Genomic DNA, 57,671 nt, shown 5'->3' on the forward strand with positions numbered 1-57,671 from the left:
ACGGCTTGGGAAAAACCGAGCGGACTGCCCCACCGCGTGCAGACTTTCGGCGGGAAAAACCTCTTCGACGTATCGGCAGTCTATGCCTTTAGCAAGCTGCTCTCGCTGACTATCGGTGGCAACAACATCACTAACGTATATCCCGACCGTGTCTTTAGCAACTATGCTTCTTATAGCAACGGTCAGGTGCCCTACACCCGAAACGCCAACCAGTTCGGGTTCAATGGAACGTATTATTACGCCAACCTGATGGTTAATTTTTAGAAAGCTGAACCGATTATGGTAAACATCGCGCTGTTACTGATTTGTCTGCTGGCGGGGGGACTTCTGCGAACGAGTCGGTTGCTGCCGGCCGATGCTCACCTGACACTAAATCAGTTGCTGGTAACGGTGTTCATCCCGGCTCTGACGCTACGTCACATTCCCGACATGCACCTCACCCGGCAGTTCTGGTTAACGGTGCTGGTACCCTGGTTCGTTTTCCTGATGGGCCTGCTGTTTTTCGGATTGGTGGGACGGTCGCTACGGGGCACTAAACAGGCGCTTGACCGGCCGACACTCGGTTCACTTCAACTAACCGGCGGCATCAGTAGCGTATCGTTCGTGGGTTTCCCACTGTTTGAACTACTCTACGGCGAACGGGGGCTGGCGGTCGGAATCGTAATGAGTCAGGCCGGAACATTCGGGGTGGCGATGACGCTGGGTGTAGCACTAGCAAGCTGGCATACGGCAAAGCACCATCCGGTGGGCCAACCTTCCGTGCGGCAAGTGTTGGGCAATATGCTACGGTTTCCGCCTTTTCCGGTGTTTCTGCTGGCGCTGGCGGCTAATGTGGCTGGCTATCAGCATCCGGCGCTGGTCCGCGATCTACTCGACAAAATCAGTGCCCCGTTTACGGTGCTGGCGTTGGTATCGGTGGGTATGCAGTTACAGTGGCGGGTGCGCCCCGAAGAGCGTTCTCATTTGCTGTTAGGGCTGACCTACAAACTGTTGCTGGCTCCGCTGCTGGTTTTTGCGCTGTGCCGGTTCTGGCTGGGTCGTCAGGACTACGTAGCGGATTTGTGCGTGCTGGGTTCGGCGATTGGTCCGATGAATACAGCGGCCATTCTGGCGAATCGGTATGGGCTCAATGCCCCGTTGGCGTCGCAAATGGTAGGCATCGGTATTCCGCTTTCGTTTCCTGTTCTGTTTCTGATTCATTACCTGATGGAACGTGGATTTTTATGATCGGATACGTTGAATGAAAATCTTAAAAATCATACAAATCTGCGTTCGATTTCACTTGTAACAACCTGCTGATTTCTATGAAAAAGTTATTGACTAACCTAACTTTTTGGGTGCTTACGGCTATCATTTCGGGCGCCCTGCTGGGCCATTTTGTTCCGGCTACCGCCGTCCAGATGGAGTTTCTGGGGAAGTGGTTCATCAGCGTCGTCAAGCTGTTTATCAACCCGATTATCTTCCTGACCATTACGCTGGGTATCAGCAGTATGGGCGATCTGAAGAAAGTGGGGCGTGTGGGGGGGAAAGCCCTGCTTTATTTTGAAATCGTCACGACGCTGGCCCTGCTCATCGGCATCGGCGTAGCGAACCTGATCCGACCGGGAGACGGAGTTGCCACGGGCAATCTGAATGGCGCGGCTGTCAGCCAGTATTCCGAGCGGGCCGAGTCGTTTTCGTGGCTTAAATTTCTGGCCGATAACCTCACACTCCAGGTGCTGCTGGTATCGATTGTCATCGGCATCGGGCTGAGTCGCTACTCGGGCCGCGAGCGAGTGCTGAACGGGCTGTCTGTGGCGTCGAAATGGGTATTTAAAGGCTTGCATCTGGTGATGCGGTTTGCCCCGATCGGCGCCTTCGGAGGAATGGCCTACACCATCGGCAAGTACGGTATTGGTACGTTGCTGCCGCTCGCCAAACTGATGACAACCGTTTACGCAACCATGTTTCTGTTCGTGTTCGTCGTGCTCAACGCCATTCTGCGCTACTACCAGATCAGTCTGTGGTCGTTTCTCAAATACATCCGGCAGGAGCTGTTAATTGTGCTGGGTACCTCGTCGTCGGAAGCCGCGCTACCGGCACTGATGGAAAAGCTTGAGCGCATGGGCTGTGCCAAACCGGTAGTGGGGCTGGTAGTTCCGGCGGGTTACTCGTTTAACCTAGACGGCACAACGATTTACCTGTCGCTGGCGACGCTCTTTTTGGCGCAGGTGTTCGGAGTCGAACTGACCAGCTCACAGATTCTGACTATCATCGGGATTCTGATGGTCACTTCGAAGGGTGCTGCGGGCGTCACCGGCAGCGGGTTTGTGGTGCTGGCCAGTACACTGACCGCCATTCGGGTGATTCCGGTAGAAGGACTGGCGCTCCTGCTGGGGGTTGACCGATTTATGTCCGAAGCGCGGAGCATTACCAACTTTATCGGCAATGCCGTCGCCACGATTTTCCTGGCCAACAATGAGAAAGCCTTTGACCGAGCCATGATGCGGCAGGCTTTCGACGAACGTACTCCTCCGCCCGCCGTACCGGAACTGCCTATCCCAGAGCCTGCACTCAACCGATAATTTATTGCTTTTTCCGGTCATTAAATCGCGAATTAACATCCTGCTTGCTGTATGAATACGAACTTATTTTCAACACCTTCTTACGTAGCTACTAACGTCCTTGAATCGCTGGGCTTACCCGAAACAACAACCGTGTCGCTCAACCTGACGGTGCCCCAATTAACCGAATTGGCCCTGTTGCGTGATGAAGGGGTGCTCACCGAAACGGGGATACTAATGTGCGATACGGGCACCTTCACGGGTCGTTCGCCTAAAGACAAGTTTATCGTTCGCGATGCGCTCACCGATAAAACAGTTTGGTGGGGAGCCATTAACCAACCTATCGAGGCCGACCAGTTCGACCGACTTCATCAGCGCATGCTGGCTTCGCTGGCCGACAAATCGGTGTTTGTGCGCTACGTAAAAGCCGGGGCCGATCCGCGCTACGCCATCAACATTACCGTAGTAAACGAACTGGCCTGGCATAATCTCTTCTGTCACAACCTGTTCATCGAAACGTCAGCCGAAGAGCGCGCGGCCTTTACCCCGAACTGGACGATCCTGAATCTACCCAGCTTTCTGGCTAACCCCGCCACCGACGGCACCCGCCAGAGCAATTTTACCATCATCAATTTCAGCGAGCGGGTTATCCTGATTGGTGGCACGGGCTACGCGGGCGAGATGAAGAAAGGCATCTTCTCGGTACTCAATTTTACACTGCCCCGGCAGGGCGTACTATCGATGCACTGTTCGGCCAACGTCGGTAAAGCAGGCGACACGGCCTTATTTTTTGGGTTGTCAGGTACCGGCAAAACCACCTTATCGACCGATCCGGACCGGCAACTTATCGGCGACGACGAACACGGCTGGAGCGATCAGGTTTTCAATTTTGAAGGGGGCTGTTACGCTAAAGTAATCAACCTGAGTGCCGAACACGAACCGGAAATTTACGGTGCGATACGACCGGGGGCGGTGCTGGAAAATACGCGATTTTTGCCTGATACTCAAATTGTAGACTTCACTGATCAGTCCGTCACCGAAAATACCCGGACTGCCTACCCGCTCGACTACATTGCCAACCGGGCTAATCCATCCGTGGGTCCCGTCCCTCGCAATCTGTTTTTTCTGACAGCCGATGCGTTTGGCGTGCTACCTCCTATCGCCCGGCTGACGGTCAAGCAAGCGATGTATTACTTCCTGTCGGGTTATACGGCAAAGTTAGCGGGAACCGAAGTCGGTATTAAAGAGCCTGTGCCGACGTTTTCAGCCTGTTTCGGGGCGGCCTTTCTGCCTCTACATCCGTTCGAATATGCCGATCTTTTGGGACAGCATTTAGAAACTGCGGAGGTTCCGGTTTGGCTGGTCAATACGGGCTGGACGGGTGGTTCGTTCGGTACGGGGCAACGGATCAAATTAGCCTACACCCGCGCCGTCATCCGGGCGGCTCTAACGGGTATTCTGGATAAAGTAGAATACCAAACCTTACAACCCTTTGGGCTACAAATTCCGCTGACCTGTTCCGGCATACCCGCTGAATTGCTCAACCCCCGCAAGGCTTGGGAACGCCCAATTGATTACGATGCAACTGCCGGTCGACTGGCGCGGGCGTTCCGAGAAAACTACCAGACGTACCAAAAAGCGGCCGGAGATAGTCCATCGGAGTTGTTATTTACGTAGAAACTGTTTGAACTTTAATAACGTGTCTGTCATTCCTCCTGCCGCATTGGCGGACTAGTCGAGATGATAGACACTCACCCTGTATTGACCCATGAAGGCTTACTCGGAAGATATTGTCGCCGTGCCGGTCGGTACGACGCTAGATCGGTTTATCAAACGGCAGCAGCAGGCATCTCTAGCGGCCACGGGTGAGCTTTCGCAACTATTGCGGGACATCGCCTTAGCCGCCAAGATCGTTCAGCGCGAAATTAGCCGGGCTGCCCTTCTATCCGTAACGGGAGGTTTTGGCACCGAGAATCAACATGGTGAAGCACAGCAGAAACTGGATGTTATTGCGCACATCCGGTTTCTGCGGGCCCTCCGAAACGGCAGAGAAGTAGCCGCTGTGGTATCGGAAGAAGAGGATCAGGTAATTCACACAGGAAATGCTGACGGTAAATACGTGGTGGCCATTGACCCACTCGATGGCTCCTCCAACATCGATGTAAACGTATCCATTGGCACTATCTTCTCCATATACAGACGCCAGTCGCTACCCGGCACACCCGCCGTTGAAGCCGACTTTTTACAGGGGGGGCTCCGGCAGGTGGCAGCGGGTTATGTGCTGTACGGTACGTCGACCTTATTCGTTTATACCACGGGGCAGGGAGTCAATGGCTTCACGTATGACAATTCGCTGGGCGAGTTTTTTCTATCACATCCAACCCTGACAACGCCGGTCGATGGGCGGATCTATTCATGTAATGAAGGAAACGTAGCGGATTTTCCTGTAAACATTCAGCAGTTCATTGCCAACTGTCAGCATGCTCGGCTCACCGCTCGTTACATTGGGGCACTCATTGCCGATGTTCACCGTAACTTACTCAAAGGCGGTATTTACCTGTATCCGGAAACCCAGGCAGCCCCTACCGGTAAACTTCGGTTGCTCTATGAAGGCTTTCCCATGGCGTTTCTGGTCGAACAGGCCGGGGGAAGGGCTACCGACGGGCATCAGCGACTATTGGCAAAATCGATCCAGACTTTACACCAACGTACGCCACTAATCATCGGCTCGACTAACTTAGTTGACCTCGTAACAGGGCTACTGAACGCTTAACTGGTTCCGACGGCGATCGCAGCGGCCGAAAACAGCATAGGCATACTTAACTGAAACGCTGATGAAGTTGATTTAGATTACGGTTTACCCTGTGTTAGTTAGAAGATAAAGCGGGCCAACCGGCGGTGATGAATGTGGGGTCATCAGCAATCAGCCTTATCAGCACAAAAAGCTACAGATTACACCCGTTATCCGTGGCGTTTTAATCTTAAGACATTAGCATTCAACTGACAAACAAAACGGATAAGAAACTCTGTTCTGGTGACATGGTTTTATAATCAGTGAGCTTTCATTTCTAATTCCCATAAATCGCTCCCAACTGAGACGAGGGTGTCTCACTATCTATTAATAGGGGCGTTTAAAGAAACAGTATTATTGGGGTTTGGAAAGGTTTGCCACCATTGGTAATTGAATGACAAATGCTGTCCCTTTGCCTTCAGCACTCTCGACAGCTAATAAACCCCCGTGTCCTTTGGCAATGATGTCATAACTTAAGGATAACCCCAAACCTGTTCCTTCCCCAGTCGGTTTGGTGGTAAAAAAGGGCTGGAAAATTTTAGTCTTGACTGATTTAGGAATGCCTGTACCATTGTCCTGTACCCGGATCACTACGTGACCAAGTTCATACTTTGTACTAACCTCAATTAAGGGCCTGTAATCAGTATTGTCACTTTGCTTAGCCCGTTCCCTGACAGCATAAAAGGCATTGTTATATAGGTTCAAGAGTACTCGCCCGATCTCCTGGGGAGCTACGTCGACTGGTTTCAAATCGGGATCAAAGTGGGTGACTAACTCACAGGTAAATTCATTGCCTTTTGCTCTTAAGCCATGATAGGCAATCTTGAGATATTCATCGGCTAAGGACGCTAGATCGGTTGGCCGTTTCTCGCCCGATTCGGTGCGGGAATGTTCGAGCATGCCCTTCACAATGCTACTTGCTCGGCCGCCATGATGGTTGATCTTTTGTAGATTGCGGCTCACATCATCAGCAAGGGCTAGTACGTTGTTGAGATGGCCGGCCTGAACTTCGTCTTTCAACTCGTCGATCAATTCAGCACTCACTTCCGAGAAGTTGTTAACGAAGTTTAGAGGATTCTGAATTTCGTGGGCAATGCCCGCTGTCAGTTCGCCCAGACTGGCCAGCTTTTCTTTATGAACTAACTGGTCCTGAGTGGATTTGAGTACAGTCAGGGAGCGAGTGAGTTCTTCCGTGCGAGCTTCTACCTGATGTTCCAATCGCTCGTTTTGGGTCGCTAGCAGGTGTTGTTTTTCCTTCTCCTGAGCAATCGTTTTTTGCGAAAGGCTCTCTAATTTAACTAATTGGTTTCGTAGCAGGGTATTCGTAGTGGCCCGCTCATGCGATACTAAAAGAGATACCGTCAGGGCCAGTCCCAAAAAACTGATCATAAATAAATTATCACTAAAGCTCCCCAGCACATGGCTAAATGAAGGAACAAAAACGGATACTGTATATACTAGAAACACTGCTACCAGCGTACCATGCGCCATCGTAAATAGCTTTGCGCCGTTTTTTTCTTGTTGTTGGGCTAGAATTCCGATTCGTAATATTTCAGACCAGGGCAGTAGTATGGCCAGAATGAACCAAGCTAAGCCTTTATAAACTGGTAGCCATATCCCAATTGGTATAGTAACTAATGTGAGCAGAGCTACGACAAAAAATGGCTTCCTTTTGGGTTGTTTGAAATAGTGGTAGGTACCCAATAGGTAGTAGAAACCAGAAAAGGCGAGGGCAACTGTAAATAAGAAATCGAGAAGATCTGAAGTCCAAGCTACCTGAGTGACATCTAATACGTCGATCAATAAATCCGCTGCCAGCAGATGAGTAATACCTTGCGTTACTAAAAACAGACCTAAATACAGAGCCGCACGCTGTTCGATGGAAGCCAGAAAAAGCAAGAGTTGCAAAAGGCCTAACGCCAGAAAAATACTAAACAGAAGTGTTTCCAGGAGCGACCTTGATAATTGATTTTGACTAACGTCCTGGGCCAGTTTGAATGGGCCAACACTGACCTGAAGAAACGAAAAATGACGGCTAAGAACAGGCAGTCGTTGGGTAGAAAAAGCATATCGCACGGCCAGGAGTTGCACCGAGTCCGCGTTTAGGGATACAAAGGGAATATTTTCGTGGTAAGCGCTGGCTACTAGCTGCTTCTGTAGACTTATCAGCCCGTTTCGAGCCACGAGCTTTCCATTTAAAAACAGTTCTGTAGCCCCACTTTGCTCTAAAATGATGCTAATTGGTTTTCCCCGTAGCTGGGGCGCAACGTGGAATCGGATTCGTAGCCAACCTATGCCTTGCTGAGGAAGTTGGTGTATGGACCCAATAGTCCGAGTCGGAGTAAGTGTATCCCAACGGGCATCATTAAACTGTGGCTTAGCCCAATCTGAGTTATCTCCCATGTGCCATTTCCAAGCCATATTCAGAAGTAGGCCCTTGCTGGGCAGACTATCAACATAAACAGTGGCTTGCCCTCTGGTCGTTAATGTAATCAAATAGAGCAACCCGGTTAGAAAAAGAGATTTCATACTGCTTAGAAATTAGAAGGCCATACAAAACTTAGCAAGCTATTCCCCGCAGACTATCTCATTTTAGCCATAAACTATAACGTTTGGGACAGTACTTTAACCTTGCTTTACCTACAGCTTCTGCTTCAACAGATAGATCATTTTCTGTAATAGTGAACCATCCCACTCAATCATTAGCACCGACGAGTGGCCATACCAAACTCCGAGACGTAGTGTAGGTGTATGTGCAACGTCAAAAAATCCATCCACCAATCAGAATTAGCCCAAACGGGATAGTTTTTGACTCAAACGAACCAGTGCTTCTATGTGAAACTGCAGACATTTGACCTGTCTGAAGCGCGAGACTACTGCACTAATAAGGCATCAGCCAAAGTCACTCTTATTTCTCTTAAATTATGAAAAAGCTCGTCTGCAATCTTACTCTTTATTTGTTCATCGTAGGCACTGGTTTTACCCTCTTAATAGCCTGCCAATCAGCTACTATTTCTCCAGATCCACAACCCGAATCAGTTCACATCGTTAGAAAGACTTTTGTCGTGGATTCAATGAATCACGCGCTTCCCAGATAGGAATATCATCTACCGACGACTTAATTTCCGTCGAGCAACAGCCTCGACCAAAACCCGAAGAAAAGAAAGACCAGCGTTTTCCTTAGTGTTGCACATAATCTGTAGGCGTTTGATTGTAGAATTCTTTAAACAGTTTGGTAAAATAAGAAGGCGACTCAAATCCAACTCTATACGCTGTTTCTGATACGTTGTAACCTATACGTAACAGATCAACAGCCCGCCGGAGTCGATACTGGCGCATTACGTCGTGAGGAGATAACTGTAATAGACTCTGGAGTTTACGGTGTAGCTTTCGCCGACTCATGGCTAACTCTTCGGCCAGCCACTCGACGCTGAGCGCTGAATCATCGAGCCGCCCCTCTAATAACTGATACAATCGGCTCAGAAACTGGTCCTGAACGGTTTCCAGCGGCTCGGTTTCCTGGTTGGACTTGGGTTGAGTAAGCTGTCGGCGATACGTTTCCCGCAGTTTGTCCTGCCGCGTCAGCATATTACGTAGACGTAACCGCAACTCACTTATGCTGAATGGTTTCGTCAGGAAGTCATCGAACCCAGAACTCAATCCTTTTAACCGTTCATTGGGGCTATGGCTTGCCGTCAGTAGCACAACGGGAATATGATCGGTTTCCGGATCAAGCCGGAGTTGTTCAATTAGTTCATACCCATCCATTTTTGGCATCATCAAGTCGGTCACGATGATGTCGGGCATTTCCTCTTTAGCGAGTAAGTAGCCATCATATCCATTCGACGCAGAGCGAATTCGGAACGTAGTGACTAATTCCATTGACATAAACTCACGCAGTTCGGAGTTATCCTCGACAATGAGTAATAAGGGTGCCTCTTCTAACGTAGTACGTTCGGACTCATAGGCAGAAGGAGGTTCTGGGATGTAATGTGAGAGGGACGGGGATTCGATTGGGCTGTATTCCTGTTCATGTGTTGTTAGCTGCACCGGAATTTCCACTGAAAAGCGGGTTCCTGGCCCGATTTCCTGAGGGTACACCTGAATCGTTCCTCCTAGACGTAGCACCATCTCATTCACCAAAGCCAAGCCGATGCCTGTTCCGGCATGATTACGATTCGGAGCCTGTTTAGCCTGATAAAAGCGGTTGAAAATATGAGGTAGTTTATCAGCAGTAATGCCAATACCGGTATCGCTAACGGCTAGTTGAACTGTCGTTGGGGTTTTCGTCAGGCTGACCGTAATACCACCTGTTTCGGTAAATTTAATGGCATTTGATAGCAGGTTGTACAGAATTTTCTCCCATTTATCGGCATCGAAAAGGTATTTCCCAGATGGTACGTCTGTCTGATACGTTAGGGATAGTTGTTTTATATCTGTTGAAGGACGGAACAGATCAACGATCTGGCGTACAAATTCAGACAAATCACCAACTTCATTAACCAGGTCCATCTGCCTGGCTTCGAGCTTGTTAATATCCAGTAGTTGATTGAACAACCGTAGTAACTGACGAGCGTTACGTTGCACGGTGGCTAACTGGTATTGATGGGCAGGCGGAAGCTCGGCGGTCTCAAGCAGGTTATCTACCGGAGAAACAATCAGCGAAAGTGGCGTACGAAGCTCATGGGTGATGTTGGCAAAAAAGCGCGTTTTCATCTCGTCCATGACTTTTAATTCAATCATTTCGCGTTGTTGCGCGGCCGAGTGAATAGCTTTTTCCAGCGTTTTTTTGAGGTCAGTAAACTTAATGGGCTTGGTCAGAAAGTCGAAAGCCCCCTCGTTCATGGCCGTCCGAATATTGGGCATATCGCCATAGGCCGTGACAATGATTGTACGCAGAACAGGGTTAACCAGCGGCACTTTGGTGAGCAGAGTCAACCCGTCAACGCCGGGCATGTTGATATCACTAAGCAGAACAGCGATATCGGGATGTTGTTCCAGGATGGTTAGTGCCTCTTGGCCATCTTTCGCAAAAAGAAATTCGTAGGTTTTATTTTGTATTTGTTGGCGAAACTGTTGGCGGAACAGGTCTTCCAGATCGGTTTCGTCATCGGCCAGTAGAATTTTGGTTGCCATTAAAGAGTAAATTCATGATTTAGGGAGGGTTAGCAAAAATAATCGAGTTTAGCAGTATGCCAATACCTTCATAAGAAACATCGAAAATTTTGGGTGTTTAGCTCATGAACAGGCCGTTTATGTAATAGAGACAGCTATGCTGGTAGTTGAATGATAAAGGTCGTACCGGGTCCTTCCGTGCTTTCTACCGAGAGGATTCCGCCATGTCCCTTGGTGATGATATCGTAGCTGAGCGAAAGGCCCAACCCTGTGCCTTCGCCCGTAGGTTTGGTGGTGAAAAAGGGTTGAAAAATCTTGGCTTTTACCTGTTCGGGTATACCCCCACCATTATCTCGCACCTGAATCACTACATGATCTGATTTACGTTTTGTACGAACCTCAACCGTCGGCTGAAAAGTAGAGTCGTTACGTTTCTTTGACTGCGCCGAAATAGCATAAAATGCATTATTGAAGAGATTGAGCAATACCCGGCCGATTTCCTGAGATGCTACGTCTACTGGCTCCAGTGTTGGGGCAAAATCGGTTACTAACGTGCAATTGAAACTCTTATCTTTCGCTCTCAGGCCGTGGTAAGCAATCTTGAGGTATTCATCAGTCAAAGCATTGAGGTCGGTGGGCCGTTTCTCACCTGATTCTGTGCGGGAATGTTCGAGCATGCCCTTGACGATGCTGCTGGCCCGACCGCCGTGGTGGTTGATTTTTCTCAGGTTGCTGGTAAGATCGCTCAAAATTTCTTCGGCATATTCCTTTTCTTCCTCAGGCAGTTTCTGAAATGGCCCTTCTTTGAGTTCGTCAATGAGTTCAGTAGAGACTTCAGAGAAGTTGTTGACGAAGTTCAACGGGTTTTGAATCTCGTGAGCGATACCGGCGGTCAGCTCTCCCAAACTGGCCAGCTTTTCTTTTTGGATGAGTTGGGTCTGAGTGGTTTTGAGTTCGGTCAGGGTATGGTCTAACTGATCACGTTTATGTTCTATTTCTGCCTTCTGCTTCGTCAAGGTTTGGTTGAAGCGTTGCTTGATCCGGTTTTGACGAACCAGTACAAGGACAAACAAGGCAAACAGGGCCAGCCCTCCCAACAGCCCTGTCCTGATTTTGCGTTGATTGTCAATGTCCAGATTTAACAGCGAGATTTGATAGTCCTGCTGACGCTTGTTTTGAAACGCTCTGGCTTCCAGTCGCTCTTTTTCGAGTTCTTTATCCAGCTCAGCTTGTTCGGCTCTGGTCTGGAGCAATTGATTGGCAGCCTGGGCTTTTAATCCATCAATTTCCCGCTGTTTTTCAATGGCCAGTATCTGTTGAGCCTGAAGTAATTTTTCCTGCTTTATTTGATTTTTTTCCTGCTCCTCTTTTTCAACGGCCGATCGGATTTCCACGTCTGCTATGTAATTGGCTTCGTCTTTCTGGTCAGACTCTTTTCGGAGTTTTTGATACTCTTTCAGATACGTATAGGCTTCTAATGGCTGGCCAGCTTCCTCGAAGACATCGGCCAGCAACAGCGTGGCTGATCGGTACTGACCTGATTGTGGCGAGGCTTTGGCATAGCTCATCTTGCCATACTTGATGCTTTCCTGGAGTTGCCCCAGCTTCTGATAGCATTGAGCCATGTATAAGGTCATATAGGAACCCAGTCGGGTCGAATCGGTTGTCTGATTTGCTGCGGATAGTGCCTGCGTAAAGTTCTTCAACGCTCCCTGATAGTCACCTTGCCCCATCAGTAGTTGCCCGGTTGCATCATAATGGCGAGCGATCATAATTTTTTTGAAATTTCCATCGTATTGATCGAGCGGTACTTTTCGAGATTTTTCGATATAGTACTTGGCTTCCTCAAATTCGTTCAGGCTGATCAGTGAGAAAGCAATCTGAAGATAATGATCAGCTAATCTAGCGGCATTCCTGTTCTTATCTTCTGCCGCTAGGGCGACCGCTTTTTTTAAGTACTCGACGGTCTTTCGATGCAAATTCAAATCATAGCCCATTATTCCCAGGCGATACAGAGCGCCAATCCGTAGATCTTTCTCACCGAATTTTTCTAGTAGTTTATCGGCTTGAGTAGCAAATTCAAAACTTAAATCCCTTCGCCCCTGAGATGCATATATTTGGCCGAGGAAGTAATACATCAAGGCTTTCTCCCGGCTATCCTTTGTGTTGGTCAGAATGGTTCGGGCCTCAATTTCAGTCTCTTTAGCTTCCTTTGTTTTGCCTTCTTTTTCAAAAAGGACCATTTCATGTCTCTTAATAAAAAAGGGAAGAGCAGGCTGGTTATTCTCCCTGAATAAACGAATGGCTTTTTCGAGGTATGGGGGCTGTTCTTCCCGCGGAATGTAGCCTACGTAGGTAAGCAGTAAATTGGCCAAAATTTCCCGATCCAGATGCGTTTCATAGTAATGGATAGCTGTTAGCATTTGGGCCTTTGCTTTTGGATTCTTTCGGAAATCAGGTATCGCTCCACCAAGTTGAAAAACCTCTTCCGTTTGCTTCCGGTCTCTATACGACCACCTGGACAGAAAATAATAATAGGAATACGTATGCGGTGTATAAGCGTTGAGATAGTCCAGTGTGGTCCAGTACAATGCATCGCCTTTAGCATAATGTAACTGGTTGGCCAACTGCCGCGCCTGTAGGGTTGCCAGTAGTCCTCGCTGGAACTGCATGTCGGAAAAGCAAAAACGGGCTAAATAATGTAGCCGTTTCACTTTAGTCGTATCATCTTTGGGCTGCTGAACGATGAGCGCTTGAAGACTATCAATTTTTGCTAAATACAGCTTGTTAACTGGCTGAGCTTTCAAGCAGCTTAAGCAGGTGAGAACTAGTAAAAATACAATCGTGTAGATCTTCATTTTATCAGCTTAAAAAGACGGAAGGGCAACCTATGGGTGGATAGAAAAAGTCGATCACCGAACGCACCTATGGCACGCTAAAATAAGCATCCACTACGTAGCAAGACTATACCGTTTGGGACAAAAGCTATAACGTTTGAGACAGTACGTCACATTTGACATAAAAAGCGGTAGTTAATCCCTGACCAGATTAACTACCGCCTGACTTGTTACTTGAGATTAGTACGTCGCTTACCAGACTTTCGCCTGATCGACTTCTGATTTATAGAGCTTTTGTCCGGGCTTTACGTTGAAAGCTCGATAGAACGGCTCGAAATTGGCTAATGGGCCATTTACCCGAAATTTATCAGGTGAGTGAGGATCAGTGGTGATCCAGGCACGTACCGCTTCATCGCGTGCTTTACTCCGCCAGACTTGAGCAAGTCCCAGAAAGAACCGCTGATCGGGGGTAAATCCATCGATCTTATCGCTGCCCTGGCCTTGCTTCGTCAGTTTGAACGCCTGATACGCCAACGTAATGCCGCCCAAATCAGCCAGATTTTCACCCAATGTCAGCCGGCCATTGACGTGCAGATTATCCAATACAGTAAACGTATTGAATTGGTTTACAACGACCTGTGACTTTTTATTGAATCGTTCGGCGTCTTGTTTGGTCCACCAGTCGCGCAGGTTTCCGCTGGCGTCGTACTGGCGACCCTGATCGTCAAACAAGTGCGTCATTTCGTGGCCGATCACAACCCCAATGGCTCCGTAATTAATAGCATCGTCGGCATCTTTGTCAAAAAACGGAAATTGCAGAATCCCGGCCGGAAACACGATTTCATTGTTCGTCGGATTGGCATAGGCATTAACGGTTGGTGGCGTCATACCCCATTCCATACGGTCGACAGGTTGATTGATTTTGGCAAAATCTTCCCTGTGTTGATGCATACGGGCCTGTTGTACGTTCCCGTAATAATCGTCACGTTTTACTGCTACGTCCGAATAGTCCTTCCATTTGTCGGGGTAGCCGATTTTCTTCAGGAAACGATCAAGTTTGGTCAAGGCAACTTTTTTCGTTTCGGGTGCCATCCAATCGAGTTTTTCGATACGTTGCCGATACACTTTTTGGAGGTTATCGACTAAGGTTAGCATTCGTTCTTTGGCTTCGGCCGGAAAATATTTTTTAACCCACAACTGCCCCAGCGCTTCGCCTAACGACCGGTCGACACGATTGACCAGCCGTTTCCAGCGTTCAGTCATCTTTGGCTGCCCATGAATTGCTTTGTTGTGGAAATCGAAATGAGCCTGTTCAAACGTTTTGCTGAGTAGCGTCGCATTATAGTCCAGACAATCGAAAGTGAGTCGATCTTTCAGCAGTTCAATAGACGTATTGGGAAGCGACTTATCCAGCGCCTGGTAATAATTGGGCTGACCCACTAACACCGTATCTACTTTCGCCAGCCCCATGCCGTCGAGCAGATGGCGCCAATCTAGCGATGGCATTTTCTTGGTTAGGTCAGCCACAGCAAATTTGTTGTAATTGGCCACCGGGTCGCGTAAGTCAGCCGGCGCTTTGTGCGATTTGGCCAGGTTGGTTTCGAAAGCCAGAATCGCCTGCGCCTTCGTTTTGGCGAGTGTAGAATCGACACCCGTTAAGGTAAATAGCTTTGCTACGTACGTAACGAAAGCAGCCCGGATTTTTTTAGTGGCTTCATCGGTACGTGTATAGTAATCTTTTTCGGGTAACGACAAGCCTGCCTGCCAGAAGTTCATTCGATTGATAGTACTTTGCCTATCATCGGCCCCTACGTAAAATCCAATAAATTTCCCTCCTCTATTGGCTTCATTGGCAGCCAGATAGGTCATTACCTGTTTATAGTCTTTGAGGGCAGCAATTTTTGCCAGCTCTGCTTTTACAGGGTCAAAACCCCGCTTATCAATGGCGCTGGTATCCATGCCACTGGCGTAAAAATCACCAATCTTCTGTTCGATACTTCCCGCTTCTGAATTGGCTTTAGCCGCTTCTTCCAGAATGGTTTTCGTTTTCAGCTGATTGCTTTCGTAGAGTTGATCAAATGACCCCCAGGAACTTTGATCGTCGGGGATTTTGGTTTTCTTCAACCACGTACCATTGACATACGAATAAAAATCGTTGCCGGGCAAAACAGTCGTGTCCATGCCTGATTTATCAAAGAAGGAGGTTCGTACAGGAACATCTTCCTGCGCTTTTTTCTGACAGGCTACGCTGGCCAGTAGCGATAATCCAATGGCAAATGTTTGGTTAAGAAAGCGCATAACAAAAGGTTTTAGGAGGCAATTTTAGGCAGACAATTTACTGAAGAAAATCGAATATGGGTTGCTTTGGATAATACAATCGATTGTCGATCAACTTAATGATACGTTGCTCTCCATCGGCTCTTTCGTACACATCTGAATAAGTTTGCAACGTAGCGGCTTCAACAGGTATTTCGGTGTAACGTACGTGATCGACTTTTTATGTTCAGCTTTTGGCTGTAGTGAACGACTCGTCGTTATACGGGTAAGTGTGAAATCACCGTTGGACTGGATGATGGAGAGCGTTGCTACGTTACCTTGCTGGTTTAGCGCAAAATGTGCAAAATAATTCGGCTGTTCTTTATTGAAAAATACGTGATTGTCTATGAATTCCAGTTCATAATCAGTTTGTCCAGGCACAATCAGGTAAAGTGAGTTTCCGTTCCGAAGCTCGATTCGTGCAGACAGGTTAGTTGATTCATAGTCACCAACGTATCGTATTAGCTGATTCGCACTTATCTGTCTGGTGGAGGTAGGTCTGACAAAACCAAGTGGTTCACTGGCCAAATGTTCCTGAGACGTAGTAGCCATGCCACCAATGTCGCCAACTTGATTCGAGCTTAACTGAGAGCGTATAGAAGCTTGATACGTTTTAGCGATTCCACCACCAGTTTCGAGAATCTGAAACTTATCATAATGTTCATAATCAAGCCAGTATTTTTGAGTCGATGACGTCAGCAAGACTAACGGATTGTTGGTCGACGGATTAAGCACTTTTCCATAACTCTCATGTATATACGTATCCGCGTAATCCGGCAGTTTATTTGAAAGATTGGTGTTACGTGTGTTGTTGTCTAATGCGGTAAAGTGATCGGCTGTGGTGGATTCTGGTTTCTGGGCCGAAGCTGTGAAGGTGCTCAGTACGAAGCTGATAAACAGTAATTGCAGGTAATTTTTCATATGAATAAGAAGAGAAGGTATGTTAGAAAATAGGACTAGAAATTGATTTGACCCATGGTTTGGGCGTTTCAGTACGTTCGGTACTGTTCAGTCTAAGCAATAGATCGCCCAGGTACCGCAATACGTATCGCGGAGGAATTAAACTGGAAGCGTAAAGGTGGAGCGCTTTATTTGCTCGGTTTATGGGTCGACGGTTTAGGTGCTGCCTTAGTTTCTAACGCCATTAATTTCTTCCGTGTGGCAGCGTTGTCTTTTAGCGAGAGTGCTTTCTTAAACTGGGCAATGGCGTTAGTTGTGTCTTTTCGTGCTACGTAGTAATCGCCGTAAGAGTCGTAAGCATTGAAGCTGTTTGGGTAGTTTGCTACGTTAAGTTTGAACAGACTTTCGGCTTTGATGAATTTCTGCTCTGACAAACTATAGTGACCAAATTCATTAACCAGGGCTTCGGGGGCGCTTACTCGATAACCCAGACGATCAGATACGGCCGCAAAATGAGTAGTTAATCGACCAGCCAGTTCGGTGCTATTCTCGTCATAGTCTTTGTTAGTCATCTTAAAGCGATACTGATCAAAAATAAAATGGAGCGCATCGTACTCGCTAATGAGCGGCACCGAACTGTGATCTTCATCAGGATAGTATTTTCCCTGATACCGTAGTCCATTTTGTGGATTGGTTTTTAGCAGTCGATTTAAGCTTAAAATCGAGCGGATATGATTGTGGGTTGTAGCCGTATCGGTTAACACCTTCAGCGTGTCCATGTCTGGTTCCAGCGTGTTGGCAATACCGACAAACAGCGATTTACCTGCATACTGTTTGTTCTCAAATACTTGTTTGCTTTCATTGAGCAGCTTTTGGTTGGACCACCACATGCTAGGGTCGATAGCGATATAGGCATTGAATAAGCCAGAATGATGCACAAGCGTATTGATGACCATTAGCCCACCCAGCGAATGACCGATAAATACACGATAAGGCTGGGTTGGGTATACCGAATCAATGTAAGGAATTAATTCTCGCTCAATAAAATCCGTAAATTTTTCACCCCCGCCGGACGTTTTGAGCTGGATGCTATCGGCGGGCGATGGCACCATTCCCCCTCCTGGTGTTGGGGTTAAGTCTCGCCTTCGATTGGTGTTGGGAATGCCAACGACGATCATTTCAGGACAAATAGCATTGCCGTTCACCGTACTTAATTGTTCAATCATGCCGACTACAGAGGAAAAGTGCGCGTCACCGTCGAGCAGATAGACCACTGGGTAACGCTGTTTGGCATAAGTACCATTCCGATAGCTATCCGGAATGTGTACCCAGATTTTACGTTTCTCCTTGAGGATTTTCGATTGAATAGTTTCAATTTGCCCAATGCCAATCTGATTGGTCGGCTGCGCCGAAATCAGTTGGGGAACTATTGAAAGAAGGAAAAAAAACAGGAAGGTTGAACGTGTTTCCATGATAGAAGGCAACAGATTCTACATTGTGGTGGCTGATTGGATGGTCAAAAGTAACAAATACAAACAGAGTAGGCTATCCCATTTGAGACATAAATCATCCAATTTGAGACATTAGTTATTGTAGCTCCAATTCGAATTCCTAACTCGATTAACTTCTGATAGGCAAGTGGATTACAAATTCAGTTCCCGTACCCTGCTGGCTTTTCACCGTGAGGGTTCCACCATGCCCTTTCGTGATAATGTCATAACTCAGTGATAAACCTAATCCTGTTCCTTCGCCCGTGGGTTTGGTGGTAAAAAAGGGTTGAAAAATCTTGGCTTTCACCGGTTCAGAAATGCCCGTGCCATTGTCCCGTACCTGAATCACTACGTTATCTGCCAGCCGTTGCGTCCGAACTTCAACCGTTGGCTTATAATCAAAATCACTACGTTGTTTGGCTCGCTCCGAAACCGCATAAAAGGCGTTGTTATAGAGGTTCAATAGCACCCGTCCAATTTCCTGAGGTGCTACGTTTATCGGCTCTACCGTCGGATCAAAGTCGTTGACTAATTCACAGTTGAATTCTTTATTCTTCGCTCGCAAACCGTGATAGGCAATCTTGACGTACTCATCGGCAAGCGTATTGAGGTCGGTGGGGCGTTTCTCACCTGACTCGGTACGTGAATGTTCAAGCATGCCTTTGACGATACTGCTGGCTCGACTACCATGATGGTTGATCTTTTTCAGATTGCTGGTCAAATCGCTCATAATTTCTTCAGCGTACTCTTTTTCGTTGTCAGGCAGTTTCAGAAAAGGGCCTTCCTTCAATTCATCAATCAGTTCAGTACTCACTTCGGAGAAGTTGTTAACGAAGTTTAGAGGATTCTGAATTTCATGAGCGATGCCCGCTGTCAATTCGCCTAAACTAGCTAGTTTTTCTTTCTGAATGAGCTGAGCCTGAGAAGCCTTTAGTTCGTCAGTTCGGGCTTCCACTTGCTGTTCGAGGAATTGATTCTGAGCCGCCAGAATCGCTTGTTTTTCTTCGGTAACCTGGACTACTGCATCCGCTTTTGCCCGGACTTCCGCTAAAATTTCCTTGAAGCGAAGCGCAATATAAATCAGGAATGAAATAGGAAGCGCAAGTGAGAGAACAGTGTATAAAATATTGAAGTTGAATGGTATTTTAGCAAAAAGGAAGACTCCATACATCGCACTGGCCAGAATACTTCCCAGTGCCCCAATAACAATGGCCCATTGGGCACCGTGTAGGCGTTTCCAGGAAGATATCAGCAGATAACTAATGGTTATTTGCTGAATAAAGTTGGCAATTGAGATCAGCATGTCATCGCCTACGTACGCATCCAGCATAGCCCCGACGATAGCAATAATGATCAATAAAGACAACCATCGGCGACTAACTCGATAGCCGAAAATACTTAGCAAGGTTAGCAGTATAAAACAGATCGTAAGCCAAAGCGGCAGGCCGACAACAAACGTGAATTTTCCAAATAAAATAGGGTAGGAGGAAGAAGAATAAATTAGAAGACGTCCTAGATTCGAAATTGCCGCAAACGTCCCACCGATTGCCAATAATCGTAAGCTGCGTTTTTCAGGGAAATTGAGCCAGGATAACAGCCAGAAACAGATCGCCATTAATAGCCATGTACCCAACCATACGCCGACATAGCTAATAGTCTCTTTTTGATTATCCATTGCAAAGGGTGGATATCGCGGACCGGTAAGCTGGACAATCCATCCAGGATTCGATATTATTTCCGATTGTAATTTTCGACCAGGATAATGGGGAAAAGGAGATACATAATCTACTAAATGGACAGCTATCAAATGTACCGATCCAGTAGCCATCTGGAAAGTTTTCGGAAGTTGGTAAATGGGATAATGATCGTGGTACGGTTTTCCATTAGCCCCCGTATTGCCAAAGGAGGCCACCAGTTGACCATCTATGTACACATCTGTCGCTGCCCAGCTACCGTTTCTCAACCCTAATGGCACGTCTTTCCAGGTTGAATCAAGCCGAATATTAAGTCGAAACCATCCTTCTACTTTTCCGTTTTTGTCAGCGTCTTTAATCGATAAGTCGGTTGGTTTAAACCTGCGCCAGTTTCCTGCATTAAAAGTTGGTTTGGCCCAGTTAGGGTTATGACCTGGCGCATATACCCAGCCATTCAGCCGGGATAGGTTAATTATCTGGACTGAATTGAATCGTGACGTATCAAGCACTAGGGTTGTGTCTTGTGCCCAGGCAGGGCATAAACACAACCAGAAAAATATACTTGCTAAGAGGCAACAAAGTAAAAAACGAAGCATAAGAGATACGAGAGAATCTAAGCAAAAAACCATATAAGTGCCCACTAAACAGACTGAAATCAGCTTCTGGCAGGCAAGTAGATCAAAAATTCAGTGCCTACGCCTTGCTGGCTTTTCACCGTAAGGGTTCCACTATGTCCTTTAGTCACAATGTCATAACTCAATGATAAGCCTAGGCCGGTTCCTTCACCTGTTGGCTTGGTGGTGAAAAAAGGGTGGAAAACTTTCTCTTTAATCGATTCGCTCATGCCGACACCATTATCCCGAACCATGATCGTCACCCCTCGGCGACCTGATCGATCAACCTGCTGCTGTGTTTGAACTTCAACCGTAGGGGTATAATCGGGATTAGTAGATCGTTTAGCCTGCTCGGAGATGGCGTAGAATGCATTGTTGTAGAGATTGAGCAACACCCGGCCAATCTCCTGAGGAGATACATTTATTGCCTCGAGGGCTGGATCAAAATCGGTGACCAACTCGCAGTTGAATTCTTTGTTATTCGCGCGTAGCCCATGATACGCAATTTTGACGTATTCATTCGCCAGAGCATTGATATCAGTCAGTCGTTGCTCGCCCGATTCGGTACGGGAGTGCTCCAGCATACCCTTAACGATGCTACTGGCCCGCTCTCCGTGTTGATTTATCTTGTGAAGATTACTAGTCAAATCCCCGAGAATTTCCTCTGCATAGCCCTTTTCAGACTCGGGTAATTTCTGAAAAGGACCATCCTTGAGTTCTTCGATGAGATCGGTAGACACTTCCGAAAAATTATTGACGAAGTTCAAGGGATTTTGAATCTCATGGGCAATACCGGCGGTCAGCTCACCCAATGAAGCCAATTTTTCTCTCTGAATTAGCTGGTCCTGCGTGTCTTTGAGTTCGGTCAGTGCGTCGGCTAGGTGGTTGCGTTGTGTTTCAATTTCCTGCTTCTGGTGAATCACCTCCTCTGTGCGCAGGGCTACTTTACGTTCCAGCAGTTGATTGGCTCGCAATAGCTGCTGTGACCGGTAATGAACCAGTGCCCAAACGCCAAGAATGGACAGTAGCATATAGAGCGTATACGCCCACCAGGTACGCCACCAGGGCGGCAGAATCACCAGCCGCATCGTGGTTCCCGTTTCGTTCCAGACTCCGTCATTGTTTGATGCTTTTACCCGGAAAACATAGTCGCCTGGTGCCAGAAATGAATAGGTGGCTGTGCGCTGGGACCCACTGTACACCCACTCAGTATTCACACCTTCGAGCTGGTATGCATACCGGTTCTTCTCCGAAGCTATGTAGTTAAGCCCCACGAAGTTGAACGAGATGACATTATCACGATAAGCCAGCGTCAGGGGCGAAGGAGGGAACAGACAGGTCGAATCACGCACGCGGACCTGCGTGATGTATACGGGCGGTTTGTAGGGATTGTCGCCCATTTCCGACGGACGAAACACGACTAACCCATTCGTAGATCCGAAGGCCAGTTCGCCCGTGGAAGTACGGGTACAGGAGCCCGTGAACGTCTGGCTTAGTAGTCCGTCGTGGTTGTCGAATACCCGAAGTTTGCGCGTCACGGGATCGAGTCGACATAATCCCTTACCGGTAGCCATCCAGAGCATCCCAGCCTGATCAGTTACGAGGGCAACGACATGATTGTCGGGCAGGCCGTTGTGGATGGTAAAAGTAGAAATGTCGGCTTTTTTCGGGTCAATGCGGAACACTCCACCAATATTAGTCGATACCCAGATGGCTCCGTCGCGAGTTTCGCAGAGCGCTGGCACATCTCGGCTATACAGAATTTTCTCATTCTCGGCATGTTGTGGATGGTAGCTTATAAATCTGCCCGTATGAAAATCTAGCTTACAAGCACCTACGCCCCCAACGGCTACCCAGACATCCCCAGAGCGGCTAACCAGTATATCATTGACCTGACCTCCGCCTTTTCCGATGGGGCTATCCTTATCGATTCGGTAGAGCGTATACCGGCCATTGGTCGGGTCGAATCGAGCCATGTTTGACAGACCACCTACCCACAGCTTCCCTTGATTGTCTTCTTCGATGCTGGTAATGGGGAAGCCGGCAGGGTATTGTCGAAATTGACCCTTCGCATTTATGGTCTGGAGGCCCGAAGCGGTAGCCATCCAGATCCGTCCGCTGCGGTCGCAATGGATAGCTGAAATCTTATCGGCGGGCGAATGTGCCACATTTTTTTTCGATGCCAGCAGATCAGGTGTTAGCAGTTGCGACGTGTAATTGACGTAAGCCTGACGGTCCGTCATATTTAGTCGAAAGACGCCCTCAATGTAAGGCTGACTAGCGTTGCTGAACCAGATATTTCCCTGTCGGTCGGCTGACAACGTGGAAATGTAGTTCTCGAATCGGGGCGTAGCGTTGTGATCTGGAATAGGTTGATAAAAGGCAAACCGGGGCGTTAGCGTGGAATATCGGTCGATGCCATTTACTGTGCCGATCCAGAATGTGCCCCGATTGTCGGCCAGCAATGCCCAGACTGCGTTATGGCTCAACGAGCCCACTACGTTCGGATCTTGACGGTATGTAACGTACTGGCCGTTTTTGGGATTGAGCTGAATTAACCCAAAAAATGTTCCCACCATCAGGTTATGGTGTTCATCTTCCGCCAGGCCATGTGGCAATATTTCCAGGTTGTTAAAGTACATCTGACCGGTTGGTACGTAGTTGATTACTACGTCTCCCTGACCAGATGATGAGCCTTTTGATGGCATCAACCGATAAAGCCCTTTTTGTTGAGCGGCAATCCATAGGCTATTATCAGCACCGAGGTACATCGATTCGATGATAGGCTGCTTTTCGGCGGGGTTAACTCCAAAATAATACGGACTAAACTCCCCCGTGCGCCGATTCATCGTGAATAGCCCGGTCGAGGTTCCCACCCACAACGTACCAAAGCGATCTTCCTGAATACACCACACACGGTCGTCGGCTCCCTTGGCAACGGGTACGTCATAGAACCGATATTGTTTGGTACGGGTATCAAAGCGAGCCAGTCCACCTTCTGAGCCAATCCAGAGAAACCCCTGTTTGTCTTCCATGATCGTGTAGCAGATGTCGTACGGCTTAAACCGCTCCGATCGATCCGGCCCTATTCGAAAATAGTTGATACGGCCCGTTTGCTTGTTGAGTCGGTGCAGACCTCCACCGGGCGTAACGAACCAGATCTCACCCGATTGCGACTCCACCATATCCCAGATTGTGTTGTGAGCCATGTGGTTGTTTGGGTCAGCGGGGTCGGGTTTGTACACCGTGAACGTATACCCGTCGTAGCGATTCAAGCCATCATCCGTACCAAACCACATAAAGCCGGCCCGATCTTTATAGATGCAAAAAAGTCTATTATTCGATAAGCCCTGCGCAGTACCGAGATGCTCAAACCGAAGAGGCTGTTGCCCCAGCGGATGTTGCCCTTGTGCAAAAGCAAAAACAAGCATGGACAAGATAACGGTAAACAACCGGCAACATCCGCTAGGGCAGCATCCGCTGGGGCGTCGATTCATGAGTTTAGGTGTGAAAAAGAAGAAATCAGTCTATTTACTTCTACGTTTACGTTAAATGGTCTTTCGGCAGATCATATCATCAAGTTTAGCACGAGGTTGTGCAAAATCAATGTGTCTTCATCAAAAAATCATCATTTATAAACGAGTCCGTTCTTCTTCAGAGCCGGTAGACCTGTTTTTAGCCGCCTTAACGGTTTTACTACCAAAACTGCGATTATAAGTGAGTCGTATTACGCGGGGTTCGCTTCGGAACGTAACGGTCGTATTGATGTTGAGCGCAGGAATCGTACTCGTGTATCGCCCAATATTGGTCCAGAAAATATCGCTCATGGACAGTCGAAGTGTTCCCTGATCTTTCGGAAGCACTTTTTGCACCCCTATCGTTAGCTGACCGTAAGCCTTGGACTCGTATAAACCGAACGTAGAGGGGCTAACGTAGAACCCTGTAAGCTCAGCTGTAAACTTGTTTGGTAGGGTAAAGGTGTGCGACGAATTAAGCTGAGCATTCCACACCGTTTGACTAACGGGTGTACCCTGATATTGTGTCGTTACGTTTTGCCAGTAACCTGTCAGATTGTTCTGATTTTTCCACCAGCGAGTTATCTGCCAGGGAAGGCTGGCTGATAGTGAGAGCGTTTGACGGCGATCAATATTTTCGGCGTAATAGAAAATCTGGTTGGTCTTCGCATCGACGTGTGGCTGAAAGCCAGCAATTACGTTCTGATCATAACTGTATTTGGCCGTAAAGACGTAGCTGTCTTTATACGTATAGCTACCCTGAATGGCATCCGAAATGGTTGGTCGCAAAAGCGGATTCCCCGACGAATAGGTGCTCAGATCAATAAAGCTAACAAAGGGAGCAATATCGTTATAAGAAGGTCGGGTGATACGTCGGCTGTAGGCAAGATTTGCTGTATGATTCTTGGCCAGTTTATGCGATAAAAATACACTGGGAAACAAGTTTCCATACTGCCAGTTGACCAGATTCTGACCCTCAGGTTTGTAAATGTTGGTGTGCGTGTGTTCGTAGCGAAACCCGGCCTGAAGCGTTGTTTTAGCACTCAGAGGCTGGTTCAGACTGGCATAGCCCGCCAGAATTTTCTCGGCCAACAGATAATGCTGACTGTAAAACGTATCGGGTTGCCACAATCCGTCCGACAGCCGATCCAGCGCAACGGTATTGTCCAGTCGGGTAGTCGTAACTTTCAAGCCAGTTTCCAGGCGTCCTTTGGTGGGGAGTGGCGTTAAGAAATCCGTTTTAAGTACCCACATCTGAATGGGTGTTTTTTTACTGATTCTGATACGTTCCTCTTGCTGAATTCCGGTGATAAAATCCTGATTCGTACTGACGTAGGCGTTCGGGTCATCGTTGTGATAATATAGGCGATCCAGGTCGATGCTCCATTCCTGCTTGTTTTTGAAAACATGGCGCAGATTCAGATTAAACAACAGGTGCCGCCACTGACTCAGCTCCGTGTTGATCAGATTTGATTGTTTGGTCAATACGTTGTTAACAAACGTCGTTGCTTTATTCGGTACGTCGGTTATCGCATACTCATTCTGGAAACCCGAAACCAGCCCATTCAGCGTTGTTTGGGGACTCAACGTATAATCAAAACCCAGCTTGGCCGTTTGATTGGTTATGGTCTGAACCCGGTCTGACTCGGCGTTGGTAAATAGCGTTTGGCTCGACTGTTGAACAATTCGGTCAAATCGCTGAAGGCCCCAGCTTCGATTGCGGGAATAGGAATACGTACCGTACAGGTTGAGCTTTTCACGGCGATGATTGAGGTTGAGCGTAGCCGCTGGCCGTTCGTAATAACCGTAGCCGAGTGTTGCCGACAACGTACCGTTAGTGCCGTAGCTGAGGTTTTTCTTCGTAATGATGTTGATGATACCGGCGTCACCTTCGGCATCGTAGCGGGCAGGGGGCGTAGTAATAAGTTCGATCTTGTCAATGTCATTCGCCGACATACCTTCCAGCATTTGTACGACAGTAGCAATGGGCAGCCGTGTAAGCTTACCGTTCATCATCACCAGAATGCCATTTTTGCCACTCATTGACAGGCTATTATTCTGACGATTGACCGTAATACTCGGTGATCGTTCGAGTACGTCAAGCGCAGTGCCACCGGCTGAGACGATGCTGTTTTGTACATTAACAATGAGTCGGTCAACTTGCTGTTCGAATAAAGGTTTTTTCGTGGCGACGGTTACCTCGCCCAGCGTTTTGGCCGTTTCACGTAACGTCAGATCAGGGAGGGTAACAGGACTTGTATCAACCTGAACAGCTCCCGATTTTACCGATGCATATCCTACCGCCGAACCTGTTAGCCGATAATTTCCCGGCCGAATATTGGCGAATTCATAATGGCCGTTTTCCTGGCTGATGGTTCCTTTCACTAGACTGGAATCACGATCGTTCATTAATGCCAGACTGGCAAATGGTATTGGCTGCCCGGTTTCTGTTCGAATCGCACCAGACAAAACGGCTTGGGCAACCGTTGGTAAACAATAAACGAAGCACAGACAGATGGTGGATAAACTCGTAAAAAGGTTGACATGTAAATTTGTTTTCATTGGTGGAAAGGTATTAAGAGTGGAAGAAACTTCTAGTTGATTTAGGCCAGAATAACCATCTGAGGTAATATTATATTTCGGATCAGGGAAGCTGGAGCAATCAGAATTGCCAGACAGAAAGTCACGGCCAAAATAGTCAGCATGAATGATGTAAGAAGTGCTTTAGCAGGGTGTTGCATGAGAGGATAGGTAGTTGATCTTGAACGGATCAAAGGTCGGCTGGAGGCCTAAGCAACACCTATCCCGTTTGAGACAAAGCCTATCTCGTTTAGGACAATCTGAACTGGAAGAGCGAAATGCTGATATTTCTCAGTTAGTATTCATACCAGTTTGAAGAAATTAAAGCCGACAGGAAATGTGTTAGTCGAGATAAGAACAATCATGGCCGAGGGCGTACCTGAATCAGTTACCTTATTCCCCTTGGTACTTAGTAACGGTTCGGATGCTACAACACCCATCATCAGATAGATTGGATAATTAAGTTACCCAAAAAAGATAGGAACCATGAACAAGAAAGATCAGGTAGTCGCCCTTTAAAAAAGTATCGAAACCGGAGAAGCTGGACCGATGGCCTGTATTGATCCGACAAAATATATTCAGCACAATTTGGGTGCTGCCGATGGTTTAGCTGGCTTCGGCGTTCTGCTCCGGCAATTGCCAAAGGGTTCGGCTAAGATTAACACCGTACGGGTGTTTGGTGATGGTGAGTATGTGTTTGCTCACACGGATTACAATTTCTTTGGCCCTAAGATTGGCTTTGATGTGTTCCGCTTTGAAAACGGCCAGATCGTTGAGCATTGGGGCAATCTCCAAGAGAAGCCTATAAAAGCTAATCCAGGCGGTCGTACTATGATTGATGGCCCTACACAATCTACAGATGCCACCAAGACCGAAGCCAATAAAACGTTAGTGAAATCCTTTGTGGATGGCATTTTAGTCAATGGTCGTGTGGACAAACTAACTGGCTATTTCAACGGCGACAACTACATTCAGTATAATCCGCAATCGCTGATGGCTTATCTGGTTTAGGCTCTGCTATTGAAGCAATGGCTAAGCTAGGGATTACAATGAAGTACGACAAAATTCATTACGTATTAGGAGAAGGTAACTTCATACTTGCGCTAAGTGAAGGAACATCTGGCGGAAAAGAGACTTCGTTTTATGATCTTTTCCGAGTTGAGAATGGTAAGATTGCTGAACACTGGGACACGATTGAAACTATTCCAGCCAAAGCAGATTGGAAAACAACAACGGGAAATTTTAATTGAAGAGGTGACCCTCTAATTCAATAGTTAAGCATCAAAAAAGGCCCTATAGTACTATACGGCCTTTTTGATGTTAGATTTGTAATCTCACTAATCCCTCCGACGAGGTGGATTTTCCTGTCCGTAAATAGGGCGTTTTGAGAAATGCCAAGCAACCAAGAAAGCATTTCCTATGAACCACACGTCTTATTTAAAGACCAATGAGTACCTCGAAATAATCATTTTCAAGTTACTCGTTTGCCGTGAAAGCGGGAGCTAGTTCGCACCAATAATGATCTCGACTACCTCCCGTCTCGTATGAAGATACCAATGTGTTTGGGCCACTTCGTCCACATGAATGGTTGGCATATCAGCGGGGAAATCACCTTTTGAGCCTATGCCCTCACCGACAACAATGGCCCCAATCGATACGATACCCACGTAAATATTGTCCTGACCCAGATCCTCGTGTAGCAAGCGTGCATAATTGAGTAATGCCCCAGCCGCCACGCCAAAACTAGCCGTAGCAACGTTAGGACGCTGCGCGGCTGACGCCGTGGTGAACAGGATACTACCCGCTTTGCGCTTGACCATTTGCGGAAATACGGTTTGTACAGCTGTGATAGCCGAGAGAACCTGAAAATCTAAATGATATTGTTCATTAGCAACATCAATGTTTCGCGGGGTCCGCAGGGTTTCCCAGGCAGGCGAAGGGCTAAACTCCAATACATCGATAGAGCCATAGGTAGCGATTACTTGATTGAGCGCCTGAGTAAGGCTATCCCGGTCCAGAATGTCGACTTTGAAAATGCCTGCCTCAATGCCCTTGGCTTGCAGCTTGCTTTGGAGCGGGACAAGCTTCTTGATATTTCTGGATAAGAGAGCTACGTTGTAGCCGTGCAAACCAAATTTTTCAGCGATTGCCAGCCCGACACCAGGGCCAGCACCGATAATGGCGAGTGTCTGTGCCATAACGTAAAGAAGATAGTTGGATGTGAGAATTACGAAAGTTGGGGGTTGGCTCTAGGCTGAAACAGTTGCTGCCAAGTCCAATACGAAACACCCGCAACGGCAAGAATCAATAGGGAAACGCCCCATTTTTCAGGGCCGCCATGGGTGGCCATCAGGGTGTAGGTTGCCCCAATAAAATAAAAGATAAAACCGAAATAGGCTGCCTGCTGGAAGCCTCGAAGCGCAGGGACCAGAATAGTAATGGCGCCAACCACTTTAACAACACCGAAAAAAGGCATGAAATAATCGGGTAGTCCCAGCGATCGGTTGACTTGGACCAACTGGTCAATCATAAGGATATTGAAGATACCCGCTAAGCCAATCAGGGCCAGAAATAGCGTGGACATCCAATAGATTAGTTTTACTTGTCTGGTATTCATGATGAATTGTTTTTTGGAATTGGTAAGGAGTCTGATTTACTGTCCATGAATATTATTTACAGTCACCGTCCGGAGTGCATACCACTCCTTCGATGATGTCTATTTTCTTACGTTCAGTCTGCACCCATTGCGCATAGGCCGTAGCTAGTGCCTGAGCGAATACGTTGGGTTGTTGAGCACCGCTGCCTGGGTTTGATTGACGATAAAGAAAGGCACACCAGTGGCTCCCATTTGTCTTACCCGCCAGGCGTCCTGACGAACGTCGTCTTTATAAAGATCGGATTGTAAAACCTGCTTTACTTCCGCTGGTTGCAGTCCTACCTCCGTGCTCAAGGCGAGTAAAGTCTGGTGATCGCTCAGTAAGGCCCCTCGGTGAAATAAGCCCCTAAAAAGCGCTCTTCCAGTTCATTGGTCAGGTTATACTTTTTGGCCAATTGAATGAGCCGATGGGCATCCAATGAATTGGTGATCTTGGCCTGATCCAGTCGGTAATTCAGGCCCGCCTGTTTGGCGGTTTGCACCAATGGCTTACGAACCTGAATGGACCATTCCCGCGTTTGCTCCTTCAATTCGGCGACATAGTCATAAGAGCTTTTATCGGGTTGATACGTCAAATCGGGGTTCAACTGAAAGCTATGCCAGATAACCTCCACGGAGTCCTTGGTGGGAAATTCAGCAAGTGCTGTTTCGAAATCTCGTTTGCCGATATAACAAAAGGGACACATGATGTCACTCCAGATGTCGACTCTCATTTTTACGTTCATGTTGTATATGCTTTTGTGTTGAAAAACGTGTGATCTTGACGGCTGACAAACGGCTAAAAGGCTCATTATTAAGATGATACAAATATGGGGGTGTCATGCGCTAATTGATAGGCGTCGCCCGTTTATTTTCCTTAACAAAGGTAGCTACGTTTGGTAACCAAAAGTTATCAGTTACCTAAAGGTAATCAGTTACCTTTAGGTAATCAATTAAGAAAGCTATGGCTAATTACACGGATTGTTTATCCGCTCTGACACCTATTAAAGATGCATTGGAAGTAGTGAACGGCAAGTGGAAACTGTTGATCTTAGTGTCCATCGGGGTGGGCAATCATCGGTTTCGTGAAATACAGCGCAGTATTCCCGACCTAAGTACGAAGGTGCTGGCGAAGGAGTTAAAAGACTTGGAAGAAAATGGATTGATCAAACGGACTGTTGAGGATGGCTACCCGGTTCTGATCACCTATACCACGCTGCCTTATGCGGAAACTCTGGGGAGTGTGATTGAGGCTTTGAAGAACTGGGGCGTACAGCACCGAGAGCATATCATGAGAGCTTCGGCCTAACAATCACCCAGCCAAGTAGAAGGTAGTGAATACAGTGAACTGGAACTGGCCTAGCCATCATCAGACAGCTCTCTGTGCGTTATGTCCATTCTCAAAAAAGGCTCTTTTTCCTGAGATGAAATAAGCTAGAAGTACCAACTAAAACCCTGATTTGAAGCCGATAATTTTCGCCCGTTTGTAATAAATACCCCGAGTAGTTATAGAAACGACCAGTTTGTTAGCAGATATGCAACAACAGACAGGCTTCAACTGTTACTTGCCTACCAGTCTGGCGAAGAAAATAGCAACTGCTGAGTAGGCTGGGTAGTGTTATGACGGTAGCAAAGGTCAGTAGGCTTAAGATCATTATTGCTTCCCTTCGCTCGTCCACGTAAGATCGTCACTAATTCAGCTGTTAGTCCTGTCTGGGCCAAGGGCGGAGCTTAGCCCAGACAGGATCAAAACCCTATTAGGAGACGTGTGCTGCTTGAGGCCAGTTTTAGCCGGGCATTAGGGCGCTGGATCAGAGTTTGGGCCTGCCCTGTGCCCAGCAGGGTCACCGTATGGCTCTCATCCACAATCACCGCATCGGACTTCGTAGGCAACCGATTCAAATTCCAGGTGGTAGGGTCTTCCCAGTAGCCGGTTTTGACACTGATCAGCGTGCTCACCGCCTGGGCCTTGATAATAAAGCTGGTCGTCGATTCTAACCCAACCACATTGGTGACCGTGATACGCACATTGCTCACAACAGCACCCAGTGGTGTCCCGCTAATAATCCGCGTGAGGGGATCGAAACTCAGTCCGTTGGCCGGCTCCAGGCTGGCCGAATACGTCAGACTGTTGGATGGATCGGCACTGGTAAAGGCATTAACGGTGTAGCTAAAGGGTACGCCAACCAGGGCCGTCTGGTTGGCATTGGGGGTGGCAACAGGGGGCGTATCACTGCCCACCGTCAGACTGGTAATAGCGGTGTTTAGCTGTTGGTTACCGATCACCCACAGTTGGAAGCCCTGCCTGCCCGAGCCGCTGGCGGTCAAACTCTGACTAAACGCGCTCGTACTGCTCGTGCCGGTAATCGAGCTGATCGCCCCACTACTGAGTGTGTAGGCGTAGCTGCCCGTTACGTTGCCCACTGTGGCGGTGAAGGTAACAGGCTGCCCCGCCATCACGGGGTTTGGACTGGCCGAAAACCCCGTGATGGTGGGCGGGGCCGCTTGATTGAGCCGCACACTCACATTGTCGCTCCCATAATTGGAGACTACCATGTCCAAATCACCATCACCATCCAAATCCCCCAGCGCCACACCAGAAGGGATGGTGCCCGCACCGGGGTTGAAATTAATGGCCGGGGGGGTGAAGTTCCCCGACCCATTGTTGAGCCGTACACTCACGTAATTACTACTCTGATTGGAGGCTATAAAATCCAGATCGCCGTCCCCATCCACGTCCCCCAGCGTAACACAAGAGGGGGTAACACCCACACCGGGGTTGGGATTGGTGGCCGGGGGGGTGAAGCTACCCGTTCCATTGTTGAGTCGCACACTCACTGAATTACTATAAATATTGGCCGTAAGTAGGTCCAAATCCCTGTCCCCATCGACATCTCCTAAAACGATACCAAAAGGAGAATCACCCACCGGGGGGTTTGGGTTGGTGGTTGGGGCGGTAAAGTTCCCCGATCCGTTGTTGAGTCGTACACTCACATTATCGCTGTTATTACTATTAGCAGTGAGCAGATCCAGATCCCCATCCCCATCTACATCCCCCAGCACAACTCTCCGGGGGCCGTCGCTCACAGATGGATTAGGATTGGTGGTTGGGGCGGTAAAGTTCCCCGATCCGTTGTTGAGCCGCACACTCACATTAGCGCTGCGATAATTAGCGGTGAGCAGGTCCAGATCACCATCCCCATCTACATCCCCCAGTGCTACGCTCTGGGGGGCATCGCCCACGGCGGGGTTTGGATTGGTGGCTGGGGCGGTAAAGCTCCCCGATCCGTTGTTGAGCCGTATACTCACATTGTCGCTGTTATAATTAGCGGTGAGCAGGTCTAGATCCCCGTCCCCATCTACATCGCCCAACACCATATCTTGGGGGCCATCACCCACGGCGGGGTTCGGGTTGGTAGCTGGGGTGGTAAAGTTCCCCAATCCGTTATTGAGCCGCACACTCACATTGTCGCTATTACTATTGACTGTCAGCATGTCCAGATCACCATCCCCATCTACATCGCCCAATACCACGCTCTGGGGGCCATCGCTCACCGAGGGATTGGGGTTTACGTCCGGGGCGATGAAGTTTCCCCGTCCACTTCCGCCCACCTGGGTGGTGAACTGGTACACCTGAGCTCGCGCCAGTCCAAGGCCCCCTGTACTTTGAGCCGAGGGAGTGATGGTTGTCCATATCGTTTCGCCGGGATTGAAGCTGGCACTGGGATTAAATGTCAGCGTGTTTCCGCTGACGGTAGTGGTACCCCCGGCTCCATTGCGGAACTGCCCCCTGCGCTGTGCGCTGAAGACCCGCATTGCCCCCAGCGTGGCAGACCCGCTGCTCATGGGCTGGCTGAAGGTAATACCGATATTGGTGGTGGCTGAAGCCGAGCGGGTATTACGAGCCGGATTTAGGGAGGTCACGGTTGGTGCCTGAGCCTGGCAAAGCAGCCCTTTAAACAACCCTATAAGAACACAGAACAGGTACCGATTTTTCATGTCAGCAAACCCCTTGAGGTTATGGAAGGCTCTATACATGAAAGAGAAAAAAGATTGCCACCATCCGATATGGTACTGGGAGCAGAAAGATAGAGATAGAGTTTGTTTCATAGCCATAAGTGCGCAAAGTCATGGCACATTATGGTGCCACAGGGCCAAAGCTAGAAACGGCAGGGTGGGCAGGCTTGCACTATTGTAACATCGGCTTGACCTATTGTAACCTACCCCTAATCTTATAGCTGAAATGAGCTAGTTAATAGTTTGCCCGCCAACTGACAGATTGACTATTCGACTTGATCAACCAATTATTCTCATGAAAACGCTCCTCAAAGTGAGAAGAACCTCTGTGAGCAGTCGTTTATAATTAGACAAATGTAGAAACAAACATGAGTCACCTTAAATAGCCTTCGCTCACTTGCAGAGGCAAAAGTCGGGATCACTCGTGTTTATTATTGGGGCCTGTCCAAGGAATTAAACAGCCATTTGTGATCCGTTTTGAGAAAATGACCAGTACAGTGTACCTTTGTTCTCCCTAAACAATTCAGGCTGGCTTATCGCGTCCGAGTAATCGGATGAGGAAAGTCCGGGCAGCACAGAGCACCCTACTTCCTAACGGGAAGGAGGACGGTTGGGAACGGCCGTTCGACAGACAGGGCAACAGAAAATATACCGCCAAATTTTAATGGCGAATGAGCGAATGAGCGAATGAGTGAATACCATCCGGCGGAAAGCTTGCGCCAGCCTATTCACTCATTCGTTCATTCACTCATTCACTCATTATTTCTGGTAAGGGCGAACCGGTGGGGTAAGAGCCTACCGCTCGTTGGGTGACCAACGGGGCACGGTAACCCTTAGGGGCTGAAAGACCAAATAAGCGTTGGCGCGCGGCTGCTCGTCGCCATAGGCTCGAAAGAGACAACCCAACGCGGGTAGGTCGAACGAGGTGTCGGGTGACCGGCATCCCAGATAAATGATAAGCCATTTCGTCGGGCCTTCTAGGCTAACGATGGGAGGACAGAACCCGGCTTATAGGCCTGAGTTGATTAGGGAATTTTTAGTCTGCATGGCCTTACACGCTACGTTACCGCAACACACAGTGTGGCCTTCCGATAATTGAGCGCGGTGTATACAACCGGTAACGGGTCGGCTAATTGGCAACCGATTGACCTCATACGAATAAAGCTCCTGCATTGGCCCTCCTGAAGTATTGGTGAACTTAATCCGGCAATAATTCAAACCGGCTACCGTATCAGAAAACAGCCATTTACGACCAATCTTGGAAAGAATAAACAGGCCGTTATCGTCGCCTAGTGCGTTGAATTCGGGTTTCGGGGTTGATTTGGTAAATTGCATAACATCAAACCGATGGTGCAACAGTTCGGCTGTATACGTAACATCTTCTGTAGCGATTCCAATTTCGCTGACTCCCTGAAACAAATCGGTTATGGTAAGGTTTGGATTGCTGAGCGATAAATCGGTGCGGGCAATAAACTCCAACAAGTTGCCAGTACTATCATAAAAGTAGCAAGCCTGAGCACGCCAGTCCGAAAAATCGGCAATGAGTTTATCCGGGGCCTGTGTTGGTAAATAGGCCAAATCGAAATAATACATAACAACCTCCAGCGACTCACGTGGTACGTTGATAGCAAGGTGGTATGGCGCAACGGGTTTATCAACCAATCGAAACGTCAGACGGGTCCAGCCGATTAAAACGGTCAGGTGGTTGATCGATTGCGATAGTAAAGGCAAACCCAATCGGCGTACATAAAATAACCGCGTAGCATCTAGGTCAGTAGTGTGGAGTTCAAGATCAAGAATTTTCATTAGTAACGTAGTGTTTACATGCCCAATACGTTGGGCGGGTGTTGTTGTTTATGAAGCTGTTTTAACTTTTACCAATTGGAGACCTATTGGTAAAAGTTAAAACAGCTTCTATGATTATAAAGGTCATTTATTGCATATTTGATATCAATAGAAAAGAAGTTGAAACGTCAAAATAAGCCGATGAAGTGGAGGATTGACCACCTTATTTAGTACGTTTGTTTCTTAACGAACATGCCGCAAAAGAAATCCATGAAGCAGCGTTTTCTTGTCCTAATCTTACTCGCTCTGAATGTTAGCTGTGGCAGAGACTGCGAGAGTGAGGCTGATACGTATCGTCCGAAAAAATGTACGATAAAAATAGCGTCGCGGAAATTCAGCGGGCAATGGTTTCAGATAGAAGGTACCAACGTAGAGAATGGTAATCGTACTATGTATGCACATACCGGCAACTGGTATCAGCTTTTTGAGAAACATATCGAAATTGGCGATACAGTCATCAAACAACCGAATGAACTCGTGTTTTCAATTCATAAGAAAGATACCGTTTTAGTTTTCCCGTTTGAGTGCAAAGGCCGGATAATTGAGTGATTTTGGGGAATTTACAAAACCTCGACTAACTTCCCTTCGGTTAACAGGGGCATACTAATACTGAACCAACCATCTTTTTCCATAATCAAAACATCGCCTTCATTCAGTAATTTATACCGAGCCGCCAGATTGGTCAGTCCATCACTATCGACTTCCACGCGTAAGTTCTTAAGCTGTAAGGTATTCTCTACGTATAACCGTTGCTCGGCAGTTGTGTAAATACGGATATGTAAGGGTTTTTCGGCCAGAATTACGTTGTAGCGTACTGCATTCTCGACCAATATCTGAAGAGCCAACGGCGGTAATAAAAGCGATTCCTGCGACGTATCGATGCCCAGTTCTAACCGCAAGCCGTCCTGATAACGCGTTTGCAGCAAGTGAAAATAAGACTGAATGAATTGAATTTCGCTACGTAGCGGAACCAGTCGTTGCTCGCTGGCCTGAAGCAGATACCGAAAAACCGCAGTCATTTCATCCAGAAATGCATCGGCCCGTACCGGATTTTCACCAATCAGCGACGAGAGTGAATTGAGGCTGTTGAACAGAAAGTGTGGATTGACCTGATGCTGAAGCGAAGCCAGTTGACTTTGTAGCGACATTTTCTCCAGTGCGCTGTTTTCAACGGTTTCCTGTTGCCACTGGCGAAGAATGTACCAGCCTTCGTATACGGTGAAATAGAGAAAGTGATAAAAAATCTGAATGCCGATATTCCGGCTCAATTCAACGGGTGTGGTATAATACACGAATGTTCCTTCGATGAGGTACCGAACAACATGACGTAAAAGCCAGGCAAGACCAACCAGTACAGGAAGCGAAGCCGAAAGCCACAACAGTCGCAAACGGGTATTGGCCAGACCCGGAAACCGTTTCTGAAGACGTAACGCGACCCAACGGGCATTATTCCAGCAAATTAAACCAGAAGGTATGGCAACCACCAGATTAACCAGCAGCGCATTGAGCGGTAATCGTTGGTAAAGCTCAAACCGAAAAAAAAAGCTTACGAACAAATAAAGCCCAATCGGCCCAAATAGGCGAAGACGCGTATCGTTGATTGGCTTCATGAGAGTACGTTCGTTTCAGGTAACGAATCTACCAAAGGCAGAGCCACGGTAAAGTGCTCATTTTCTTCGCTGATACAAATATCGGGCTGCCCAAGTAATCGGTATTTCGTTGAAATGTTGGCCAGACCAACCTGATTAGACAAGACGGGCGTATTTTTTCGCTGAAGATTATTTTGAACAATCAGCAACTGATTACGTATCAGAATCTTGACCCGCAACGGCTTTTGGGGAAGCATGACATTATGCTTGACCGCATTTTCGACAAGCAGTTGTAGGGTTAGGGGTGGAATGCGGTGTTCCAGATACGTATCATCGACTGCTACGTCCAGATCGATGCTGGCACCGTAGCGGGTCTTCAGCAGTTGAAAATAGGTTTTAATAAACTGTAATTCCTGCCCTAACGTAGTGAGTGGCTGATCGTTGGCACGTAGCAGATACCGATAAACACTACTGATCTCGTCGACAAACTCTTCGGCCTTTTTGGGGTTTTCGTAAATCAGCATCGACAACGAATTGAGACTATTGAACAGAAAATGCGGATTGATCTGCGCTTTCAACGTATCGAGTTGATGTCGTAGTTTATCTTTTTTTAGCCGTTCGTTCTGTTCGTAGGTATGCTGCCACGCGTGAAGAATGTAGCTGCCTTCGTAAATTACGTAGTAAACGCAATGGTAAAATATCTGAATACCAATGGCGTAGGTATAATATTGAGGCTCCTGCCAGATCGTTGTATTGTGCCCCATAAGTACATGACCTGCCTGCCGGAACAACCAGGCAAAATTGACCAGAAAAGGTAGTAGAAACGACATCCAGAACAGACGACGGCGGGTATTGGCCAGACCCGGCAATTTTTTTTGCAGACGGAATAGAATCCAGCGCGTCAGATTCCAACAAGCATAGCCAGCCGACAAACCAATCACATCATTGCGCAGCAGACGATCTACGGTAAGCTCAAGATACCAGTTCATCCGGAAGAACAAAGCGCCTACCAGAAACAGGATGAACGGGCCAACGATACGTAATGTCTTATCGTTAAAGGTTTTCACAGCGTAAGGTTCATGACGTAATAGCAATCAGACTCCAACGGTTTCGATAAGGGGTAGCGTGACCACAAATTGCCCGTCTTTCTCGAAAATGAGGGGAGTAGGCTGATCGAGCATTCGATACTTGGTTAAGATATTGGTTAGCCCAACCCCATTCGAAATCACCCGCATTGTTTTCCGCTGTACGTTGTTCCGCACCTGCAACCGAGATTCCTGGTCGGTCAGAATATCAATATGTAATGGCTGGTCGGGTAAAATGATGTTATGCTTCACCGCATTTTCAATTAATAACTGCAACGTAAGCGGGGGAATCCGATACGATTGATAACGGTCATCGATGGTCAGGTTAAGATGGAGTGCCGGACCGTGGCGGGTTTTCAACAGGTGATAATACGATTGGATAAACTCAAGCTCAGTGCCCAGATCGGTCAGGTGTTGGTCGTTGGCACGTAGCAGATACCGGTAAACGGTGCTGAGTTCTTCCAGAAATACGCGGGCCTGACTAGGGTTTTCTTCGATCAGCGAATCCAGTACGTTCAGACTATTGAATAGAAAATGTGGGTTTACCTGCTGTTTCAGCGTATCGAGCTGGCTTTGCAGATTGGCCATCCGCAATTTTTCCTGCTCCTGCTCGGCGTGTTTCAGACGCTGTTGATAGGTACGGGTATCGCGGGCAAAAAACAGGGCTTCATAAATAAGCTGAAAGAAAATAAAATTAGAGGTAGCCTGAACAAAATCAAACCCGTACATATTAAACGCAAGGGTCATGTTGTTAATCGTGATGCTGCCTGTCTGACCCGGATCTCTGAAATTTTCCAGATTGCCGTATAAAACCAAATATTTTGCAGCCGAGGTAATCCAGACTAAAACGGTACTGGCAAGGCTACCCGCCAGAAAGGTGAAAAAAAGCCGTTTGAGGAGTTGCCGACGTGCAGGATATTTCTGCCGAAAATAAAAAACAAGTGCCCGATTGATGTGCCACGTAGCCGTAATAGATACCAGACTGATGAGCATTCTAAGCAGAATCTCACCGGTCAGTGGTTTATGGTGAAAACCATTGCTGAGTATGCTGGCCACCCATAGCAACGTAATACCAACGATGCGGAGCCACTTGTCGTTTAGGCTAGTCAAAACAAGGAAGGTTGGGCATTTCTAGTAAAGATAATTGTCTGTTGACGATATTGGTACGTAGTGAATTTAAAATTGAATTTCTTCAGAAATCGACACGGTAAAGCAACTCCAGTTGTTTTTCGTTAATACTATTTGGGAGGATTCGTAATAACCCGTTTCGTACTGAAGCCAGCAACGGATTGCTTATCTGAGCCGCTTTTCCAATCCGCCACGATGTATTAGTAACGTAGTGTGTACGTTGCAGCCGCCGACGTTCAAACGAAGCAAATGCGTTCTCGGGAGACGTGCTGGTTGATAGTTCATTGGCTAAAATAACAGCATCTTCAATAGCCTGACAAGCACCTTGACCTAAATTAGGCGTGGTAGCATGAGCTGCATCGCCCAGCAAAAGGACACGGTCAAATGCATAGCGAAACAACGGTTTCAGATCGATAATATCATTCCAGAGAAGGCTTTCGTCGGGTGTTTTCGCCAACAGCTCAGGAATAGGAGCATGATAATTTGCAAACCGGTTTGATAGCTCAATGGAGGTCATTTTACGCATTCGTTCATTGCGGGCGGGGGCGTTTACGCAGGCAAACCAATAAACCAGATCGTTCGCCAGAGGCACAATTCCCATCCGGCCTGCTGATCCCCAGGTTTCGGTGGCTTCATGCAATTGGTTATTAGGCCAGCTAACAACCGCCCGCCAACAGGTATAACCCGCGTAACGTGGCGTTGAATCGGGCACTAATTGCTGACGAACCAGCGAATGAATGCCATCGGCCACTAGCAGATAATTCGTTTTATGATACGTATCATCGTCGAAGTGGATGAGTACGTGGTTTGATTGTTGATCAATGCGAATGGCCCGTTTGCCCGGATGTAAACAGGTCGGATCTAATTCGGAAAGCAACGCTTTATGGAGTTCGGCCCGGTGAATGGTAAAATTGTCAATACCGTAGCGCTGACTTAACGAACGGCTATCGGTACGGGTAATAATCCTTCCTTTTTCGTCAAGAATGCTTAAAGCATCGAGTTGGCGTCCCTTCGGAATAATTGTATTGACGATACCCAATCGTTGAAAAGCCTGAATTGCATTGGCCGCCAGTGCCAAACCAGCCCCAAGTGGCCGGATAACCGGAGCTGCTTCGAAAAGTGTTACGTTAAGATTCAGGCGTTGCAGAGCGATGGCCGTTGTAAGGCCCGCAATGCCTCCACCCAGAATAGTATAAGAAGATTTCGTTTTCATGTATGCCAAATTGCCGTAAGTAATGGGCTACTGGTTAATCGTTACGATAGTTCGCCAAGTAACTAACAGAATGCCTAACGTGTACGCACTAAGTGTATGAAACGGTAAAAAAACGGGATGAACTGACAGGAAATATGTAGATAATCCGGTCAAACCGGACATTGCTACGTCCGTTTGCGGACAGTGGTACGTAGTGAAAAGGCCATTTTTGAGCTTCTGGGCGTGTTTTTAAAGTATGGCACAGCAGTTGAAAGAAGATAGGTGCATTCACATATGCTAAACAACAAATCTCATGAAAGCCATTATTTTAGTTGCATCGATGTTCAGTTTTTGCGCGTTCGGTTTATCAACCGAAGCCCAATCGTTAGAAGCCTACGCAAGACCCGATTCCGCTCAGGGTTACTGGAAAGTACGGGCAAGTTTTGCTGACAAAACGCCTTACGTTCAGTTTTATAGCGCCCGCCATCAGCTTCTTTATCAGGAGCAACTGCCGCAAAATGTTCGCTATACCGATCGTCAGACGCAACGGGCACTTGATGTGTTACTGGCAAATCTGGTGAACAGCCGCGTGCTGGCAACGGCCTATCTGCCCGAGAATCCAACTACCTCAATAACCGAAAGTCCTGCTACTGCAGTTATATCGGCCAGTGGCAACAACATGAAACAGTCAGTTGTCAAAGATGGTCAGGCTGTATTTTTTGTTGATCCGGCAGTTAGTTCGGTAGGTAAACTAACCATTCACTGCGCACAATTGAAACGACGTTTCAGCAACATAACTCTGGAAGATGAGAACCGGAAAATGTATTATCAGGGGGCATTCAACGATACTAGTTACAAATGCGTGCTCAATGTTCAGGAAATGCAGAGTGGTGTGTATACCCTGAAAATTGGACAGCCAAATCATTCGTTTTCGTATCGCCTGATCATCGACCAGCCTGTACAGCGTTACGAGCTACAAAAAATAGACGAGCAAGCAGTGATGTAGTTCTTAACCTGATGCTGTCAGTTGCTAGTCGATCAGGGGTAAGGTAACCACAAATTGGCCATATTCTTCACTAATTGAGGGGGTGGGTAGGTTAAGCATCTGGTATTTCGACCAGATATTGGCCAAACCCACCCCCGTTGAGTTTACCCGAACAATCTTCCGCTGAACATTATTACGTACCTGAAGCTGATTGCATCGGTTTGTTCCAATAGCGATGGTTAACGGCTGATTCGGCAACGCTATGTTATGTTTTACCGCATTTTCGACCAATAACTGTAACGTAAGCGGAGGGAGCTGCCGATTCAATAAGTTCGGTGCTACGTGCCAGGCAATCTGAAGCGCATCGCCATGTCGGGTTTTCAGCAGATGGCAATACGATTGGATAAATGCCAGCTCGGTTCCCAGCGGGGTCAAAACCTGATCGTTGGCACGTAGCAGATACCGATACACCGAACTCAACTCATCCAGAAAAATATTGGCCTGCTTGGTATCATCATCAATCAGCGCGCTCAGTGAGTTAAGGCTGTTGAACAGAAAATGTGGGTTTACCTGCGCCTGTAATGCCCGAATCTGCACTTCGTGTTTCTCTTTTTCCAGCCGTTGAACGGCCAGTTCCGATTCAAGCTGATCGCGATGATGTTTAGCCCGCTCGTTAGCAAGCTCCTGTTCCATAATCGCACTCCGAATAGCGGCCTGCCGTTGCCGATAACTCAGACCTAGTGTAAAGCAGACCAGTTCGGCAATGATGCCAATTTGCATATAAGTGGGTGACACTTTCCAGAATGGGCCCGACCAGTCTGTGTCATTGCATATAAACGACATGAACATGGACGTCAGCGCACCTGTGAGCAGAAAGAGGGTTCCGGTTGCAAACGCGCGCGATACGGCGTCGCCCAGACTCATCATCTGTCGAATACCATATATCCCCACAACGGCCATAAAAAGTCGCATTACGATGAACCATAATTCGTATATTTCTGACGACCAGGGTAATACGTAGCAGAGTGCAACCTGTAAAAGCACATACGCAACGAGCGCAATCTTTACAATCTGCAAATGCCGGTAAAAGCGGGGCAACCGCCGACGTAAATCGAGAATGGCGTCGGCAAAATCGAAATAAACGTAGTATGCGCCCATCGGAGCGGCTCCCCGAACAAAATAATTGGTTTCGACCGAAAACCATTCACGGAAAACGGATACACGCAGGCCAAAATAAAAGAGCCATGCGAGCATGTAAAGAGTATATAGGCCATAACTACGGTCGCGATAGGTGGTCCATTGCACTACGTTCAGCAACATAATTGACAGCACCATACCCGTAAAAACGGCTCCCCAAAGCTGGAAGGTCATCAACGTAACAGTAAAAGGTAAATTCTGCCGGCATCAACGCTCTGTTTACTGCAAATTCAGCGAACAGGGCCCTGATGTCGGCAGAATCAAATTAGGAAAGCTGCCTGGTTTAACTCGGTTATTTTTCGATCAATACGTTCGTCTGCGTATTGGTTTCGAACGTATTAGCCGTTGAAATATCGGTGTTGGACTTGGCACCGTAGCTCACAAAAACCCCGTAGCCAGCGCTGCTGCTTATGCGCGTGTTTTTGATGTTCAGGTTGGCCCCGGTTCCGTAGATGGCAATATTCGCTTTCTTACCCGACACGATGACATTGCTACCTGCAAAACTCACTTCGGCATTCTCCATCAGGTTTTTAGTGTCCTGCGAGTAGCAGATGAGTCCGCGCCAGAAACCTGTTGTACGGGTGGCTCCTGTGAAAATCACTTTTTCGGTAGCAGTGCCTTTGGCGTTTATGTAGCCATCGGTATTGATACGGATAACGGCATCGCGGTTCATTTCGAGAATTACCCCCGGATTAAGTTTCCAGCCCGCATTAATTGTCAGTTCGCCGTTGATGCGGTAGGGTGTTTTGTCGGTGAAGCCTCCCCACACAATCTCACTGCTATTTTTTACGAGGCTCGAAGGCGTAACTTCCACTACGTTACGTCCGTTTCCACCACCAAAAGTAGACGCTACGTCGAGTTTCGCTACGTTGGCCGCATCGAGCATCAAACCTGCTTCGGTGTTATTAGTGAAGGCATTTTTCGAGAATTCGTTCAGCAGACCACCATCGTAAACATATAGGCCGTAGCCATCATTCTGAGTGAACAGACTGTTTTTAAGCGAAATCTGGGATTTACTACCCGAAACGAACAGAGCCGATTTGGTTGTGCTGAAGATAGGCCGACTTCCAGCGTGCATAACTTCTACATGCTCCAGTACGTTGGCATTACTTCCCGAATACAGCGCCATTCCGACCCAGAAGCCTTTGGTTTTCTGAACGCCCACAAATCTGATTTTCTGGTCGGCAGTACCTTTCGCGATCAGCAGTCCACCATTGTCGTTTACATTCATCCGAACATCGCGCTCGAAGGCAATTACCACGCCGGGATTGATGGTTAGTTCATGGTTTACGTCGATGTTTTTGGTAACGATATAATCAGGTAATTCTGGATTCAGCACCCGATCAACCAGATTAGTTTTAACGGTAATGTTGGCGCTAAGGGCTAACGGTTCGGCAATTGAAGCAGCAATAATAACTTTATCGGTACTTTTTCCGGAGGTGCTCGTTACGTTCAGCTCCATTTCGTATTCGCCTACTTCGTCGGGCTTTAGGGTTGGTTTGAAGGTTGTTGGCCCGGTCAACGTAGCGGTACTTTTAGCCGGTTTTCGAACAATTGTCCATTGATAGGAGAGGGGTTTGCCCTGCTTATCGACCGATGCAGAGCCATCGAGGGTAACCTGCTGGCCAACCTGCACTGATTGGTCGGGACCGGCGTTGGCTACAATCTCCTGAACGGGTGTTACGTCGTTTTCTTTCTTACAGCTACTCAGAAAGAACAGGCTGGAAACAGCGAATAAAACAAGCCATTTCATACGGATTACCTGGATGGTAATTTGATCAGGAAGTGAGAGGAAGAATGGTTTTGAGTTCATAAAAAGGTCCGCCATAGCGGGGTTTGTTGTTTACGTTGACAAAACTAGTTTGAACGGGTGCGAGCCAGAAGTTGATCCTGTCTGAAACGGTAAAAGTGGGTGTTGAAACGACTATTCTTTGGTAGAAATAGGTAGGGGAAGATTAAAACAGGGAAGCGGTATTCCTGATTAAGGAATACCGCTTCTATAATTAAGCCAACACAAATGGTATTTAATCCAGATACTTTTTATAAACAGGACGATAGCCAGCCAGATAAGCTACCGGCGATAAAAGGCTAAAAACCAACTCCTGAACAACTCTGGGTGGTTTGGCCAGCCTGAAAACACTCGCAAAATGGCGAGCCAGTGAAACTGTTTGCAGAAAAGCTGGCATACCATTAGCGTCTACTTTTCCGTCAGCCGCCAGACCGAACGTTATTTCGAAAAAGGTTTCGGTGTTCAACGCGGGGCGAACCTGCCAGTTTACTACAGCATCCGTTTTCGCTGCATTCCACATCGAGTGAATTGTGTTGGCCGGAATATGTAACGTATCGCCGGAACGTAGTATCGTCGTTTGCCCGTTCATTTGCACCGTCAATTCACCTTTCAGCACCGTAAAATCTTCCGTTTGGTCGGGATGATAATGGGCCGCTGGTTCCAGACTCTGACCACGATAGGTCGATTCCATTTCCAGTAACTGCCCGTTTGTGTCGTGGCTGGTTTTGATGAAGCGGAGATTTTGTCCGGTTCTCGGATTCTGAATGATTTTATTTGCAAAAGCCATCGTCTTCTGGAAAAGAACTGTTTTTGTCTGTTTATTTTAATTCATTCAGCCAGTTCTTTGCTACGTCGCGGGCGGCTAAAACGGGCTCCCGGCCTATGCGATAAAGCAATTTCCATTCGTCGGATTGATTGCGATAATCAGCCCGGACAAACTCCAGCTTACTGCCCTGTGGCATAACTTTCGCGTCGAAATCAACTGATTCGGTCAATTTAATAAACTCGCGAAGGCGTTTCTTTATGGCTACGTCTGGGTTCGAGTGAGCATTGAAATCGGCCAGACGGGTGCGATAGTCAGCGGCTTTGGTTTTGCTTTCGGCTAAATGTTCTTCCTCATTTTCAAGTCCTTTGTTCAGTTGCCGGGCCATGTAGCGGTTCATAAAGGCGAGATACTGCGTTTTGAATTCGGCAGGTTTCGAATTCGCCAATGGCTGTATCTGACGTAGCACACTGATATCGCGGGCAAGAGCCGCTTTTTCGGGGGCATCTGCCGTTGCCATTCCCTGTTGAAACTGCGTCATTTGTTGTTGAAGCATTAATACAAGCGTTGAGGCTGGCATCTGCTCAAACATAGCATTCGTTTGTGCAATCTGCTGATTCGCTGTCGATTGTACATCGCTTATAGTTGCCTTTTCGACAAGTTCGGCTTCGCGCGTTTGTGTGTCACTTACCCGGTACTGGTCACGCATGAGTTGCGCGTAGCGGTTTCGGAAATCGGTCGAGTTTACGTAAGCCCGAACCACACCGCCCATCGCCCGAACGGCGGTAGCGCGGGCTTCAGTCGAAAGCTGTTTTCCGATTCGGCGGGTTTGGGAAGAAAGAGTAAACGAAGTAGATTCAGACGTGAGTTGATAAATGACCTGATTCTGAAGTTGATCGGATGTTACACGTAAATCCGTCATTACGTCGACGGGGTGGGCCGCTATGCAAAAAAGCGTACCAACGGCAAGAAACGTAGTAAATGAAGTTTTCATGATACGGAAATGGTTTGTGGTAACGTAGCAATGTGATATCGTTACGTTACCTGTTTGTAGATGAAGTGTTATTTCTGAGCCAGTTGAAGTGCGGCTTTTTTCTGATCGATGTCGTTATTGATTTTAGGGACTGTTTTCAGGTATTCGTAAATGCTTCCAATTTCATAGTCCGACAGCGACAGTTTTGGCTCCATGGGGTATTTCAGGATACTACCGTCGGGCCGAACGCCGTGTTTGACCGCCCGGATAAACTGTTCTTTGGTGTATTTTCGGCCGATACCCGTTTTGTCGTCGAAGGTTAAGTTACCAGTCAGCACTTTCTGACCACCATCGCCAACCATCTCAATACCACCGCCGTAAAAACCTTTACTCTTTTCGGGGTTTACTTTATCCTGATCGATCAGATCGGCGGAGTGACAGGCGTAACAGTCGCCAATCGAATTGGCGGTATACCGACCGAGAGCAACCTGATCGGCGGTGTCGGGGAAAGAGATAAAACGTTCTGAATACGGTAATGGCTTCAGGATGGTGTTCATGAGGAGTTTCGACACAAAACTTAGTTCGGATTCAGGGGCTTCATCCTTAGAGGCTTGTACGGGGAAACGGTCGGAGCGAAGCCAGGCAATCACCGATTTCATGTCTTCATCGGCCATATTCGGATACTGGGGCATGATGCCGCCCGTAGTGCCGTTGTGACGCAAACCAGTACGCAGAAAGTAAATCAGCTCACCATCGGTCCATTTGCCAATGCCTTTGTCCTCGTCTTGAGTGATATTTTTTGAATACAGTTTCCCGAACATAGCGGGTACTTCGGCCAGGTATTTGCCCGTCAGCCGATTGTTTTTATCGGCGTGGCACGACATACACTGAATTTGAGCAATCACTTCACCACGTTCTATACGGGCGTTCGTTCGCTCAACAGTAACTTCAGGAATAGTAGGCGGGTCATACGTGGGTGCGCCTACAATAGCGACATACGCACAGAAACCAGCCAGCAAAACGAGAACACCGGCTAGTAGGTAACCAAAAATTTTAGCGACTTTTTTCATTGTATTTGTTGGTTAAAAAGAGGTAGGTAGCGCGAGCTGACCGATACAAAACTGATTGGCCAATGTGCGTTTGCCAGCTTGGTTTGGGTTGAAACGGCATTATGGGAGGCTGAAATGAATAAAGGACACATTCAACCGATAGAGATGAACGGAAACAAATTGACGTTTTTAATGAACCGGAAAGCGTAAACAGTTCATCCAGTATTCGTACCGTTTCGTGGAGTTATTTTGCTGATTTAAGGGCCTTCCCCATTGCACAAACACGCGCTGACGTATTAATTTGGTACCGAAAACAAGCGAATGACCTTAACCTCTTTTCCCCGATGAACGTACTACTGATTGAAGATGAAGAACTGGCGGTTCGTAAACTGACAAAACTCCTGCAGGATGTCGACCCAACCGTGCAGATTGTTGGAACGGAGGCCAGTGTACGAGGATCGGTAGCCTGGCTTATGGCCAATGGCCCAGGGAAACCATTAGCACCCGATTTGATTTTGATGGATATTGAACTGGCCGATGGTCAGAGTTTCGAAATTTTCGAGCAGACAACCGTTGGCGCGCCCGTTATTTTCACAACTTCCTACGACGAATACGCACTTAAGGCGTTCAAAGTGAACAGCATCGATTACCTGCTGAAACCGATCAAACGTCACGAGTTAGAAGCCAGTTTAGCTAAATACAAACGAACGAAGGGAAGCACCAACGGGGATTCTACTGAAACGAAAACCAGCGATGTTGGACCCGTTGATATTGACGCGCTCGTGCAACAGCTTCGCCAACAGATTCAACCCGCCGATTTCCGCCGTCGGTTTCTGGTCAAACACCTGCAACAGTGGGTGCCGGTTGAAGTGAGCGATATTGCTTATTTCTATTCAGAAGAGGGCGTGAGCCTGTTTCGTACTACAACCAATCAGAAATTTTCGCTCGATTACCCGCTCGATGAACTGGAAAATATGCTGGACCCCAGCCAGTTTTTCCGGGCCAATCGGCAGTTTATCGTGCACATCAATTCGGTGCAGCAAATTCACCCATATTTTAATAATAAGCTGAAACTGACGCTGAAACCAGCCACAGACGAAGAAGTGCTCGTCAGCCGTGAACGCGCTACTGACTTTAAAAAATGGATGGGGAAATGATGTAGGAATGAGTTAATGTGTTTTTTGTGAGACGTTAATAATTACGTCAAAAAGGATAACCATTAGTTTATCAACCGCATTGTTTGAAACGTAGCACGTTCCAGATACGTAGCGGCATTGGCGAGCGCATCGGCTAATGTAACCGGGCCGGGCACGACGGAGAATGCACTCGTCAGGCCAAGTTCATCTAGTTCATCAGGCGAAAGTTGTAATGAACCGCAAAGTGCAATGGTCGGAATGTTACGTGCTTTTGCCAGTTGAACAATTCCGGCTATCAGTTTTCCTTGAAGTGTTTGGTTGTCAATACGTCCTTCGCCGGTCAGAACCAAATCAACGTCGTCTAATTTATCCGCCAGTTGAGTGTGCCGAATCACTAAATTGACACCTTCGGTAAGATTTCCGTTAAGAAATAACATCGCTCCAGCACCTAACCCTCCGGCTGCTCCAGCTCCTGCTACGTTGGTCAACTCAAGATTAAACTGCTGCTGTACTACGTTGGCCCAATGTTGCATACCAGCATCAAGAACTGGCAAATCGTCGGGTTGCGCGCCTTTTTGTGGGCCGTAGATATAGGTAGCACCTTGTGGCCCCGTTAGCGGATTTGTTACGTCGCAAGCAACACTCACGGTTCCTTTCCAGCGATTTTCGGGCGGAATTATGGTTTGAATTTGATGCAGATTACCACCACATGGACGTAGTGGTTGATTAGCTTTGCCCAGAAATTGCCAACCCAACGCTGCCGCCATACCCGTTCCGGCATCGTTGGTTGCACTACCGCCAATGCCCAGTACAATCTGGCTCACACCCTGCTCAATGGCATGACGAATCAATTCGCCCGTTCCATACGTAGTGGTCTGAAATGGATCGTATTCCGCCGAACGTAGCAAACGCAATCCCGATGCCTGAGCCATTTCGATAAAGGCGGTTTTGCCATCGCCAGAGATGCCGTACCCTGCTTCGACTGGCCTACCTAGCGGGTCCTGTACCGAAAGCGTCAACCAGCGACCATTGGTTGTATGAGTCAGTACGTCGGCTGTGCCTTCGCCACCGTCGGCCATCGGAACAGATACGATATTGGCTTTTGGCTGGGCCTGTAAAATACCACGAGTCATAGCCTGGCATACCTCAGAGGCTGTCAGTGAGCCTTTAAATTTATCGGGAGCAAGTAAAATTTTCATATCAGTACTGCAAGTAAACAATTGTATCCCGGTATCCGCAAGAGCGATACGTATCGTCAACTTTTTTTTGCTTTCTTTACGGTATGTCTACCTATAAAGCAGCGATCATCGGCGGAGGTAATATTGCCGATTCGAATCATATTCCAGCCCTTAAACAACTTTCTGAACAGGTCGAAGTGGTGGCCGTATGTGGTCGTGATCTCACTAAAGCCCGTGCACTAGCCGATAAGCACCAAATTCCTCATGCGTTTAACGACACGGCTGAATTGTACCAGCAATGCGCACCTAACGTAGTGGTAATCTGCACACCCAACAACCTCCATTACCCGCAGGCTATGGAAGCATTGGAGAACGGTTGCCATGTTTTCTGCGAGAAACCACCCGCTATACAGGCTCAACACGCTCGCGAAATGGCTGATCTGGCGGCTGAAAAAGGCTTAACGCTGGCGTATAATTTTCAGCTTCGGCAAACTAGCGAATGGGCGTTGTTAACGCGCTTAAAAACCGATGGCTCACTGGGTGATATTTACCATATTAAAGCTAATTTCCTGCGTCGGCGGGGTATTCCGGGATGGGGTTATTTTACCGATAAGACCATGCAGGGTGGGGGTGCTTTAATCGATTTGGGTGTACACGTACTTGATCTGGCACTTCACGCGCTCGATTACGCAATGCCTGAGAACGTAGTCGGTAATACGTATGATTTTATCGGTAAAGCGGGTGGCAAAGGCTTATTGGGAAGTTGGAATCCAGCTACCTTTGAGGTTGAAGATGGGGCTACAGCTTATCTTTCGTTTCCGAACAAAGCGTCGATCATGCTTTCGGCATCGTTTGCGCTGAACATGCAGGACGAAAAAAAACGGAATCTGGAACTATTTGGCAGTAAAGGTGGTGCTACGTTGTTTCCTTTTACGCTACATACCGAAGTGGCAGGAGAGTTGGCAGATATTCGCTTTCCTTTTCTGGAGGAAACCGACATCCAACTGAAAAATACAGCCGCTTTTCTGGACGCCTGCTCAGGAAAACCATCAAACGTTTGTACTGCCGAACAGGGTGCCATGCTGCAGCAAATCGTGGAACAGATTTATCAGTCTGCCGAACGCTAACTTGCTACGTAGCATTTTTATTCTCTGATTATCAACGTAGAAACTTTTCCGTTTATGCTAGATATAGTGATTGATGCACGTCCGGCCTCGTTGGGCAATGGGTTCACGGTACGTCGGATTCTGCCGTATCGCCTTCGTCGGATGTTGGGTCCATTTATTTTTATGGATCACGGAGGTCCCGTCAATTTTTCGCCCGAACAAGCTCCTAAGATGGACGTATTGCCCCATCCACACATTGGTCTCTCGACGGTGAGTTATTTGTTCGATGGACAGGTAACGCACCGAGATAGTCTGGGCGTACAGCAGATTATCCGGCCCGGCGAAGTAAACTGGATGACGGCCGGTCGGGGAATTGCACATTCTGAACGGTTTGAAGATCCTGCTACGTTGGCAGGTGGTTCGCTGGAGATGATTCAGACGTGGGTAGCCTTGCCCGAAGCAGACGAAGAATCATTGCCAACATTTGATAACTACCAGCCGCATGAACTGCCCATATTTACGGATAAAGGTGTCTGGATGCGGTTGATTGCTGGTGATGCTTTTGGCTTACAGAATGAGGTGAAAACGCATTCACCCTTGTTCTATGCGCATGTTGTGTTGCAAGCGGGCACTCGTTTTGGCTTGCCTGTGGGCTATCCCGAACGTGGTGCATACGTGGCAAAAGGAACTGTAGAGGTAAACGGAAATCGGTATGGCGCTGGGCAACTGCTCGTTTTTACGCCGGGAATCGATCCTGTACTAACGGCTTTAGAAGTGGCAACGATTATGCTGCTGGGTGGCGAACCATTGGGCGAGCGGTTTATCTGGTGGAATTTCGTTTCGTCGCGTAAGGAACGTATTGAAGAAGCCAAAGCCGATTGGGAGGCTGGCCGGATTGCGTTACCTCCCAACGATGATAAAGAGTTTGTTCCATTACCGCACGACAATTCGAGACCCGCCGGAACACCACCTCAACCGTTGTCGTAAACGTATTGATATTGACAAAACACGGCGGAGAGAATGTCCGCGTTACAATATGACGTAACGCGGACATTCTCTCCGCCGTGTGATAGCTGCTACGTTAGGCAACCAGCTTTTTGGAGCGTAACCACTCTGGTTTAGTTGTTACTACGTTAGCTTTCAATTCATTGAGCATGGCATAGAGCCCATAATACGTCCGGTTAACGTACAACCCTTCCTGCGAACCACGGCCAACTTTCGCATTTTTTATCTCTGGAATTTTCGACAGACCTTCGGCAAAAGCGTACAGTTTGCTGAAATAGTTATCATTGCCAAAGTCGAACGCATCTACCCGGAATGGCTCCGACAGCATCAGTGTCATTTCCTTGAACAGGGATGTGAAAAATTCCCGTTCCTGAGGGGTGTCTGTGTCGTTTAGAAACTCCAGATTCGTAAAAACTTCTTCTGTCAATTTAGGATCGTCTAACGTATCGGGATTTAGCGGGCGGAAGTAGTTTTCGTAATAGAAATCCGGTATCACCTTCACACAGCCGAAATCAATGACGCCCATTGTGCCATCGAGTCGCATCAGGAAATTTCCGGGATGCGGATCGGCATGTACCTGACGTAGCGTATGCATCTGAAGGTCATAGAAATCCCAAAGTGCCTGCCCAATCTGGTTACGTACTTCCTGCGATGGGTTCGTTTTCAAAAACTCTTTCAAGTGAAGCCCATCGAGCCAGTCCATAGTCAGAATCCGTTTTGCAGAATATTCTGGGTAGTAATTCGGGAAAACGAGATTTTTTAGATGGGCGCAGGCTTTTGAAATCTCGATAGATCGCCGAAGTTCAAGCTCATAATCAGTCTCTTCCAGTAGCTTTGATTCCACCTCGCCCATATACCGATCGATATCACGTTCGTTAAGGTTGAGCAGCCGGACCGCCAGCGGTTTCGCTATTTTCAGATCAGAGCTAACAGCGTCGGCAACACCCGGATATTGTACTTTTACAGCCAGTTTTTTGCCATCTTTCCACGCCTGATGCACCTGGCCAATACTGGCGGCATTGACCGCATCCATGTCGAATTTGTCGAATAGTTGTGCGGGTGATTTTCCAAAATACGTCTTAAATGTTTTGACAACGAGCGGGCCGGAAAGTGGTGGTGCCGAATATTGCGCCATCGTAAACTTGTCGGTATACGCAACGGGCAACATTCCCCGGTCCATACTCAGCATCTGCGCCATTTTCAGGGCCGAGCCTTTCAGTTCGCTCAGGGCATCGTAGATATCCGCAGCATTGTCTTTATGCAGTTCCTCCTTCGACAACTCGGGGTCGATGAGTTTTTTGCTATAATGTTTTATATAATTTCCTCCAACTTTTACCCCCGCCTTCACAAACTGGCTGGCACGGGCAACTTTGCTGGTCGGAACGGATGTTTGCGTTTTCATTTTCAAAGAGTGAAAGTGCGAATGAGCGAAAGGTTGACGCGAGAAATTAATTCGCACTTTCACTCATTCACTCATTTATTCTGGTACATAAACTTAGCGAAGTCGAACAGGGTATCCAGTGGTGAACGACCGATAAGATCGAATGCGGTATTGACCGATTTTTCGATAGCTGAATCCGTCTTTTCGAAATTTTTACTCACGTCGCGCACCCAGAAATCAAGTAGGTAAAGCGTTTGCCCCCAGAGTGCATCCGGGTAGCGATCGGTGATAAACGGTCGTGGCTCCACTTCCTTACTTTCACGACCTTCGGCCAATAAATCGCGGGCATAATCGTAAAAAGACTCTTTAAATGGCCTGAATATCTGTGAGTTTTGAATAGAACGCCATTCTCCATGACGCCCCACGCTCCGTGCCCCATGCCCTAAACTTTTCAGGTTGCCAAAACTGTAAACGGCAAAACTGCGCTGGGCTTTTAGTAACTCGATCCAGGTATAATAGAATGCCAGTAACTTCTCCCGAACCGAATAGTTTTGTGAGGTTGGGTCCGTTTCGACGGTCTGTTTCGCTTCTTCGAAAAACGTGAGCCAGATATCGGCTTCAATAGCATCGAAGGACGTATAGTGCGAGTAGAAATCAGCTTCGGAAATTTTTAATTTCTTAGCAAACTGGAAAACTGTGACGGGTTGTTTCCCATGTTCGAGTACGTATTCCGTGTACGCTTTTCGTATTTTTTCGAGCGTTTCCATATACTCAGCTAACGGTCTGTATTGCCGAAAAGTTTGATTTAACGATGGGTTATGGAGAAACATTTCGGGTTCAAATTCGCTTCGGGCGAATGAGGTTTGTGTGTAACTTTGTAGTTCATACGTTCAGCAATCATACTGCCCAGTCAGACGCCATGAAATCGATTCGAATCAATACGTTTTGTTTACTTGCTTTATTTTTATTGCCTGCATTTCAGGCGTTTAGTCAGTATTATCCGGGAGGTGGCATGGGCTACGGGGGGTATGGTCGCCGGATGGGCGGAGGAATGGACCCCACCATGCAGAGCAGTCCCCGGTCAAACATTCCGAACATTGCGGGTGATATAGCGCAGAAAGAAACCAAGTGGCTGAAAGAAAACCTGTCGCTAACAAAAGAACAGCATAAAGCGGTTAGGAACCTGAATAACGAATACGCCAGCCAGCAACAGGACGCTATTAAGGATATTGTTGGTTCCACTGGCGGAAAGCCGACGCCCGAAACCCGTAAGCAAATTCAGGATATGATGCTGATGCTGAATGAAGAAAAGGAAGATCGGCTGAAACCTATTCTGACGCCTGAGCAATGGACTCTGTATCAGTCGAAAAAAGAAGATATGCAGAAAGAAGTTGGCGGTTTCCGGCCACCTGCTCCCAAGAAAGATTCGCTTAGTAAAAGCCAGCCTTAGTTCCCAGTTCTAAATGATCGGAACGTAACAGCCGCATAAAAAACAAGCTCCCGAAAACTCAATACGTTTCGGGAGCTTGTTTTTTTATGCAGTTGATTGTAGGTATTATCGGATAAGTGTGAGCGGGCCTTTTAACGTCCGCTTTGTTGTTTGCAGGAGGTAATAATACGTACCGACAGAAGCATCGGTGCCATACCAACGGAATTTTGGATCGTTCGATTTATAAACCGATTGCCCCCAACGGTTTGTAATGTCGATGGATACAAATTGTTCATCGCATGAATTGTCGGGGAAATCACTGATCGCAAAGTAATCGTTGAAACCGTCGCCATTTGGCGTAAATACGTTCGGAATCTTAATCTCAATGTTGGCCGTTGGGTTTTTGACGTGGAACGTAACAGACGTAGTAGCAATATGTTGCGGTTGACACGAGCGGTCATCGACCATAAAATCGACCACAAACGTAGCTTCCGTTTTTCCGGCCATCATCTCGCAGGTTGGTTTCCAAGAGAAAGGCGACTGGAGCGTTGGCATTCCGTTTTTGTCAGTAAAAACCATGCCCATCACTTTCATGTCGAACCCTTTACCTACGCCCGTCATACGTAACGTATCGCGGTCGGGGTCGTTGCCGATTACGTCGAAAATAGCTTGTCCGCCCGATTCGCCCGGCCCAACAATCAGTTCAACCACCGGCTGATTCAACGTAGTTCGGATATTGGGCGGTTGACTCGGTATGCCTATCGCCGTTAAATTAACTGTAACTGTATCGCGCAAATTGCGACTACAGCGTGTATCGGTTACGATAAAATCGACTATGTATTCGGTTTGAGTAGCCGTAACACAGGTTGGTTTCCAAATGAACGGTTGCGAAACTTTGCCTACACCCGACGCCGAACCAAACGTCATGCCGGCCTGTGCAAGAGTAAACCCGCGACCTACGGCCTGAATGGTGATATTGTCGTTATCGATATCATTGCCAAAGGCTGTAAAGGATAACGGTGAGCCGACATTCACCGTAGCCTTATTATTCGGTAGATTCGTACTGGCAGCCGGTTTGTTGTTATCGGATGGGATAATATTTAATCGAATTGTAAGCGTATCGCTGAGCCCTTGTGGACAACCATCGTCTGTAGCCCGGATCATCAGCGTAATGGGGCTACCATTACCACCTACACATCGTCCGAAACAAAAACGAGTTTGTAACGTATCGCGAGCCGTGCGGGTAAAGAGGTCGGTAGGGGCCACGGTCAGACCGGGTAGCGAACCACTCATATTGATAATGGTGATACGTTGGTTTGGGTTGATGTCGGTAATATAAAGATTCAGACAGTTCGTATCTTTTTCTGCAATAGTTAATACGTTACCCTCTTTATAAAAGGCGGATTGGCCGGCCGGTCGGAACAACAATTGAGGTGCGTCGTTACGTGGACATTCAATAACCAATACCTGAAAATCGCGACGAACACGGCCGATTATTTTACCCTCACGATATTCCGTTACTTCCACCGAAAACACATATAAACCCTGCCGATTTGGTGTTACACTGAGCAAGCCGGTTTTTGAATTCACACGTAGCGGATCGGTTCCGGGAATTTGATTGGAGACCGAAATACCGTTATTCCAGCGGATGCCCGGATAAGGACCGGCGTAGAAAACGGGATTGACTGGCTGATTCAGGGCGCCGGGGTTTGGAAATCCGGCCGTACTGAAACCATTGTAAGGCGTAACCATGACGTAAGAAAGACTATCGCCATCGGGGTCTGTTGCACTAAAATCGAGGGTAAATGGCTGACCGACACAGGCGTAGTCGCCTTTGGGGATGGCAAATACGGGCGATGAATTATTGAATCGCGTTGTTCCGTTCTGAATCGCTGGAAATTCGAGATAAAACGTTGAACCGGCTGCCCCTGGGTCCTGAATATTAACAATAGTACCGTTTCGGCAACAACGCTCCCATGAAATGTAATAGCCAGCGGGGTCATTAAATTGGTTTGCTTCCAGCGTTAAATCGTTGCTGTATTTAATCAGGCGGGTTCGGACATTGCCGCTAGCACAAACCGTATTTGTATACGCAACAAACTGCTCACTGATTCGCTGAAGTGGTACGTAACCAATGAGGGTATTGGTACGTTTCGAAAATACCCCAACAGTAATCGATGCATCGTTGGCACCCGGTTGTCCGTTAATATCGTCGAAATAAAGGTTTAGGTTGATGCGATGGGAATAACGAGCCTGTGCGCCCAGATAACGAAGTTCCAGTTCGCCCCCAACAATATGCGTTGCTAGTGCCAACGGACTCAGAACCAGTAAAAAACTCGTTAAAACTAAACTCCACCACCACGGCCGGTACAATTGCCTCATACACTGAAAAGTTCGGTATTAAGAAACTCTGAAAAAAGAGTCCTTAAAATAGCGTTTAATAAATGGTACTGCTAACGAACTGTTCTACACCTGTATTAGGCCCGGAAAAGGGGAAGGGAGAAAAACATCAGTAAAACGTTCGCTCATATCTTATCACTGTTTAATCAAAAATACGCAAAAAATAGCCGCTCCGTGTCAAGGCAAACAGGGCTATTTTCAGTTTAATCTGATAACGTTGGGCCGAGCAGATTCTTGCCCGTTTTTCTCATAGATTGAACAAACCATAAAAGGGTTGGAATCTCATATAAAAATGAGCGGCTATCCGGAATGTTTTATCAACAATAGCTAACCAAATTCCTGATTAAGAAACATAAAAAAAGCCCGAACGTAGCAGGTTCGGGCTTTTCTATTAGTGGATAAATTTACTTCTTTTCCAGAAGTTGTTTAACAAGAGATTTCAGTTCACACATTTCGTCCTCCAAATGCTGAATTTTATGCTGTTTAAGTTGATCTGATTTCTCTAACTGAATACTGTATAACGTAAGTTCTTCGATCTTTTCCAGCAGCTTGGCGTCCATCTTCGCTACGTCGATGCCTTTCTTCACCACCTCAGTTGCAGACGGCACGCCTGGTAAATGCTTATTGGCCTGAATAAATTTTTCTACCTCTGACAAGTCCTGTAATTTATATGTATTGTCAAATACGTAATCACTCCATTCCGAGGTGTTCTTAACGGCTACTTTCACTTTTTCGGTTAAAATACCCTCTTCTACGTAGAGCTTGTAACCCGATGGTGTATTGGATACGTTAGCCCCAATAATTATGGCTTCCCCTTTACTATTTTGCAAAAAGGCTCCTTTCTGCTGCCATAAAGACTCTGTCACCCCTTCTCTAGCTACCCCTGTGGTAGTACCTAATACAACATCACCTGCATCATTAACTGTTAAAAATTTAACCTGACCATACATACTGGCAGGTGATGAACTGGTGAGGTTGGAAAGGCGCAAACCCGATTGATTGGCAACGCCTTTGGTAATCTCCAGTTTATTGTTGGGAGCGGTATTGCCAATACCGACATTGACCTGATTATTACCCAGAATCATGGCGTTTGAGGTAGTTACAGATGCGTTATACCCAATGGCGGTTGAGTTGGTTAGGTTGCCACTGCCGGGCGGATTGGTGGCGGCTACGCCGATAAAGGTATTCTTGGAGCCTGTTGTATTATTGATACCTGCGTATCGACCAACAGCTGTATTCTCCCCTCCGCTGGTGCTATTGAGGAACGAGCCATCCCCGACGGAGGTGTTACCTTCGCCACTAGTGTTACCAGCCCCAGCACCATTTCCCAGAAACAGATTGTAGGAACCATTACTGTTGGCACCCGCCTGCTGGCCCAGAAACATATTACCGAT

At 47.5% G+C, this 57,671-nt stretch carries 42 protein-coding genes, 1 other RNA gene and 1 pseudogene (2 of these 44 cut by a window edge); 16 read left to right on the forward strand and 28 right to left on the reverse strand.

The window, feature by feature from the left end; all coding sequences use genetic code 11:
- The 5 genes from ACYVD4_RS07275 to fbp all read left to right on the forward strand — a co-directional run.
- Positions 1-264, forward strand: the 3' portion of a protein-coding gene (locus tag ACYVD4_RS07275) for a TonB-dependent receptor domain-containing protein (protein ID WP_460943921.1). It extends 2,835 nt beyond the left edge of the window; 264 of the gene's 3,099 nt are visible here — the last part of the coding sequence; its start codon lies off the left edge, out of view; it ends in the stop codon at positions 262-264.
- Between the two features lie 15 nt (positions 265-279).
- On the forward strand, positions 280-1,227 hold the full coding sequence (locus tag ACYVD4_RS07280) for an AEC family transporter (protein ID WP_460943923.1): 948 nt from the start codon (positions 280-282) through the stop codon (positions 1,225-1,227).
- Positions 1,228-1,304: 77 nt separating this feature from the next.
- On the forward strand, positions 1,305-2,564 hold the full coding sequence (locus ACYVD4_RS07285; RefSeq protein ID WP_460943925.1) for a cation:dicarboxylate symporter family transporter: 1,260 nt from the start codon (positions 1,305-1,307) through the stop codon (positions 2,562-2,564).
- A gap of 51 nt (positions 2,565-2,615) precedes the next feature.
- Entirely contained in the window at positions 2,616-4,220 is a 1,605-nt protein-coding gene (gene pckA / locus ACYVD4_RS07290) for a phosphoenolpyruvate carboxykinase (ATP) (RefSeq protein WP_460943927.1), read from the forward strand.
- A gap of 91 nt (positions 4,221-4,311) precedes the next feature.
- Positions 4,312-5,316: a class 1 fructose-bisphosphatase gene (gene fbp / locus ACYVD4_RS07295; RefSeq protein ID WP_460943929.1), complete on the forward strand. Its 1,005-nt coding sequence runs from the start codon at positions 4,312-4,314 to the stop codon at positions 5,314-5,316.
- Positions 5,317-5,688: 372 nt separating this feature from the next.
- On the opposite strand, the gene ACYVD4_RS07300 is transcribed toward fbp, so the two are convergent.
- The 8 genes from ACYVD4_RS07300 to ACYVD4_RS07335 form a co-directional block, all read right to left on the reverse strand.
- Positions 5,689-7,863 carry an ATP-binding protein gene (locus tag ACYVD4_RS07300; RefSeq protein WP_460943931.1) on the reverse strand — a complete coding sequence of 725 codons (2,175 nt, stop codon included), beginning with the start codon at positions 7,861-7,863 and terminating at the stop codon, positions 5,689-5,691.
- Between the two features lie 651 nt (positions 7,864-8,514).
- Positions 8,515-10,470, reverse strand: coding sequence for a response regulator (locus tag ACYVD4_RS07305; RefSeq protein ID WP_460943933.1), 1,956 nt, complete (start codon positions 10,468-10,470; stop codon positions 8,515-8,517).
- A 134-nt stretch (positions 10,471-10,604) separates the two neighbouring features.
- Positions 10,605-13,256 carry an ATP-binding protein gene (locus ACYVD4_RS07310; RefSeq protein WP_460943935.1) on the reverse strand — a complete coding sequence of 884 codons (2,652 nt, stop codon included), beginning with the start codon at positions 13,254-13,256 and terminating at the stop codon, positions 10,605-10,607.
- A 282-nt stretch (positions 13,257-13,538) separates the two neighbouring features.
- A complete protein-coding gene (locus ACYVD4_RS07315) occupies positions 13,539-15,584 on the reverse strand; it encodes a M13 family metallopeptidase (RefSeq protein WP_460943937.1) in 2,046 nt (681 codons plus the stop codon).
- Positions 15,585-15,674: 90 nt separating this feature from the next.
- The gene (locus tag ACYVD4_RS07320; protein WP_460943938.1) at positions 15,675-16,523 is read right to left on the reverse strand and encodes a hypothetical protein; all 849 of its coding nucleotides are present in this window, start codon (positions 16,521-16,523) and stop codon (positions 15,675-15,677) included.
- Between the two features lie 167 nt (positions 16,524-16,690).
- The gene (locus ACYVD4_RS07325) at positions 16,691-17,974 is read right to left on the reverse strand and encodes an alpha/beta hydrolase-fold protein (RefSeq protein WP_460943941.1); all 1,284 of its coding nucleotides are present in this window, start codon (positions 17,972-17,974) and stop codon (positions 16,691-16,693) included.
- A gap of 148 nt (positions 17,975-18,122) precedes the next feature.
- Positions 18,123-20,195, reverse strand: a complete 2,073-nt coding sequence (locus tag ACYVD4_RS07330) for an ATP-binding protein (protein ID WP_460943943.1) — start codon at positions 20,193-20,195, stop codon at positions 18,123-18,125.
- A 146-nt stretch (positions 20,196-20,341) separates the two neighbouring features.
- Positions 20,342-23,731: a two-component regulator propeller domain-containing protein gene (locus ACYVD4_RS07335; protein ID WP_460943945.1), complete on the reverse strand. Its 3,390-nt coding sequence runs from the start codon at positions 23,729-23,731 to the stop codon at positions 20,342-20,344.
- On the opposite strand from ACYVD4_RS07335, the gene ACYVD4_RS07340 reads away from it, so the two are divergent.
- A complete protein-coding gene (locus ACYVD4_RS07340) occupies positions 23,730-23,852 on the forward strand; it encodes a hypothetical protein (RefSeq protein WP_460943947.1) in 123 nt (40 codons plus the stop codon). The two genes, ACYVD4_RS07335 and ACYVD4_RS07340, sit on opposite strands and share 2 nt — an antisense overlap.
- 80 nt (positions 23,853-23,932) lie before the next feature.
- Here the strand turns inward: ACYVD4_RS07340 and ACYVD4_RS07345 are convergent, their stop codons facing one another.
- Both ACYVD4_RS07345 and ACYVD4_RS07350 read right to left on the reverse strand, forming a co-directional pair.
- Positions 23,933-26,377: an outer membrane beta-barrel protein gene (locus tag ACYVD4_RS07345; RefSeq protein ID WP_460943949.1), complete on the reverse strand. Its 2,445-nt coding sequence runs from the start codon at positions 26,375-26,377 to the stop codon at positions 23,933-23,935.
- Between the two features lie 41 nt (positions 26,378-26,418).
- The gene (locus ACYVD4_RS07350) at positions 26,419-26,556 is read right to left on the reverse strand and encodes a hypothetical protein (protein ID WP_460943951.1); all 138 of its coding nucleotides are present in this window, start codon (positions 26,554-26,556) and stop codon (positions 26,419-26,421) included.
- Positions 26,557-26,944: 388 nt separating this feature from the next.
- Here ACYVD4_RS07350 and ACYVD4_RS07355 point away from each other — a divergent pair, with 388 nt between their 5' ends.
- Positions 26,945-27,406, forward strand: coding sequence for a hypothetical protein (locus ACYVD4_RS07355; protein WP_460943953.1), 462 nt, complete (start codon positions 26,945-26,947; stop codon positions 27,404-27,406).
- A gap of 38 nt (positions 27,407-27,444) precedes the next feature.
- Positions 27,445-27,645 carry a nuclear transport factor 2 family protein gene (locus tag ACYVD4_RS07360; protein WP_460943955.1) on the forward strand — a complete coding sequence of 67 codons (201 nt, stop codon included), beginning with the start codon at positions 27,445-27,447 and terminating at the stop codon, positions 27,643-27,645.
- A 252-nt stretch (positions 27,646-27,897) separates the two neighbouring features.
- Here ACYVD4_RS07360 and ACYVD4_RS07365 read toward each other — a convergent pair whose 3' ends face one another.
- The 3 genes and pseudogenes from ACYVD4_RS07365 to ACYVD4_RS07375 all read right to left on the reverse strand — a co-directional run bounded on the left by ACYVD4_RS07365 (position 27,898) and on the right by ACYVD4_RS07375 (position 29,842).
- A complete protein-coding gene (locus ACYVD4_RS07365) occupies positions 27,898-28,593 on the reverse strand; it encodes an SDR family NAD(P)-dependent oxidoreductase (RefSeq protein WP_460943957.1) in 696 nt (231 codons plus the stop codon).
- Between the two features lie 29 nt (positions 28,594-28,622).
- Complete coding sequence (locus tag ACYVD4_RS07370) at positions 28,623-29,012, reverse strand: DoxX family protein (RefSeq protein ID WP_460943959.1); 390 nt, start codon at positions 29,010-29,012, stop codon at positions 28,623-28,625.
- Positions 29,013-29,156: 144 nt separating this feature from the next.
- A pseudogene (locus ACYVD4_RS07375) lies at positions 29,157-29,842 on the reverse strand (DsbA family oxidoreductase).
- A 152-nt stretch (positions 29,843-29,994) separates the two neighbouring features.
- Here ACYVD4_RS07375 and ACYVD4_RS07380 point away from each other — a divergent pair.
- Positions 29,995-30,339 carry a winged helix-turn-helix transcriptional regulator gene (locus ACYVD4_RS07380; RefSeq protein ID WP_460943961.1) on the forward strand — a complete coding sequence of 115 codons (345 nt, stop codon included), beginning with the start codon at positions 29,995-29,997 and terminating at the stop codon, positions 30,337-30,339.
- 437 nt (positions 30,340-30,776) lie between these two features.
- Here the strand turns inward: ACYVD4_RS07380 and ACYVD4_RS07385 are convergent, their stop codons facing one another.
- Positions 30,777-33,029, reverse strand: coding sequence for an FG-GAP-like repeat-containing protein (locus ACYVD4_RS07385; protein WP_460943963.1), 2,253 nt, complete (start codon positions 33,027-33,029; stop codon positions 30,777-30,779).
- A 538-nt stretch (positions 33,030-33,567) separates the two neighbouring features.
- On the opposite strand from ACYVD4_RS07385, the gene rnpB reads away from it, so the two are divergent.
- An RNA gene (rnpB, locus tag ACYVD4_RS07390) (RNase P RNA component class A) lies at positions 33,568-34,074 on the forward strand.
- 1,028 nt (positions 34,075-35,102) lie between these two features.
- Positions 35,103-35,441 carry a hypothetical protein gene (locus tag ACYVD4_RS07395; RefSeq protein ID WP_460943965.1) on the forward strand — a complete coding sequence of 113 codons (339 nt, stop codon included), beginning with the start codon at positions 35,103-35,105 and terminating at the stop codon, positions 35,439-35,441.
- An 11-nt stretch (positions 35,442-35,452) separates the two neighbouring features.
- On the opposite strand, the gene ACYVD4_RS07400 is transcribed toward ACYVD4_RS07395, so the two are convergent.
- The 4 genes from ACYVD4_RS07400 to ACYVD4_RS07415 all read right to left on the reverse strand — a co-directional run bounded on the left by ACYVD4_RS07400 (position 35,453) and on the right by ACYVD4_RS07415 (position 39,907).
- Complete coding sequence (locus tag ACYVD4_RS07400; RefSeq protein ID WP_460943967.1) at positions 35,453-36,502, reverse strand: sensor histidine kinase; 1,050 nt, start codon at positions 36,500-36,502, stop codon at positions 35,453-35,455.
- Entirely contained in the window at positions 36,499-37,548 is a 1,050-nt protein-coding gene (locus ACYVD4_RS07405) for a sensor histidine kinase (protein ID WP_460943969.1), read from the reverse strand. The genes ACYVD4_RS07400 and ACYVD4_RS07405 overlap by 4 nt, the downstream gene beginning before the upstream one ends.
- A 27-nt stretch (positions 37,549-37,575) precedes the next feature.
- Positions 37,576-38,676 carry a sensor histidine kinase gene (locus ACYVD4_RS07410; RefSeq protein ID WP_460943971.1) on the reverse strand — a complete coding sequence of 367 codons (1,101 nt, stop codon included), beginning with the start codon at positions 38,674-38,676 and terminating at the stop codon, positions 37,576-37,578.
- 82 nt (positions 38,677-38,758) lie between these two features.
- On the reverse strand, positions 38,759-39,907 hold the full coding sequence (locus ACYVD4_RS07415) for an FAD-dependent monooxygenase (RefSeq protein WP_460943973.1): 1,149 nt from the start codon (positions 39,905-39,907) through the stop codon (positions 38,759-38,761).
- Positions 39,908-40,199: 292 nt separating this feature from the next.
- On the opposite strand from ACYVD4_RS07415, the gene ACYVD4_RS07420 reads away from it, so the two are divergent.
- Positions 40,200-40,892: a hypothetical protein gene (locus ACYVD4_RS07420; protein ID WP_460943975.1), complete on the forward strand. Its 693-nt coding sequence runs from the start codon at positions 40,200-40,202 to the stop codon at positions 40,890-40,892.
- A 24-nt stretch (positions 40,893-40,916) separates the two neighbouring features.
- On the opposite strand, the gene ACYVD4_RS07425 is transcribed toward ACYVD4_RS07420, so the two are convergent.
- The 5 genes from ACYVD4_RS07425 to ACYVD4_RS07445 all read right to left on the reverse strand — a co-directional run bounded on the left by ACYVD4_RS07425 (position 40,917) and on the right by ACYVD4_RS07445 (position 46,663).
- Positions 40,917-42,242 carry a sensor histidine kinase gene (locus tag ACYVD4_RS07425; protein WP_460943977.1) on the reverse strand — a complete coding sequence of 442 codons (1,326 nt, stop codon included), beginning with the start codon at positions 42,240-42,242 and terminating at the stop codon, positions 40,917-40,919.
- 118 nt (positions 42,243-42,360) lie between these two features.
- Positions 42,361-43,896: a PKD domain-containing protein gene (locus ACYVD4_RS07430; protein ID WP_460943979.1), complete on the reverse strand. Its 1,536-nt coding sequence runs from the start codon at positions 43,894-43,896 to the stop codon at positions 42,361-42,363.
- A 196-nt stretch (positions 43,897-44,092) separates the two neighbouring features.
- Entirely contained in the window at positions 44,093-44,644 is a 552-nt protein-coding gene (locus ACYVD4_RS07435) for a cupin domain-containing protein (RefSeq protein WP_460943981.1), read from the reverse strand.
- Positions 44,645-44,675: 31 nt separating this feature from the next.
- Positions 44,676-45,614 carry a hypothetical protein gene (locus tag ACYVD4_RS07440; protein WP_460943983.1) on the reverse strand — a complete coding sequence of 313 codons (939 nt, stop codon included), beginning with the start codon at positions 45,612-45,614 and terminating at the stop codon, positions 44,676-44,678.
- Positions 45,615-45,682: 68 nt separating this feature from the next.
- Positions 45,683-46,663, reverse strand: coding sequence for a c-type cytochrome (locus ACYVD4_RS07445; RefSeq protein ID WP_460943985.1), 981 nt, complete (start codon positions 46,661-46,663; stop codon positions 45,683-45,685).
- A gap of 323 nt (positions 46,664-46,986) precedes the next feature.
- On the opposite strand from ACYVD4_RS07445, the gene ACYVD4_RS07450 reads away from it, so the two are divergent.
- The gene (locus ACYVD4_RS07450; RefSeq protein WP_460943987.1) at positions 46,987-47,799 is read left to right on the forward strand and encodes a LytR/AlgR family response regulator transcription factor; all 813 of its coding nucleotides are present in this window, start codon (positions 46,987-46,989) and stop codon (positions 47,797-47,799) included.
- Between the two features lie 62 nt (positions 47,800-47,861).
- On the opposite strand, the gene ACYVD4_RS07455 is transcribed toward ACYVD4_RS07450, so the two are convergent.
- Entirely contained in the window at positions 47,862-48,977 is a 1,116-nt protein-coding gene (locus ACYVD4_RS07455) for a glycerate kinase (protein WP_460943989.1), read from the reverse strand.
- A gap of 83 nt (positions 48,978-49,060) precedes the next feature.
- Here ACYVD4_RS07455 and ACYVD4_RS07460 point away from each other — a divergent pair, with 83 nt between their 5' ends.
- Both ACYVD4_RS07460 and ACYVD4_RS07465 read left to right on the forward strand, forming a co-directional pair.
- Complete coding sequence (locus ACYVD4_RS07460; protein ID WP_460943991.1) at positions 49,061-50,083, forward strand: Gfo/Idh/MocA family protein; 1,023 nt, start codon at positions 49,061-49,063, stop codon at positions 50,081-50,083.
- A 54-nt stretch (positions 50,084-50,137) separates the two neighbouring features.
- Positions 50,138-51,049: a pirin family protein gene (locus tag ACYVD4_RS07465; RefSeq protein WP_460943993.1), complete on the forward strand. Its 912-nt coding sequence runs from the start codon at positions 50,138-50,140 to the stop codon at positions 51,047-51,049.
- 94 nt (positions 51,050-51,143) lie between these two features.
- Here ACYVD4_RS07465 and ACYVD4_RS07470 read toward each other — a convergent pair whose 3' ends face one another.
- Complete coding sequence (locus tag ACYVD4_RS07470; protein WP_460943995.1) at positions 51,144-52,469, reverse strand: ABC1 kinase family protein; 1,326 nt, start codon at positions 52,467-52,469, stop codon at positions 51,144-51,146.
- A gap of 71 nt (positions 52,470-52,540) precedes the next feature.
- Positions 52,541-53,215 carry a TetR/AcrR family transcriptional regulator gene (locus tag ACYVD4_RS07475; RefSeq protein ID WP_460943997.1) on the reverse strand — a complete coding sequence of 225 codons (675 nt, stop codon included), beginning with the start codon at positions 53,213-53,215 and terminating at the stop codon, positions 52,541-52,543.
- 152 nt (positions 53,216-53,367) lie between these two features.
- Here ACYVD4_RS07475 and ACYVD4_RS07480 point away from each other — a divergent pair, with 152 nt between their 5' ends.
- A complete protein-coding gene (locus tag ACYVD4_RS07480) occupies positions 53,368-53,898 on the forward strand; it encodes a hypothetical protein (protein WP_460943999.1) in 531 nt (176 codons plus the stop codon).
- 105 nt (positions 53,899-54,003) lie between these two features.
- Here the strand turns inward: ACYVD4_RS07480 and ACYVD4_RS07485 are convergent, their stop codons facing one another.
- Positions 54,004-56,259 carry a T9SS type B sorting domain-containing protein gene (locus ACYVD4_RS07485; protein WP_460944001.1) on the reverse strand — a complete coding sequence of 752 codons (2,256 nt, stop codon included), beginning with the start codon at positions 56,257-56,259 and terminating at the stop codon, positions 54,004-54,006.
- Positions 56,260-56,681: 422 nt separating this feature from the next.
- Positions 56,682-57,671 carry the 3' portion of a TMF family protein gene (locus tag ACYVD4_RS07490; protein WP_460944003.1) on the reverse strand. The gene runs 612 nt beyond the window's last position, so the window shows 990 of its 1,602 coding nt (coding positions 613-1,602); its start codon lies beyond the right edge, outside the window — the gene reads right to left on this strand; it ends in the stop codon at positions 56,682-56,684.

This window comes from Spirosoma daeguense (assembly GCF_054776875.1).

What these genes read in the sequence shown, in the direction of transcription:
- ACYVD4_RS07425 (WP_460943977.1), bottom strand. Translation starts at nt 42,242, where the DNA reads ATGACCTTCCAGCTTTGGGGAGCCGTTTTTACGGGTATGGTGCTGTCA.
- ACYVD4_RS07280 (WP_460943923.1), top strand. Translation starts at nt 280, where the DNA reads ATGGTAAACATCGCGCTGTTACTGATTTGTCTGCTGGCGGGGGGACTT.
- ACYVD4_RS07445 (WP_460943985.1), bottom strand. Translation starts at nt 46,663, where the DNA reads ATGAAAAAAGTCGCTAAAATTTTTGGTTACCTACTAGCCGGTGTTCTC.
- ACYVD4_RS07300 (WP_460943931.1), bottom strand. Translation starts at nt 7,863, where the DNA reads ATGAAATCTCTTTTTCTAACCGGGTTGCTCTATTTGATTACATTAACG.
- ACYVD4_RS07285 (WP_460943925.1), top strand. Translation starts at nt 1,305, where the DNA reads ATGAAAAAGTTATTGACTAACCTAACTTTTTGGGTGCTTACGGCTATC.
- ACYVD4_RS07455 (WP_460943989.1), bottom strand. Translation starts at nt 48,977, where the DNA reads ATGAAAATTTTACTTGCTCCCGATAAATTTAAAGGCTCACTGACAGCC.
- ACYVD4_RS07305 (WP_460943933.1), bottom strand. Translation starts at nt 10,470, where the DNA reads ATGGCAACCAAAATTCTACTGGCCGATGACGAAACCGATCTGGAAGAC.
- ACYVD4_RS07385 (WP_460943963.1), bottom strand. Translation starts at nt 33,029, where the DNA reads ATGAAAAATCGGTACCTGTTCTGTGTTCTTATAGGGTTGTTTAAAGGG.
- ACYVD4_RS07395 (WP_460943965.1), top strand. Translation starts at nt 35,103, where the DNA reads ATGAAGCAGCGTTTTCTTGTCCTAATCTTACTCGCTCTGAATGTTAGC.
- ACYVD4_RS07340 (WP_460943947.1), top strand. Translation starts at nt 23,730, where the DNA reads ATGGACAAGATAACGGTAAACAACCGGCAACATCCGCTAGGGCAGCAT.
- ACYVD4_RS07320 (WP_460943938.1), bottom strand. Translation starts at nt 16,523, where the DNA reads ATGAAAAATTACCTGCAATTACTGTTTATCAGCTTCGTACTGAGCACC.
- ACYVD4_RS07440 (WP_460943983.1), bottom strand. Translation starts at nt 45,614, where the DNA reads ATGAAAACTTCATTTACTACGTTTCTTGCCGTTGGTACGCTTTTTTGC.
- ACYVD4_RS07470 (WP_460943995.1), bottom strand. Translation starts at nt 52,469, where the DNA reads ATGAAAACGCAAACATCCGTTCCGACCAGCAAAGTTGCCCGTGCCAGC.
- ACYVD4_RS07350 (WP_460943951.1), bottom strand. Translation starts at nt 26,556, where the DNA reads ATGCAACACCCTGCTAAAGCACTTCTTACATCATTCATGCTGACTATT.
- ACYVD4_RS07335 (WP_460943945.1), bottom strand. Translation starts at nt 23,731, where the DNA reads ATGCTTGTTTTTGCTTTTGCACAAGGGCAACATCCGCTGGGGCAACAG.
- ACYVD4_RS07485 (WP_460944001.1), bottom strand. Translation starts at nt 56,259, where the DNA reads ATGAGGCAATTGTACCGGCCGTGGTGGTGGAGTTTAGTTTTAACGAGT.
- ACYVD4_RS07450 (WP_460943987.1), top strand. Translation starts at nt 46,987, where the DNA reads ATGAACGTACTACTGATTGAAGATGAAGAACTGGCGGTTCGTAAACTG.
- ACYVD4_RS07345 (WP_460943949.1), bottom strand. Translation starts at nt 26,377, where the DNA reads ATGAAAACAAATTTACATGTCAACCTTTTTACGAGTTTATCCACCATC.
- ACYVD4_RS07460 (WP_460943991.1), top strand. Translation starts at nt 49,061, where the DNA reads ATGTCTACCTATAAAGCAGCGATCATCGGCGGAGGTAATATTGCCGAT.
- ACYVD4_RS07420 (WP_460943975.1), top strand. Translation starts at nt 40,200, where the DNA reads ATGAAAGCCATTATTTTAGTTGCATCGATGTTCAGTTTTTGCGCGTTC.
- ACYVD4_RS07430 (WP_460943979.1), bottom strand. Translation starts at nt 43,896, where the DNA reads ATGGCGGACCTTTTTATGAACTCAAAACCATTCTTCCTCTCACTTCCT.
- ACYVD4_RS07360 (WP_460943955.1), top strand. Translation starts at nt 27,445, where the DNA reads ATGAAGTACGACAAAATTCATTACGTATTAGGAGAAGGTAACTTCATA.
- ACYVD4_RS07480 (WP_460943999.1), top strand. Translation starts at nt 53,368, where the DNA reads ATGAAATCGATTCGAATCAATACGTTTTGTTTACTTGCTTTATTTTTA.
- ACYVD4_RS07465 (WP_460943993.1), top strand. Translation starts at nt 50,138, where the DNA reads ATGCTAGATATAGTGATTGATGCACGTCCGGCCTCGTTGGGCAATGGG.
- ACYVD4_RS07355 (WP_460943953.1), top strand. Translation starts at nt 26,945, where the DNA reads ATGGCCTGTATTGATCCGACAAAATATATTCAGCACAATTTGGGTGCT.
- ACYVD4_RS07315 (WP_460943937.1), bottom strand. Translation starts at nt 15,584, where the DNA reads ATGCGCTTTCTTAACCAAACATTTGCCATTGGATTATCGCTACTGGCC.
- fbp (WP_460943929.1), top strand. Translation starts at nt 4,312, where the DNA reads ATGAAGGCTTACTCGGAAGATATTGTCGCCGTGCCGGTCGGTACGACG.
- ACYVD4_RS07325 (WP_460943941.1), bottom strand. Translation starts at nt 17,974, where the DNA reads ATGGAAACACGTTCAACCTTCCTGTTTTTTTTCCTTCTTTCAATAGTT.
- ACYVD4_RS07370 (WP_460943959.1), bottom strand. Translation starts at nt 29,012, where the DNA reads ATGAATACCAGACAAGTAAAACTAATCTATTGGATGTCCACGCTATTT.
- ACYVD4_RS07400 (WP_460943967.1), bottom strand. Translation starts at nt 36,502, where the DNA reads ATGAAGCCAATCAACGATACGCGTCTTCGCCTATTTGGGCCGATTGGG.
- ACYVD4_RS07435 (WP_460943981.1), bottom strand. Translation starts at nt 44,644, where the DNA reads ATGGCTTTTGCAAATAAAATCATTCAGAATCCGAGAACCGGACAAAAT.
- pckA (WP_460943927.1), top strand. Translation starts at nt 2,616, where the DNA reads ATGAATACGAACTTATTTTCAACACCTTCTTACGTAGCTACTAACGTC.
- ACYVD4_RS07475 (WP_460943997.1), bottom strand. Translation starts at nt 53,215, where the DNA reads ATGGAAACGCTCGAAAAAATACGAAAAGCGTACACGGAATACGTACTC.
- ACYVD4_RS07365 (WP_460943957.1), bottom strand. Translation starts at nt 28,593, where the DNA reads ATGGCACAGACACTCGCCATTATCGGTGCTGGCCCTGGTGTCGGGCTG.
- ACYVD4_RS07415 (WP_460943973.1), bottom strand. Translation starts at nt 39,907, where the DNA reads ATGAAAACGAAATCTTCTTATACTATTCTGGGTGGAGGCATTGCGGGC.
- ACYVD4_RS07380 (WP_460943961.1), top strand. Translation starts at nt 29,995, where the DNA reads ATGGCTAATTACACGGATTGTTTATCCGCTCTGACACCTATTAAAGAT.